General features: G+C 72.5%; 49 protein-coding genes, 1 tRNA gene and 1 other RNA gene (2 of these 51 running past the window's edge). 16 read left to right on the forward strand and 35 right to left on the reverse strand.

Translation table 11 applies throughout. The features are described 5' to 3' along the window. The 4 genes in view from M1D56_RS11865 to M1D56_RS11880 are tightly spaced (at most 15 nt apart) and all read right to left on the reverse strand, a layout consistent with a single transcriptional unit that may run on beyond the window. On the reverse strand, positions 1–5 hold the beginning of the coding sequence (locus M1D56_RS11865) for a bifunctional allantoicase/(S)-ureidoglycine aminohydrolase (RefSeq protein ID WP_271173937.1). 823 nt of this gene lie to the left of the window's left edge; the window shows 5 of its 828 coding nt (coding positions 1–5); its start codon is at positions 3–5; its stop codon lies off the left edge, out of view. 9 nt (positions 6–14) lie between these two features. Beyond that, on the reverse strand, positions 15–1,292 hold the full coding sequence (locus tag M1D56_RS11870; protein ID WP_456283672.1) for a DUF6986 family protein: 1,278 nt from the start codon (positions 1,290–1,292) through the stop codon (positions 15–17). Further along, positions 1,289–2,890: a malate synthase A gene (gene aceB, locus M1D56_RS11875; RefSeq protein ID WP_456283673.1), complete on the reverse strand. Its 1,602-nt coding sequence runs from the start codon at positions 2,888–2,890 to the stop codon at positions 1,289–1,291. Before aceB ends, M1D56_RS11870 begins: the two co-directional genes overlap by 4 nt. A gap of 15 nt (positions 2,891–2,905) precedes the next feature. After that, the gene (locus tag M1D56_RS11880) at positions 2,906–4,330 is read right to left on the reverse strand and encodes a malic enzyme-like NAD(P)-binding protein (RefSeq protein ID WP_456283674.1); all 1,425 of its coding nucleotides are present in this window, start codon (positions 4,328–4,330) and stop codon (positions 2,906–2,908) included. Positions 4,331–4,476: 146 nt separating this feature from the next. Between M1D56_RS11880 and M1D56_RS11885 the strand changes: the two genes are divergently transcribed. Next, positions 4,477–5,235: an IclR family transcriptional regulator gene (locus M1D56_RS11885; RefSeq protein ID WP_324014201.1), complete on the forward strand. Its 759-nt coding sequence runs from the start codon at positions 4,477–4,479 to the stop codon at positions 5,233–5,235. Positions 5,236–5,300: 65 nt separating this feature from the next. Here M1D56_RS11885 and aceE read toward each other — a convergent pair whose 3' ends face one another. From aceE to uraD, 5 genes are all read right to left on the reverse strand, one after another. Beyond that, positions 5,301–8,024, reverse strand: coding sequence for a pyruvate dehydrogenase (acetyl-transferring), homodimeric type (gene aceE, locus M1D56_RS11890; RefSeq protein WP_456283675.1), 2,724 nt, complete (start codon positions 8,022–8,024; stop codon positions 5,301–5,303). Then, positions 8,021–9,613, reverse strand: coding sequence for a nucleobase:cation symporter-2 family protein (locus tag M1D56_RS11895; RefSeq protein WP_421076311.1), 1,593 nt, complete (start codon positions 9,611–9,613; stop codon positions 8,021–8,023). Before M1D56_RS11895 ends, aceE begins: the two co-directional genes overlap by 4 nt. A gap of 167 nt (positions 9,614–9,780) precedes the next feature. Next, positions 9,781–10,716: a factor-independent urate hydroxylase gene (gene pucL / locus M1D56_RS11900; protein WP_282979723.1), complete on the reverse strand. Its 936-nt coding sequence runs from the start codon at positions 10,714–10,716 to the stop codon at positions 9,781–9,783. Between the two features lie 2 nt (positions 10,717–10,718). Further along, the gene (gene uraH, locus M1D56_RS11905) at positions 10,719–11,045 is read right to left on the reverse strand and encodes a hydroxyisourate hydrolase (protein WP_282979724.1); all 327 of its coding nucleotides are present in this window, start codon (positions 11,043–11,045) and stop codon (positions 10,719–10,721) included. Continuing rightward, on the reverse strand, positions 11,042–11,539 hold the full coding sequence (gene uraD, locus M1D56_RS11910) for a 2-oxo-4-hydroxy-4-carboxy-5-ureidoimidazoline decarboxylase (protein ID WP_324014199.1): 498 nt from the start codon (positions 11,537–11,539) through the stop codon (positions 11,042–11,044). Before uraD ends, uraH begins: the two co-directional genes overlap by 4 nt. A 138-nt stretch (positions 11,540–11,677) precedes the next feature. Here uraD and M1D56_RS11915 point away from each other — a divergent pair, with 138 nt between their 5' ends. Both M1D56_RS11915 and bcp read left to right on the forward strand, forming a co-directional pair. Continuing rightward, on the forward strand, positions 11,678–12,454 hold the full coding sequence (locus M1D56_RS11915; RefSeq protein WP_456283676.1) for an SDR family oxidoreductase: 777 nt from the start codon (positions 11,678–11,680) through the stop codon (positions 12,452–12,454). Positions 12,455–12,543: 89 nt separating this feature from the next. Then, positions 12,544–13,023, forward strand: coding sequence for a thioredoxin-dependent thiol peroxidase (gene bcp, locus M1D56_RS11920; protein WP_271173948.1), 480 nt, complete (start codon positions 12,544–12,546; stop codon positions 13,021–13,023). Between the two features lie 13 nt (positions 13,024–13,036). On the opposite strand, the gene mqo is transcribed toward bcp, so the two are convergent. Further along, a complete protein-coding gene (mqo, locus tag M1D56_RS11925; protein WP_456285239.1) occupies positions 13,037–14,461 on the reverse strand; it encodes a malate dehydrogenase (quinone) in 1,425 nt (474 codons plus the stop codon). A 204-nt stretch (positions 14,462–14,665) separates the two neighbouring features. Next, positions 14,666–15,742 (reverse strand): aspartate-semialdehyde dehydrogenase, encoded by a 1,077-nt coding sequence (locus tag M1D56_RS11930; RefSeq protein WP_421076307.1) that lies wholly within the window; start codon positions 15,740–15,742, stop codon positions 14,666–14,668. 477 nt (positions 15,743–16,219) lie between these two features. Here M1D56_RS11930 and M1D56_RS11935 point away from each other — a divergent pair, with 477 nt between their 5' ends. Continuing rightward, on the forward strand, positions 16,220–16,549 hold the full coding sequence (locus tag M1D56_RS11935) for a helix-turn-helix domain-containing protein (protein ID WP_456283677.1): 330 nt from the start codon (positions 16,220–16,222) through the stop codon (positions 16,547–16,549). After that, positions 16,546–17,394, forward strand: a complete 849-nt coding sequence (locus M1D56_RS11940) for an IS3 family transposase (protein ID WP_456283678.1) — start codon at positions 16,546–16,548, stop codon at positions 17,392–17,394. Before M1D56_RS11935 ends, M1D56_RS11940 begins: the two co-directional genes overlap by 4 nt. A gap of 77 nt (positions 17,395–17,471) precedes the next feature. On the opposite strand, the gene M1D56_RS11945 is transcribed toward M1D56_RS11940, so the two are convergent. The 5 genes from M1D56_RS11945 to M1D56_RS11965 all read right to left on the reverse strand — a co-directional run bounded on the left by M1D56_RS11945 (position 17,472) and on the right by M1D56_RS11965 (position 25,172). Continuing rightward, entirely contained in the window at positions 17,472–18,779 is a 1,308-nt protein-coding gene (locus tag M1D56_RS11945) for an aspartate kinase (protein ID WP_271173951.1), read from the reverse strand. 450 nt (positions 18,780–19,229) lie between these two features. After that, on the reverse strand, positions 19,230–19,823 hold the full coding sequence (gene recR, locus M1D56_RS11950; RefSeq protein ID WP_456283679.1) for a recombination mediator RecR: 594 nt from the start codon (positions 19,821–19,823) through the stop codon (positions 19,230–19,232). Positions 19,824–19,852: 29 nt separating this feature from the next. Then, entirely contained in the window at positions 19,853–22,585 is a 2,733-nt protein-coding gene (locus tag M1D56_RS11955) for a DNA polymerase III subunit gamma and tau (protein WP_456283680.1), read from the reverse strand. A 53-nt stretch (positions 22,586–22,638) separates the two neighbouring features. After that, entirely contained in the window at positions 22,639–23,613 is a 975-nt protein-coding gene (locus M1D56_RS11960) for an asparaginase domain-containing protein (RefSeq protein ID WP_456283681.1), read from the reverse strand. Next, positions 23,610–25,172 carry an amino acid permease gene (locus M1D56_RS11965; protein ID WP_456283682.1) on the reverse strand — a complete coding sequence of 521 codons (1,563 nt, stop codon included), beginning with the start codon at positions 25,170–25,172 and terminating at the stop codon, positions 23,610–23,612. The genes M1D56_RS11960 and M1D56_RS11965 overlap by 4 nt, the downstream gene beginning before the upstream one ends. A gap of 93 nt (positions 25,173–25,265) precedes the next feature. Here M1D56_RS11965 and M1D56_RS11970 point away from each other — a divergent pair, with 93 nt between their 5' ends. Continuing rightward, entirely contained in the window at positions 25,266–26,663 is a 1,398-nt protein-coding gene (locus M1D56_RS11970; RefSeq protein WP_271174487.1) for an aspartate ammonia-lyase, read from the forward strand. On the opposite strand, the gene M1D56_RS11975 is transcribed toward M1D56_RS11970, so the two are convergent. The 6 genes from M1D56_RS11975 to ffs all read right to left on the reverse strand — a co-directional run bounded on the left by M1D56_RS11975 (position 26,629) and on the right by ffs (position 34,269). After that, a complete protein-coding gene (locus M1D56_RS11975; protein ID WP_456283683.1) occupies positions 26,629–27,333 on the reverse strand; it encodes a FadR/GntR family transcriptional regulator in 705 nt (234 codons plus the stop codon). The genes M1D56_RS11970 and M1D56_RS11975 overlap by 35 nt on opposite strands. A gap of 64 nt (positions 27,334–27,397) precedes the next feature. Next, a complete protein-coding gene (locus M1D56_RS11980; protein WP_456283684.1) occupies positions 27,398–29,917 on the reverse strand; it encodes a glycoside hydrolase family 65 protein in 2,520 nt (839 codons plus the stop codon). Positions 29,918–29,963: 46 nt separating this feature from the next. Further along, the gene (locus M1D56_RS11985) at positions 29,964–30,707 is read right to left on the reverse strand and encodes an HAD family hydrolase (RefSeq protein ID WP_271174543.1); all 744 of its coding nucleotides are present in this window, start codon (positions 30,705–30,707) and stop codon (positions 29,964–29,966) included. Between the two features lie 57 nt (positions 30,708–30,764). Then, a complete protein-coding gene (locus M1D56_RS11990; protein WP_456283685.1) occupies positions 30,765–32,000 on the reverse strand; it encodes an acetate kinase in 1,236 nt (411 codons plus the stop codon). Then, positions 31,997–34,108, reverse strand: a complete 2,112-nt coding sequence (pta, locus tag M1D56_RS11995) for a phosphate acetyltransferase (protein WP_421076130.1) — start codon at positions 34,106–34,108, stop codon at positions 31,997–31,999. The genes M1D56_RS11990 and pta overlap by 4 nt, the downstream gene beginning before the upstream one ends. Positions 34,109–34,172: 64 nt before the next feature. Further along, positions 34,173–34,269: signal recognition particle sRNA small type (gene ffs, locus M1D56_RS12000), an RNA gene on the reverse strand. A 42-nt stretch (positions 34,270–34,311) separates the two neighbouring features. Here ffs and M1D56_RS12005 point away from each other — a divergent pair. From M1D56_RS12005 to M1D56_RS12015, 3 genes are read left to right on the forward strand one after another with little or no spacing between them, the layout of a single operon-like run. After that, positions 34,312–35,274, forward strand: coding sequence for an AAA family ATPase (locus M1D56_RS12005; RefSeq protein WP_271174492.1), 963 nt, complete (start codon positions 34,312–34,314; stop codon positions 35,272–35,274). Between the two features lie 5 nt (positions 35,275–35,279). Then, the gene (locus M1D56_RS12010; protein WP_456283686.1) at positions 35,280–36,518 is read left to right on the forward strand and encodes a DUF58 domain-containing protein; all 1,239 of its coding nucleotides are present in this window, start codon (positions 35,280–35,282) and stop codon (positions 36,516–36,518) included. Next, positions 36,505–38,727, forward strand: coding sequence for a transglutaminase TgpA family protein (locus M1D56_RS12015; RefSeq protein WP_456283687.1), 2,223 nt, complete (start codon positions 36,505–36,507; stop codon positions 38,725–38,727). The genes M1D56_RS12010 and M1D56_RS12015 overlap by 14 nt, the downstream gene beginning before the upstream one ends. A 12-nt stretch (positions 38,728–38,739) precedes the next feature. On the opposite strand, the gene glgC is transcribed toward M1D56_RS12015, so the two are convergent. Further along, positions 38,740–39,978 (reverse strand): glucose-1-phosphate adenylyltransferase, encoded by a 1,239-nt coding sequence (glgC, locus tag M1D56_RS12020; RefSeq protein ID WP_282980264.1) that lies wholly within the window; start codon positions 39,976–39,978, stop codon positions 38,740–38,742. 111 nt (positions 39,979–40,089) lie between these two features. Here glgC and glgA point away from each other — a divergent pair, with 111 nt between their 5' ends. Continuing rightward, complete coding sequence (glgA, locus tag M1D56_RS12025; protein WP_421076127.1) at positions 40,090–41,277, forward strand: glycogen synthase; 1,188 nt, start codon at positions 40,090–40,092, stop codon at positions 41,275–41,277. 54 nt (positions 41,278–41,331) lie between these two features. On the opposite strand, the gene M1D56_RS12030 is transcribed toward glgA, so the two are convergent. Next, positions 41,332–41,420, reverse strand: a tRNA-Ser gene (locus M1D56_RS12030). A 182-nt stretch (positions 41,421–41,602) separates the two neighbouring features. Between M1D56_RS12030 and M1D56_RS12035 the strand changes: the two genes are divergently transcribed. Then, positions 41,603–42,328: an AAA family ATPase gene (locus M1D56_RS12035; RefSeq protein ID WP_456283688.1), complete on the forward strand. Its 726-nt coding sequence runs from the start codon at positions 41,603–41,605 to the stop codon at positions 42,326–42,328. 45 nt (positions 42,329–42,373) lie between these two features. Here the strand turns inward: M1D56_RS12035 and M1D56_RS12040 are convergent, their stop codons facing one another. From M1D56_RS12040 to M1D56_RS12065, 6 genes are all read right to left on the reverse strand, one after another. Next, on the reverse strand, positions 42,374–43,147 hold the full coding sequence (locus M1D56_RS12040) for an alpha/beta fold hydrolase (protein ID WP_421076125.1): 774 nt from the start codon (positions 43,145–43,147) through the stop codon (positions 42,374–42,376). A gap of 99 nt (positions 43,148–43,246) precedes the next feature. Further along, positions 43,247–43,726: a hypothetical protein gene (locus tag M1D56_RS12045; RefSeq protein WP_324014183.1), complete on the reverse strand. Its 480-nt coding sequence runs from the start codon at positions 43,724–43,726 to the stop codon at positions 43,247–43,249. 67 nt (positions 43,727–43,793) lie between these two features. After that, a complete protein-coding gene (locus M1D56_RS12050) occupies positions 43,794–44,765 on the reverse strand; it encodes a phosphodiesterase (protein ID WP_456283689.1) in 972 nt (323 codons plus the stop codon). 156 nt (positions 44,766–44,921) lie between these two features. Continuing rightward, positions 44,922–45,443, reverse strand: coding sequence for an O-acetyl-ADP-ribose deacetylase (locus M1D56_RS12055; protein ID WP_456283690.1), 522 nt, complete (start codon positions 45,441–45,443; stop codon positions 44,922–44,924). Next, entirely contained in the window at positions 45,440–45,787 is a 348-nt protein-coding gene (locus M1D56_RS12060) for a hypothetical protein (protein WP_456283691.1), read from the reverse strand. Before M1D56_RS12060 ends, M1D56_RS12055 begins: the two co-directional genes overlap by 4 nt. Positions 45,788–45,876: 89 nt before the next feature. Beyond that, entirely contained in the window at positions 45,877–47,559 is a 1,683-nt protein-coding gene (locus M1D56_RS12065) for a Na+/H+ antiporter (RefSeq protein WP_456283692.1), read from the reverse strand. A 253-nt stretch (positions 47,560–47,812) separates the two neighbouring features. Here M1D56_RS12065 and M1D56_RS12070 point away from each other — a divergent pair, with 253 nt between their 5' ends. Further along, positions 47,813–48,901 carry a fatty acid desaturase family protein gene (locus M1D56_RS12070; protein ID WP_324014180.1) on the forward strand — a complete coding sequence of 363 codons (1,089 nt, stop codon included), beginning with the start codon at positions 47,813–47,815 and terminating at the stop codon, positions 48,899–48,901. Positions 48,902–48,966: 65 nt separating this feature from the next. On the opposite strand, the gene M1D56_RS12075 is transcribed toward M1D56_RS12070, so the two are convergent. Further along, entirely contained in the window at positions 48,967–50,445 is a 1,479-nt protein-coding gene (locus tag M1D56_RS12075) for an SPFH domain-containing protein (protein ID WP_456283693.1), read from the reverse strand. Positions 50,446–50,517: 72 nt separating this feature from the next. Continuing rightward, positions 50,518–52,032, reverse strand: coding sequence for an FAD-dependent oxidoreductase (locus M1D56_RS12080; RefSeq protein ID WP_456283694.1), 1,515 nt, complete (start codon positions 52,030–52,032; stop codon positions 50,518–50,520). 167 nt (positions 52,033–52,199) lie between these two features. Here M1D56_RS12080 and M1D56_RS12085 point away from each other — a divergent pair, with 167 nt between their 5' ends. From M1D56_RS12085 to M1D56_RS12100, 4 genes are read left to right on the forward strand one after another with little or no spacing between them, the layout of a single operon-like run. Next, a complete protein-coding gene (locus M1D56_RS12085; RefSeq protein ID WP_271174506.1) occupies positions 52,200–52,463 on the forward strand; it encodes a hypothetical protein in 264 nt (87 codons plus the stop codon). Further along, on the forward strand, positions 52,460–52,891 hold the full coding sequence (locus M1D56_RS12090) for a hypothetical protein (RefSeq protein ID WP_456283695.1): 432 nt from the start codon (positions 52,460–52,462) through the stop codon (positions 52,889–52,891). Before M1D56_RS12085 ends, M1D56_RS12090 begins: the two co-directional genes overlap by 4 nt. Positions 52,892–52,926: 35 nt before the next feature. Then, positions 52,927–53,298 carry a YrdB family protein gene (locus M1D56_RS12095; protein ID WP_271174508.1) on the forward strand — a complete coding sequence of 124 codons (372 nt, stop codon included), beginning with the start codon at positions 52,927–52,929 and terminating at the stop codon, positions 53,296–53,298. After that, on the forward strand, positions 53,298–54,659 hold the full coding sequence (locus M1D56_RS12100) for an FAD-binding oxidoreductase (RefSeq protein WP_456283696.1): 1,362 nt from the start codon (positions 53,298–53,300) through the stop codon (positions 54,657–54,659). Before M1D56_RS12095 ends, M1D56_RS12100 begins: the two co-directional genes overlap by 1 nt. Before the next feature lie 14 nt (positions 54,660–54,673). Here M1D56_RS12100 and M1D56_RS12105 read toward each other — a convergent pair whose 3' ends face one another. The 3 genes in view from M1D56_RS12105 to M1D56_RS12115 are tightly spaced (at most 14 nt apart) and all read right to left on the reverse strand, a layout consistent with a single transcriptional unit that may run on beyond the window. After that, on the reverse strand, positions 54,674–55,411 hold the full coding sequence (locus tag M1D56_RS12105; RefSeq protein ID WP_456283697.1) for a copper homeostasis protein CutC: 738 nt from the start codon (positions 55,409–55,411) through the stop codon (positions 54,674–54,676). Beyond that, a complete protein-coding gene (locus M1D56_RS12110; RefSeq protein ID WP_456283698.1) occupies positions 55,396–56,175 on the reverse strand; it encodes a glucosamine-6-phosphate deaminase in 780 nt (259 codons plus the stop codon). The genes M1D56_RS12105 and M1D56_RS12110 overlap by 16 nt, the downstream gene beginning before the upstream one ends. Positions 56,176–56,189: 14 nt before the next feature. After that, positions 56,190–57,041, reverse strand: the 3' portion of a protein-coding gene (locus tag M1D56_RS12115) for an ROK family protein (RefSeq protein ID WP_456283699.1). The gene runs 51 nt beyond the window's last position; the window shows 852 of its 903 coding nt (coding positions 52–903); its start codon lies off the right edge, out of view; it ends in the stop codon at positions 56,190–56,192.

Consider the following 57,041-nt stretch of genomic DNA (forward strand, 5'->3'; position numbering starts at 1 on the left):
GGCATGGGGTCCTCTCAGGCGCGGCGGGGGTGGGCCAGGGCGACGAGCGCCTGCTCGTCGATGCCCACGCGCTCGCGCAGCTCTTCGGAAGTGACGGCTCCGGACTGGACGCCGCGGACGAGGAACCCGGCGAGCGCTCGCGCGGTCGCGGGCTCGTCGAGGAAGCCGCCCGAGTTCTGCTCGACGTAGTCGCGCAGGCGCGTGGCGACGCCGCCCAGGCCGTCGCGGAAGAACGCGTAGCTGGCGATGAAGCGGCTCGGCAGGTGCGCAGGGTGCAGATCCCACCCCTGGTAGTACGCGCGCTCGAGCGAGCGGCGGACGAGCCGCGCGTGCAGGCGCCACGCGTCGCGCACGCGCTCGGGGTCGCCCGTCGGCACGACGTTCGTCGAGCCGTCGCTGAGGCGGACGCCCGTGCCGGCCACCGCGACCTGCATCACGGCCTTCGCGTGATCCGCCGCCGGGTGCTCCATCGACTGGTACGCCGCGGAGACCCCGAGCGATGCGGAGTAGTCGTACGTGCCGTAGTGGAGGCCGGTGATCCTCCCCTTGCCGGCGTGGATCAGCGTCGCGACGGGTGCGGTGCCGTCAGCGGCGAGGATGAGCTGCGGTGTCTCCACCTGCACCTCGAACCCGAGGCGGCCGGGGACGAGCCCCAGGCGCTCCTCGATCCGCTCGAGGAGCGAGACCATCGTGCGCACCTGGTCGACCGTCGTCACCTTGGGCAGCGTGAGGACGAGCCCCTCGGGGAGCTCCCCGCGCGCCGCGAGGGTCGTCAGGAACAGGTCGAGCGTGCGGATGCCGCGGCGCCGCGTCGGGGCTTCGAAGCACTTGAAGCGGATGCCCGCGAACGGCGGCGCGGTGCCGGCAGCGACGTCATCGGCGAGCGCCTCCGCCGCGGCGACCACGGCGGCGTCCTCCTGCTCGTCGCCACGGTCGCCGAAGCCGTCCTCGAAGTCGATCCGGAGATCCTCGATCGGCTCGGTGCGCAGCTTCGCCGAGACGCGCTCGACGATGACGTCTGCCTCCGCGTCTCCGACGAGGTCGGACACGAGAGCGCGGAGCCCGCCCGATGCCTCGACGGCCTCGAGCGCCGCGGCGCCCCACTCCCCCGCGAGTCCGGGCCGGTAGAGGTGGCCGGGGACGTAGACGGTGTGGATCGGCTGGCGCGCACCCGTGTCGCCGGGATAGCTCTCGACGAGCAGCCGGTCGGTCGCGGCGAGCGCGGCGTCGGCCTCGGCGTAGTCCGACTCGCCGAGCGATCCGGCCACCTCGACCGCGCGAGCGGCCGTCATCGTGCCACGACCTCGTCGTAGGCGCCGTTGGTCAGGAAGTCGGCGTACTCCTCGGAGAGCACGATGTCGCGCACGAGCCGCGAGGCCGGCACGTAGAGCCGCTCGAAGTCGTCGCCGGGCACCTCGCCGCGCAGGCGCTCGACCTCCTCGTCCAGGATGCGCTCGACGAGATCGCGCGTGACGGTCTCGCCCGAGTCGAGCGTGACGCCGTTGCGGATCTGCTGCCACACCTGCGAGCGGGAGATCTCGGCGGTCGCCGCGTCCTCCATGAGGTTGTGGATCGCGACCGCGCCATTGCCCCCGAGCCAGGCCGCCGTGTACGCGACGGCGACGTAGAGGTTCAGACGGAGGCCGTCGAGCGTCGCCGTGCCGCCCGCCGAGCGGACGTCGAGGAGCTCGGGGCCCTCGATGCGCACGTCGGGGCGCTGGCGGTCGATCTGGTTCGGCCGCTCGCCGAGCACCTCGTCGAACACCTCGCGGCACACGGGCACGAGGTCGGGGTGCGCGACCCACGAGCCGTCGAAGCCGTCGTTCGCCTCGCGCAGCTTGTCGGCGCGGACCTTCGCGATGGCCTGCTCGGTCACCTCGGGCTCGCGGCGGTTCGGGATGAAGGCGGCCATGCCGCCCATCGCGAACGCGCCGCGCTTGTGGCACGTCTGCACGAGCAGCTCGGTGTACGCGCGCATGAAGGGCGCGGTCATCTGCACCTGCGCACGGTCGGGCAGGGTGAACGCCTCCCCCGCGTCGCGGAAGTTCTTGATGATGCTGAACAGGTAGTCCCAGCGCCCGGCGTTGAGACCCGACGCGTGCGGTCGCAGCTCGTAGAGGATCTCGTCCATCTCGAACGCGGCCGTGATCGTCTCGATGAGCACCGTGGCGCGGATGGTGCCGGGCTCGATCCCGAGGGCGTCCTCGGCGTACGTGAAGACGTCGTTCCACAGGCGCGCCTCGAGGTGGCTCTCCATCTTCGGGAGGTAGTAGAACGGCCCCTGCCCCGCGTCGGCGAGGATGCGGGCGTTGTGGAAGAAGTGGAGTCCGAAGTCGACGAGCGCGCCGACCGCGCTCTCGCCGTCCCAGCGCACGTTGTGCTCCGGCAGGTGCCACCCGCGGGGGCGGACCACGACGACCGCGAGCGGCGCGTCCGTCCGCAGCGCGTACGCACGGCCGTCGGGAGCGGTGTAGGAGAGCGAGCCGCGGGCGGCGTCCTTCAGGTTGACCTGCGCGTCGACGACGTTGTGCCACGTCGGCGCCGACGCGTCCTCGAGGTCGGCGAGCCACACCTTGGCCCCCGAGTTGAGGGCGTTGATCGCCATCTTCGCGGGGCTCGCGGGGCCCGTGATCTCGACACGACGGTCGCGGATGGCGGCGGGCGGCTCGGGCACGCGCCAGTCGCCGGCGCGCACGTCGGCCGTCTCCGGCAGGAAGCCGAGGGTGTGCGTGCGGGCGATCTCGTCGCGTCGCTCGCGGCGGCGGTCGAGCAGCTGCGGCACACGCGCGGCGAAGCGCTCGTGGAGCGCGTCGACGAAGGCGAGCGCCTCGGGGGTGAGGATCTCCTCGGCGCGCGCGACCGGCGCCGGATCGGTGATCTGGATCGACATGATGGTGCTCCTCTCCTAGTGCGCCGCGGCGGCGACGGGCTCGTGTGCGCGCTCGCGGTCGCGCTCGGCGACGGCGACGATGGCGTCGGCCACATCGCGCGCGACGTCGCGGTCGAACACGCTGGGGATGATGTAGCTCTCGTTGAGCTCCTCGTCGGAGACGTTGCGGCTGATGGCCTCCGCCGCCGCGACGAGCATCTCGGTCGTCACGTCGTTGACGCCCGCGTCGAGCAGCCCGCGGAACACGCCGGGGAACGCGAGCACGTTGTTGATCTGGTTCGGGTAGTCGCTGCGGCCCGTGGCGACCACGGCCGCGTGCCGTCCGGCGATGACCGGATCGATCTCCGGGTCGGGGTTGGCGAGGGCGAAGACGATCGAGCGCGGTGCCATCGTCGCGACGGCCTCCTCGGTGAGCACGTCCGGCGCGCTGACGCCGATGAAGACGTCGGCGCCGGCGACCGCCTCGGTGAGCGAGCCGGTGAGACCCTGCTGGTTCGTGTTCTCGGCGATCCACCGGCGGTGCTCGTCGGCGTACTCCTCGCCGCGAGAGATGACGCCCGAGCGGCCGGCCGCCACGATGCGGCGCACGCCGGCGGCGAGGAGGAGCTGGATGATCGCGTGGCCGGCGGCGCCGACGCCCGAGACGACGACCTCGATGTCCTCGATGCGCTTGTCGACGACGCGGAGCGCGTTGTTGAGCGCGGCGAGCACGACGATCGCCGTGCCGTGCTGGTCGTCGTGGAAGACCGGGATGTCGAGCTCCTCGCGCAGACGGGCCTCGATCTCGAAGCACCGGGGAGCGGCGATGTCCTCGAGGTTCACGCCGCCGTAGACGGGGGCGATCGCCTTGACGATCTTGACGATCTCGTCGGTGTCCTGCGTGTCGATGCACACGGGCCAGGCGTCGACGTCGGCGAACTGCTTGAACAGGGCCGCCTTGCCCTCCATGACCGGCAGCGCGGCCGAGGGTCCGATGTTGCCCAGGCCGAGCACCGCCGATCCGTCCGTGACGACCGCGATCGTGTTGCGCTTGACCGTGAGGTTGCGGGCGAGCTTCTCGTCATCGGCGATGGCGAGGCAGACGCGCGCGACACCCGGCGTGTAGGCGCGGGACAGGTCGTCGCGGTTGCGCAGCTCGACCTTGGGCACGACCTCGAGCTTGCCGCCCAGGTGGATGAGGAACGTGCGGTCGCTCACGTGCTCGACCGCGACGCCCTCGATCGCGCGGATCGCGTCGGCGACCTGGTCGGCGTGATCGGGCGACGAGGTGTTGGCGGTCACGTCGACGACCATGCGGTCGGCGTGCGACTCGACGACATCGAGCGCGGTCACCTGAGCTCCCGCGGCGCCGACCGCGGCGGCGAGCTCGCTCGTGACCTGGTAGCTCGAGGGCGCCTGGACGCGGACGGTGATCGAATACCCGGGGCTCGGGTTGGCCATAGGATCCTCCTTGATCGGCGGGGCCCGCACGTCGATTGTGCGGACTCGGAGACGAGAGCCGTTTTTCCACGAAGTGGAGTTTTGCTTCTGCGTTGTGGAATGATTGTAGAACGAAGTGCGGACCGGCCGCAACTGGAGGAGATCCCATGACCGAACGCACCACAGGCGGCGTGCAGTCCGTCGAGCGCGCCTTCGAGCTGCTCGACCTCATGGCGGACGCGGGCGGCACGCAGACGCTGTCGGAGCTCGCGAACCGCACGGAGCTGCCGCCGCCGACCATCCACCGCCTCCTGCGCACGCTCGTGGGGCGCGGGTACGTCCGCCAGCTGCCCAACCGCCGCTACGCGCTCGGGCCCCGCCTCATCCGCCTCGGCGACGGTGCCAACCGCCAGCTCGGGCAGATCGCGGAGCCGTACCTCGCCGACCTCGTCGGCCGGCTGCAGGAGACCGCCAACCTCGCGGTGCTCGACGGAGACATGGTCCTGTACGTCGCGCAGGTGCCGTCGCCGCACTCGGTGCGGATGTTCACCGAGATCGGGCGACGCGCACACACGCACGACACGGGCGTGGGCAAGGCGATCCTGTCGCAGCTCGACGAGCCGACCGTGCGGTCGATCGTGTCGCGGGTCGGGATGCCCCGCGCGACCGAGCACAGCATCGGCGACCCCGAGGAGCTCGTCTCGCACCTGTCGCTCATCCGCGAGCGCGGCTACTCGATCGATGACAACGAGCAGGAGATCGGCGTGCGCTGCTACGCCGTGCCGATCCCGAACGCCCCCACGCCGACGGCCGTCTCGGTCTCCGGCCCGCAGACCCGGGTCGACGAGGCGTTCGGCGAGCGCGCCGTGCCGCTCCTCCTCGAGGCCGCCGAGGCCATCAGCCGGGAGATGAACCGCACGGTCTGACGCCGCGCACACGGAAGCGGGGTCGGGCGTCCTGGACGCCCGACCCCGCTTCCGTGTGCCGACGACTACGCGTCGCCGCCGGCCGTTCCGGTGTGGCCGGCGCGCACGTCCTGCAGACGGTAGCGCTCGGCGGCCTGACGCGCAGCCGCGGGGTCGACCGCGCCGTCGAGTGCGAGCGCCTCGAGCGTGCGGACGACGATCGACTCGACGTCGACCCGGAAGAACCGCCGCGCCGCGGCCCGGGTGTCGGAGAACCCGAAGCCGTCGGTCCCGAGCGAGAGCCAGCGGCCGGGCACGTACGGCGCGATCTGGTCCTGCACCTGCCGCATGTAGTCGCTGACGGCGACGACCGGACCGCCGGACCCCTCGCGGAGGCGCCGGGTCACGTAGGGCTCGCGCGGCTCGCCCGCGTGCAGGATGGCGCTGTCGGCGTCGATCGCGTCGCGGCGCAGCTCGTTCCAGCTCGTGACCGACCACACGTCGGCCGCGACGCCCCACTCCTCCGCGAGCACCCGCTGGGCCTCGATCGCCCACGGCACCGCGACGCCCGACGCGAGGATCTGCGCGGAGACGCCCTCGCCATCCGCCTGCGACACGCGGTGCATGCCGCGGAGGATGCCGTCGACGTCCACGCCCTCCGGCTCGGCCGGCTGCGAGATCGGCTCGTTGTAGACCGTGAGGTAGTACATGACGTTCGGGTCGGGATGTGCCCCTCCGTACATGCGCTCGAACCCCGCGCGCACGATGTGCGCGAGCTCGTACCCGTAGGCCGGGTCGTACGAGACGACTGCCGGGTTCGTCGATGCCAGGAGCGGCGAGTGGCCGTCGCCGTGCTGCAGCCCCTCGCCCGTGAGGGTCGTGCGCCCCGCGGTCGCGCCGATCACGAAGCCGCGCGCCATCTGGTCGGCCGCGGCCCAGAACGAGTCGCCCGTGCGCTGGAACCCGAACATCGAGTAGAAGACGTAGACGGGGATGAGCGGCTCGCCGTGCGTCGCGTACGACGTGCCCGCCGCCGTGAAGGCCGCGACGGCACCGGCCTCGTTGATGCCGACGTGGAGGATCTGACCGGCCTCGGACTCCTTGTAGGCGAGGAGCAGCTCGCGGTCGACCGACATGTAGTTCTGCCCGCGCGGGTTGTAGATCTTCGAGGTCGGGAAGTACGCGTCCATGCCGAACGTGCGCGCCTCATCCGGGATGATCGGCACGATCCGGTGCCCGACCTTCTTGTCGCGCAGGATGTCGCGGAGGATGCGCGCGAACGCCATCGTCGTCGCCGCCTGCTGGGCTCCCGAGCCCTTCTTCGCCGAGGCGTACACCCCATCGGCCGGGAGCTCGATCGCGGTGTGCGTCGCACGGCGCTCGGGCACCGGGCCGCCCAGCGCGCGACGGCGCTCGAGCATGTACTCGAGCTCGGGCGCGCCCGGCTCAGGGCGGAAGTACGGCGGCCGGTACGGGTCCTCCTCGAGCTGCGCGTCGGGGATCGGGATCCGGAGCAGGTCGCGGAAGTCCTTGAGATCCTGGAGGGCGAGCTTCTTCATCTGGTGCGAGGCCATCCGGCCCTCGAAGCTCGGACCGAGCGTGTACCCCTTGACCGTCTTCACGAGCACGACCGTGGGCTGACCGCGGTGCTCCATCGCCGCCTTGTAGGCCGAGTGCACCTTGACGTAGTCGTGCCCGCCGCGCCGGAGGTTCCAGATGTCCTCGTCGGAGTAGTCCGACACGAGCGCGAGCGTGCGCGGGTCGCGCCCGAAGAAGTGCTCGCGGACGAACGCACCCGACTCGGCCTTGAAGGTCTGGAAGTCGCCGTCCGGTGTGCGGTTCATGAGGTCGACGAGCGCGCCGTCGACGTCGCGCTCGAACAGCGCATCCCACTCGCGGCCCCAGACGACCTTGATGACGTTCCACCCGGCACCGCGGAAGAACGCCTCGAGCTCCTGCATGACCTTCGTGTTGCCGCGGACGGGCCCGTCCAGACGCTGCAGGTTGCAGTTGATCACGAACGTGAGGTTGTCGAGCCCGTCGTTCGCCGCGAGCTGCAGCAGCCCGCGCGACTCGGGCTCATCCATCTCGCCGTCGCCGAGGAACGCCCACACGTGCTGATCGGACGTGTCCTTGATGCCGCGCGCGTGCAGGTACCGGTTCGCCTGCGCCTGGTAGATGGCGTTCATCGGCCCGATGCCCATCGAGACCGTCGGGAACTCCCAGTAGGCCGGCTTGAGCCGCGGGTGCGGGTACGACGGCAGACCGTGCCCCTCGCGCGAGCGCTCCTGGCGGAAGCCGTCGAGGTCGGCCTCGTCGAGGCGCCCCTCCACGAACGACCGCGCGTACATGCCGGGAGACGCGTGCCCCTGGAAGTACACCTGGTCGCCGCCGCCCGGATGGTCCTTGCCGCGGAAGAAGTGGTTGAAGCCGACCTCGTAGAGCGTGGCGGCGCCCGCGTAGGTCGCGATGTGGCCGCCCACGCCCCCGGTCGACGGGTGCTGCGCACGATGCACCATGACCGCCGCGTTCCAGCGGATCCATGCCCGGTAGCGGCGCTCGGCCTGCTCGTCGCCGGGGTACGGCGCATCCTGCGAGGCCGGGATCGTGTTGACGTAGTCGGTCGTCAGCTCGGCCCGCGCGCGGTCCGCGCCGACGCGGGCGGCGAGCGCCTCGATCATGCGGTGCGCGCGCTCGCGGCCGCCCGCGGCCACGAGGCCGTCGATCGATTCGAGCCACTCCGCGGTCTCGGCGGGATCGACGTCATCGACCCTCCGGTCGAGGAGCGCGGGTTCGAAGGGTGCTGTCATCGGCGGAAGCCCTTCCGGATGGTGCGCGAGCCCTGAGCGGGGGTGTCGGGCGCGACGCGGTCGACGGAGCTGATGTGGATGGAGGTGGTCTGGTTGCCGGCCGCGTTCACGCGGACGATCGGGACCTCGTTGCCGTCCGCGGCGATGAGCTTGCCGCCGACGAACGTGTCGCCGTCCTCGAGGGCCTCGAGTTCGTCCTCGCGGACCATGCGCGGGGGCGACGCGACGAAGACCGAGGCGTTCTTGCGCACGTTGCCGAGGGTGAGCTCGTTGAAGATGAGGTTGAGCAGGACGGCCATGATCGCGGCGGACGAGATGCCCGAGTGGAAGATGACCTCGAACCAGTCGGGGAACAGGTGGTAGATGTCGGTCTTGACGACCGGCAGCATGCCGAACGCGAGCGACGCCGCGACGATGATGAGGTTCATGTTGTTGCGGTAGTCGACCTTCGACAGCGTGCGGATGCCCGAGGCCGCGACCGTGCCGAACAGGACGATGCCCGCGCCGCCGAGGACCGGCATCGGGATGGCCGCGGCGACGCGCCCGAGGATGGGCAGGACGCCGAGGATGACGAGGATGACGCCGCCCGCGGTGACGACGAAGCGGCTCTTCACGCCCGTGATGGCGACGAGGCCCACGTTCTGCGCGAACGCGCTCTGCGTGAACGAGTTGAGCAGCGGCGACACCGCGCTGGCCGCCATGTCGGCGCGCAGGCCGTTGGCGATGCGGCGGGAGTCGACGCGCGCCCCCGTGATCTCGCCGACCGCGAGGATGTCGGCGGTCGTCTCGGTGAGGATCACGAGCACGACGACGAGCATCGACACGATCGCTGCCGGGTCGAAGACCGGCGCGCCGAAGGCGAGCGGGGTGGGGATGGCGAAGACCGGGCCGTCGAGGACCGACGAGAAGTCGGCCATCCCGAGCGGGATCGCGATGACGGTGCCGATGATGAGCGCGAGCAGGATCGACAGGCGCGAGATCGTGGCGCTGCCGAGCTTGGAGAGCACGACGATGATGAGGAGCGTGAGCCCGGCGAGCCCGACGTTGGCCATCGAGCCGTAGTCGTCGGCGGCCGCGTTGCCGCCCATGATCCAGTTGCCGGCGACCGGGATCAGCGAGAGGCCGATCGCGGTGATGACGACGCCCGTGACGACGGGCGGGAAGAAGCGGAGGATCATCGCGAAGAACGGCGTGATGACGAAGCCGATCAGCGACGCGGCGAGCACGGCGCCGAAGACCGCGGGCAGCCCTCCTCCCCCGTTCACGATCGCGAGCATCGTCGCGACGGCCGCGAACGACGTGCCCTGCACGAGCGGGAGCTTCGATCCGAAGAACGGGATCCCCACGCTCTGCAGGATGGTCGCGAGGCCTCCGATGAAGAGGCACGACGCGATGAGGAGGCCCTTCTCCGCGTCGGTGACGCCGGCGGCGCCGCCGAGGATGATCGGCGGGGCGATGATCCCGCCGTACATCGTCAGGACGTGCTGCAGTCCGTACATGAACGACCTGCCGACGGGCAGGCGCTCGTCCTCGGGCGATCCGGCGACATCCAGTGATCCGGGCAGCGCCCGGCGGTTCTTCTTGCTCATTGCTGACCTCCTTGTCGGCACGGCGGCGCTCGGCGCCGCCCAGGTTCGCGCGTGATCGCGCAGCGCCCGCGCGAGCGTGCGCGGGCACGCCCGTCCGCGGTCGGGTCGTCGAGAGCGATGACCCGACCGCGACGGGCTGTCGAGACGGCGCAGGGGCCGTCACGGCATCAGACGTAGGCGGGGATGCCCTGCCAGATGGCCGCGGTGTCGCCGAGGCCCTCGCGCCGCAGCGTGCCCTCGATGAGGCCGTACGGGCTGTGGGCGGCGTAGAACACCTCGTTGGGGTTGTCCTGGCCGAAGGGCTCGAGGTCCACGACGAAGTGGTGGAGGTTCGGCATGGAGAACTTGATCTCGTCGATCTCGGGGTGCGCCTCGAGCACGGCGCGGCCCATGATGTACTGCGTCTCCTGGAGCGCGCGCGAGTAGTGGTTCGTGAACGCCTCGAGCATGATCGTCCGGACCGACGCGAAGACCTCGTTGAAGTCGATGTCGGTGCGGTTGTACAGCCAGCGCGCCGTGACGTTCGTCGCGAGGATGCGGTCGGTCGTCTCGGGGAGCGTCGTGTAGCGGTCGACCGGGTAGCCGACGAATCCCGACTGCGTCGTCTTGAGGACGGCGAGGTCCTCGAGACCCGCGACCACGTGCGTCTGGTCGCCGACGATCTTCACGACCGCGGTGCGGGTCTCGGCTCCCGTGCCGCCGCGGAAGAACGAGTGGTCGTGGCCCTCGCCCGCGACCGGGATGCGCGACCACGTCGCCTGACGCGCGCCCCAGCGGCCGCCCGTGACCCACTCGAACTCGCTCGTGAAGTGGCGGCCGAGGCGGATGAGGAAGTCCTCGGGCGACCCGATGCCCTCCCGGGCGAAGCCGAACACCGTGTTCTTCTGTGTGTCCGTCGGCACGACGTGCGAGTTGTCGCCCTCGTAGTAGCACGAGTCGAAGTCGCCGTGGAGCTGCGAGACGACCGTGAGGTCCTCGATCTCGTGGCGGTCGGTGTCGCGCGTGACGCGGACGACGTGGACCTCTGCCTTGCCGTACTGGCTGTCGCCCAGCACGACCTTGGTCTGGGACGAGGTCTCGACGGTGGTGTCAGCGATGGTCATGATCAGCTACCCCTGTAGGTTGAATATGCGAACGGGCTGATGAGTAGCGGTACGTGATAGTGCTGCTCGGCGTCGCCGACCGTGAAGTCGATCGTGACGACGGGGTAGAAGGAATCCGTGCCGGTGCGCGCGAAGTACGCGGCGACCTCGAAGCGGAGCCGGTAGTGCCCCGGCTCGAGCGCCTCGGGACCGAGGTCCTTCACACGGCCGTCCGCGTCGGTGCGGGCGGATGCGACGACCGCGCCGTCCGCGTCCTCCAGTGCCACCGCGACGTCGGCGGCCGGACGGCCGATCGACGCGTCGAGGATGTGCGTGGTGACGTGGCTCATGCGCGGAGGATCCCTTCCAGTCGGAGGAGTGCGATCTCGCGAAGCTGTTCGGCGACTTCGCGGATCTCGTCCTCGTCGGTGTTGTCGAGACGGCGGTTCAGCTCGTCGAGGATCTCTCGACCGCTGCGCCCCGCCGCCCGGATGAGGAAGACTCGCCCGAATCGCTCCTCATAGGCGCGGTTGCCCGCGTGGAGCTCTGCGGCCAGTGCCGCATCGCCCGCATCGACGCCGGCCTGCTCTCCGCGCGACATGCCGGCTTCCGTCGAGCTGCCGCTCGGACGGTCCCCGATGCGCGGGTGATGCGCCAGCGCCGCGTCGATGTCCTCGTCCGTCCAGTCGAGCGCCCGCTCGCGGGCGGCCGACAGCACCTCCTCCACGTTGGAGTACGGACGAGCGGACACGACGGCCTCCACCCAGCGGTCGATGTCGGCGGCGGGCCGGATGAGCGCATCCGCCTCCGTCGGCGTCAGCTGGTTGAACGCTGCAAGCGTCATTGCTTACCTTCCTTCATTCCACATTCCGGAACTGTTCTTCCGTTGTGTGTAATTAGTGAAGCACCCCGTTTCGGGAGAGTCAAGCCGACCTCCGTGAGAAGCTACCGTGCGCACCGTCGTGCAGAAGAAGGAGACACCATGTCGACGCAGACCCGCGCCATCCGCAGCGCGCTCATCACCGGCGCCGGGACGGGCATCGGGAGGGCGACCGCCCTCGAGCTCGCGCGTCGCGGCTGGTCGCTCACCCTCATCGGGCGCACGCGCGAGACGCTCCAGCGGACGGCCGCCGAGATCGCGGAGGCGGGCGGGCCGGCCGCCGCGTCCATCCCCGCCGACGTGACGCGACCGGATGACGTCGTCCGCGCGTTCGATGCCGCCCAGGAGCATGCGGGGCGCGTCGACCTGCTCTTCAACAACGCGGGCGCATTCGGACCCCAGGCGCGGATCGACGAGCTCTCGGACGACGACTGGCGACAGGTGCTCGACGTCAACGTCACGGGCGCGGTGCTCTGCGCGCGCGAGGCCTTCCGCCGCATGCGCGCGCAGACTCCGCAGGGCGGCCGCATCATCAACAACGGCTCGGTGTCGGCGCACCGTCCGCGCCCGCGATCGGCCGCCTACACGATCACGAAGCACGCGATGACCGGGCTCACGCGCTCGGTCGCGCTCGACGGGCGCTCCTTCGGCATCACCGCGACCCAGATCGACATCGGCAACGCCGCCACCGAGCTCCTGCACGGCATCGACGCGGGCGATGGCGCACTGCAGCCCGATGGCACGCGCCGCGTCGAGCCGACATTCGACGTCGCGCACGCCGCACGCCTGATCGCAGACGTCGCCGACCTGCCGCACGAGGTCGCGGTCCACGAGATCGTGGTGACCGCGACCGGCATGCCCTTCGACGGGCGCGGCTGATCGGCCATTGCGCCGCCCCGCCGGGCTGGACTATAATGAATTCCGAGCTACAGAAGCTTTATTCCATATCGTGAAACTACGGAGGCATCGTGGCCGAAGAGACCGTCGCACAGCTCGCTCCCGGCGCCGACGCGCCCGACTTCGCCCTGAGCGACGCGAAGGGCGAGACGGTGCGCCTGTCCGACTTCGCGGGCGGACGCACCATCCTCTACTTCTACCCCGCGGCCTTCACTCCCGGCTGCACGACCGAGGCGTGCGACTTCCGCGACAACCTCGCGTCGCTGAGCGGCGCCGGCTACCAGGTCGTCGGCATCTCGAAGGACGACGTCGAGACGCTCGCCCGCTTCGCCGAGGAGGACCGCCTGGACTTCCCGCTCCTCTCCGACCCGGATCACGCCGTCGCGAAGAGCTACGGCGCGTGGGGTGAGAAGCAGATCGACGGCCGCACCCTCACGGGCGTGCTGCGCTCGACGTTCGTGCTCGATGAGGAGAACCGCATCGAGATCGCCGAGTACCGCGTCGACCCGGATGGGCACGTCGCGGCCCTGCGCGAGAAGCTTGGGGTCTGAGAAGGAGCGCGCGTCACGCGTCGACGCGCTGCTCCTCCGCGATGTGAAGCGCCTCCGCGGTGCGTCGCATCTCGGCGCGCGCCTTCGCGGCGTCCCCGTTCAGCGTCTCTCCGTAGGTGGGGATGAGCTCGCGCAGCGCGGGCTTCCATCCCTCGATCCGGTCAGGGAAGCACGACGACAGCACGTCGAGCATGATCGTCGCGCCCGTCGACGCGCCCGGGGATGCTCCGAGCAGACCCGCGATCGAGCCATCCGCCGCCGAGACCACCTCGGTGCCGAACTGCAGCTTGCCGCCCTTCATGACCTGGGCGCGCTGACCCGCCTGGATGAGCTCCCAGTCCGCGCCGTCGGCCGTGGGCACGAAGACGCGCAGGGCCTCGATCTTCTTGGCACGGCTCTTGAGGAGCTCGGTCACGAGGTACTTCACGAGGTCGAGGTTCGTGGCTCCGACCTTGAGCATCGAGCCGATGTTGTGCAGGCGCACCTGCGAGACGATGTCGAGCCACGACCCCTTCTTGAGGAACTTCGGGCTGAACGTCGCGAACGGACCGAACATGAGCGACCCCTCGCCGTCGACGCGGCGGGCGTCGAGGTGCGGGACCGACATGGGCGGGGCGCCCACGGCCGCCTGCGAGTACACCTTCGCGCCGTGCTTCGCGACGAGCTTCGGATCGGTCGTCTTGAGGAACTGGCCGCCGATCGGGAAGACGCCGTAGCCCTTGATCTCGGGGATGCGCGCCTTCTGCAGGAGCTTGATGGCCCATCCGCCCGCGCCGACGAAGACGAAGCGCGCCCGGATCTGGCCGGGCGTCTTGCCGACCCGGTTGCGGTAGCTGACGAGCCAGGTGCCGTCCTTCTGCTTCTTGAGGCCGTTGACCTCGTGGTTCAGCAGCACCTCGGCGTCGTTCGCGCGGAGGTGGTCGAAGAGCTGGCGGGTGAGCGCGCCGAAGTCGACGTCGGTGCCGGCCGGCACGCGCGTCGCGGCGAAGGGCTCGTCGGTCTTGCGGCGCTTCTCCATGAGCAGCGGCGCCCAGGAGTGGATGACGCGCGAGTCCTCGGAGTACTCGATGCCCTCGAAGAGCGGCTGGTCCTTGAGCGTCTCGTAGCGCGCGCGGAGGTAGGAGACGTCCTTCTCCCCCGTGACGAACGTCATGTGCGGCGTCGTGCTGATGAACGTCGACGGCGCGTCGAGGATGCCCTTCGCGACGAGGGATGCCCACAGCTCGCGGCTCTGCTGGAACTGCTCGTTGATGCCGATCGCCTTCGCCGGGTTCGACGGGTCGGGCATGTAGTTGAGCTCGCACAGGGCGGAGTGCCCGGTTCCCGCGTTGTTCCACGCGTTCGAGCTCTCCTGCGCGACCTCCCCGTCGCGCTCGAAGGCGACGATCTTCCAGTCGGGCTGCAGTTCCTTGAGGAGCGTGCCGAGTGTGGCGGACATGATCCCGCCGCCGATCAGCACGACATCGACGGTTTCACTCACGCGTCAATCCTATTCCCGGCTTTTCGGCGAACCTGACCATCCGCCGTCGAAAGAACACCGGAACTTGCGTTTTCGGCGCCCCGAAGACGGTGGCGTTCTTTCGATCGGGCCGGGACGCAGAACGGGCCGGCCCCGAGGGGCCGGCCCGTTCTGCGGGATGGATCAGCGCGCGACGGCCGAACCGAGCTTGGCGGCGACGAGCTCCGCGATCTGCACGGCGTTGAGCGCGGCGCCCTTGCGGAGGTTGTCGTTCGAGATGAACAGCACGAGACCGCGCCCTTCGGGAGCCGACTGGTCGGCGCGGATCCGCCCGACGTAGCTGGGGTCGCTTCCCGCCGCCTGCAGCGGAGTCGGGACCTCCTCGAGAGCCACGCCCGGGGCATCCGCCAGGAGCTCGCGCGCGCGCTCGGGCGTGATCTCGCGCGCGAACTCGGCGTGGATGCTCAGCGAGTGGCCTGTGAACACCGGAACGCGCACGCACGTGCCGGCCACGCGCAGGTCGGGGAGCTCGAGGATCTTGCGGCTCTCGTTGCGGAGCTTCTTCTCCTCGTCGGTCTCGTTCAGCCCGTCGTCGACGAGGTTGCCCGCGAGCGGCACGACGTCGAACGCGATGGGCGCGACGTACTTCTCGGGCTCCGGGAAGTCGACCGCCGAGCCGTCGTGCACGAGGCGGAGGGTGTCGCCCTGTGCGAGGACACCCTCGACCTGGCCGAGGAGCTCCTGCGCGCCGGCGAGGCCCGAGCCCGAGACGGCCTGGTAGGTCGAGACGATGAGGCGCTCGAGGCCGGCCTCGGCGGCGAGCGGCTTGAGGACGGGCATGGCCGCCATGGTCGTGCAGTTCGGGTTCGCGATGATGCCCTTGACGGCCTGGTCGATCGCGTGGGGGTTGACCTCGCTCACGACGAGCGGGACCTCGGGGTCCATGCGCCAGGCGCTCGAGTTGTCGATGACGACAGCGCCGGCCGCGGCGAAGCGCGGGGCGTGTTCCTTCGAGGCGGAGCCGCCGGCGGAGAAGAGCGCGATGTCGATGCCCGACAGGTCGTCGGTCGCGATGTCCTCGACGACGACCTCGGTGCCGCCGAAGTCGATCGTTCGGCCGGCCGAGCGCGCCGACGCGAAGAGCCGCAGCTCGCGGATCGGGAAGTCGCGCTCCTGGAGGATCTCGCGCATCACGGTGCCGACCTGGCCGGTGGCGCCGACGACGGCGACGGAGAGTCCTGATTCAGAGATGCGGGTCATGGTGTTCCTCGGGGATGCGAGCGGGGTTGCTCGATTCTACCGGCGCCGCGGAGTGCCCCGTCCCGCCCGGGCATGTCTCACTTGGTGCGGGTCGGCGACCGGGCATGTCTCGCTTGTCGCGGGTCAGCGCCCGTGCATGTCTCACTTGTCGCCGGTCAGCGACCGGGCATGTCTCACGTGGTGCGGGTATAGCGCCTCGATACCGGCGCCGAGTGAGACATGCGTGATGGGAGTGGACGACGAAGGCCTCCGACCGTGAACTGACACCCGGGAGTTGGACTGAGAAATCAGTCTCGACTCCTGGGGGTCAGTTCATTGCATCCGAGAAGTTCTCTCACTGAGGCGCAGCGGTTGGCGGCGGTAGCGTCGTTCGAGGAGGGTCTCGCTGATCGGGCGGTGTCGACCTTGCTGGGCGCGCCACGCGACCCGGTCAGGCACCTCTATCAACGTTGGCGGATCCGTGGCAGAGGAGCACTGGTGGTCAAACGAGACAATCCGTCGTACTCGTTCGAGTTCAAGCTCGCCCTGGTGGAACGGTTCCTTGCCGGGGAGTCGGCGGCGGAGCTGGCGGAAGAGGCGGAGTTGTCCTCGCCGGTTCTGCTGAAGACGTGGGCGAGGAAGTATCGCAACGAGGGCGAGGACGCGTTACGGCCGAAGCGGAGAGGCCGCCCGCCCGGGGCGAACTCGCCGCAGGCAGAGGAGTCGGAGCTGGAGCGGTTGCGGCGTGAGAACGAGTATCTGCGGGCGCAGAACGCGTACTTGGGAAAATTGCGGGCCTTGATGGACCAGAAACGACGGACAAGGTGAACGCCGTCGTCGCCCTCAAGGCCGAGCACTCTCTCACCACGCTGCTGGAGGTCGCCGGGCTGCCTCGGTCGACGTTCTTTTACCACCAGGCCCGGCTGGACCGCCCTGACGAGCATGCGGACCTGAAAGGCGAGATCCGGCGGATCTTCGACGGGTTCGCGGGTCGTTACGGGCACCGCCGCATCCGTGACAAGTTGCGCGAGGGCGGCTGGGAGGTGTCGAAGAAGACCGTGCTGAAGCTGATGAACGAGCTCGGGTTGCGCTGCCAGATCCGTCGCCGCAAGCGTTACAACTCGTTCAAGGGGCAGGTCGGCAAGACCGCCCCGAACCTCTTGCGACGCGACTTCACCGTCACGGGTCCGAACCAGAAGTGGGTCACCGACGTGACCGAGTTCCGAGTCGGTGACCGGCGCGTCTACCTCTCCACGGTGATGGACCTGTTCGGGCGGGAGATCATCTGCCATACCCTCGGGATCTCACCCAACCTCGAACTCACCAACAGCTCCCTCCGGCAGGCGCTGACCCGGTTGCGGTCGGGAGATGCGCCGATCGTGCACTCGGACCAGGGCTTCCAGTACCAGCACGATTCCTGGCAACGACTGCTGGCCGGAGCGGGCGCGAAGCAGTCGATGTCGCGCAAGGGCAACTGCCTCGACAACGCCGTGATGGAGAGCTTCTTCGGGCACATGAAGGACGAGCTCTACTGCACCACCACGTTCCTCACCGTCGACGCACTCACCAGCGCGATCGACGCCTACATCCACTGGTTCAACACCGAACGAGCCCACTCAACGCTCAAGGGCCTGAGCCCGGTGCAATACCGGACCCGGGCCCTTGCCGCCTAGCCCCTAAGCTCTCAATTGGCCAGTCCAACTCCCGGGGACCAGTTCACCGCGGGGTCGGAGGCCTTCGGAGAGGGATGTCAGCGGCCGGTTCCGGCGTAGACGGTCGCCTCGACCTCGCCGTCGAGCCCGTACGCCGAGTGGACGACGCGGGCGGCCTCGTCGAGCTCGGTGTCGCGGAGGATGACCGAGATGCGGATCTCGCTCGTCGAGATCATCTCGATGTTGATGCCGGCGGAGCTCAGCGCCTCGAAGAGCGTCAGCGAGACGCCCGAGTGCGTGCGCATGCCCGCGCCGACGACCGAGAGCTTGCCGACCTGGTCGTCGTAGACGAGGTTCTCGTACCCGATGTCGTCCTGCGCTGCCGTGAGCGCCTTCGCGACCTCGGCGGCCGACTGCTTCGGCAGCGTGAACGAGATGTCGGTGCGACCAGCCTTCGCCGACTGCACGTTCTGCACGATCATGTCGATGTTGGCGCCCGTCTTCGCGACGAGCGTGAAGATCGCGGCTGCCGAGCCCGGCACGTCCGGCACGCCGAGGACCGTGATCTTGGCCTGGCTGCGGTCGATGGCGACTCCGGCGACGACCGGCTCTTCCATTCCGATGGCGTCGTCCGACATGATCTCTCCCTTGGCATTGCGGGGGGCCTTCATCCCCTCGCCCAGAACGTACGTGCCCTCGTTCGACGTGAACGTCGAGCGGGCGTGGATGAGCACGCCGTGGCGACGGGCGTACTCGACGGCGCGGATGTAGAGCACCTTGGCACCGTTGGCGGCGAGCTCGAGCATCTCCTCGGCCGTGATGTGGCCGAGCTTGCGGGCGAGGGGCACGACCCGCGGGTCGGCCGTGAAGATGCCGTCGACGTCGCTGTAGATCTCGCACACGTCGGCGTCGAGCGCAGCGGCGAGCGCGACGGCGGTCGTGTCGGATCCGCCTCGGCCGAGCGTCGTGATGTCCTTCGTGTCGCGGTTGAAGCCCTGGAAGCCCGCGACGATGACGACGGCCCCGTCATCGAGAGCCGCACGCAGGCGCACGGGGGTGACGTCGACGATGCGCGCGGCGCCGTGGTCGGCCGTCGTGATCATGCCCGCCTGGCTGCCCGTGAACGAGCGCGCCTCGTATCCCATCGAGTGGATGGCCATGGCCAGGAGCGCCATCGAGATGCGCTCTCCGCTGGAGAGGAGCATGTCGAGCTCCCGCGGCGCCGGGACCGGCGCGACCTGCGACGCGAGGTCGAGCAGCTCGTCGGTGGTGTCTCCCATCGCGCTGACGGCGACGACGACGTCGTGCCCCGCCCGGCGGGTGTCGACGATGCGCTTCGCGACGCGCTTGATGCTCTCGGCGTCGGCGACGGACGAGCCGCCGAACTTCTGGACGATCAACGCCAAGTGAGGCTCCTCACGGTGCGGGCGGGTGAGGGACGCAGGGCGCGCCCAGTCGACAAGTCTAGAGGCTCCGCACCCGCCGCCCCGCGCCCGCCCGCGCCGCCCGGAGGGCCATCCCCCGCCGACCGTGCACGCGGGCGCCGAGAGGGCCATCCCCCGCCGGCCGTGCACGCGGGCGCCGAGAAGGCCATCCCCCGCCGGCCGTGCATACGGGCGCCGAGAGGGCGGCCGGCGGCACGCCTCTCGGCGGCAACGCGCTGTCTCGGCGGCGAGGTGCGATCTCGGCCCCGCGCTCAGGGGCGGCAACGCGCTGTCTCGGCGGCAACGCGCTGTCTCGGCCGCGAGGTGCAGTCTCGCCCGCGCGCTCAGGGGCGGCAACGCGCTGTCTCGGCGGCAACGCGCTGTCTCGGCGGCGAGGTGCTGTCTCGCCCGCGCGCTCAGAGGCGGCGGCCCTCAGAGGCGGCGGCGGCCCTCGAACGCGCGGCCGAGGGTGACCTCGTCGGCGTACTCGAGGTCTCCGCCGACCGGGAGGCCCGACGCGAGACGCGAGACCGCGATGTCGAGGGTCGTGAGAAGGCGGCTCAGATAGGCCGCGGTCGCCTCGCCCTCGAGGTTCGGGTTCGTCGCGAGGATGACCTCCTGGACGGTGCCGTCGGCGAGGCGCGTCATGAGCTGCTGGATGCGCAGGTCGTCGGGCCCGACGCCGGCGATCGGGCTGATCGCCCCGCCGAGCACGTGATAGCGGCCGCGGAACTCGCGCGTGCGCTCGATCGCGGCGACGTCCTTCGCGTCCTCGACGACGCAGATGAGCGCCGGGTTGCGACGGGGGTCGCGGCAGATGGCGCACGTGTCGCTCTCGGAGACGTTGCCGCAGATCTCGCAGAACCTCACCCGCTCACGCACTTCGCGCAGGAGCTCGGAGAGTCGCGAGACGTCGAAGGACGGGGTCTGCAGGATGTGAAACGCGATGCGCTGGGCCGACTTGGGGCCGATGCCGGGAAGCCGGCCGAGCTCGTCGATCAGCTCCTGGACGATGCCGTCGTACATGGAGGGATGGTGTCCTTACGCAGGGGAGGTCACTGGAAGCGGGTCGCGGGCTCGTACGGCTCCTCGTGGAGGAACGTCGCGCCGAGCACCTGGCGGACCACCGCCTCGCCGTAGCGCTGGATGCCCTCGGGCCCGACGTGGCGCGCCTGCACCGTCGGCACGGGCGCCGGGTTCGGCGCGATCGCCTCCGCCGGCTCGGGCGGGATGTCGCCCGGGTCGGTGTCGTCGTCCTCGTCGAGGGCGGGAGCGGCCGGCGCCGGCGGGGCGATCTCGCCATCCGCGACGGGCGGTGCGATGCGGGCCGCGGGCGGGATCTCCGCCTCCTCCGGATCCTCGTCGACCGCGAGGGTGCCGACGGCACCACCCGGGATCGGTGCGACGGCCCACTCCGTGACGGTGCGGGACGACAGGGCGACCGCTCCTGCATCGGCCGAGGGCGCCGACGCGCGCTGCGGCGCCGACCGCCCCGGTGCGCGTGCGACGCCGCCCGGGCCGGCGGGAGGCGTCTGACCGCCGCCCGGTCCGCTCGATCCGGGCCCCGCGCCGCCTGGTCCGCTCGATCCAGGCCCGCCGGGGCCCGGCTCGTGACGGGCGAGGTACTTCACGCGGATGCCGAGGACCTCGAGGATGACCCCGCGCAGGTCCTCGCTCACTCCCCCGCCCTGAGGCGTGCGCTGCTTGAAGGTCGCGAGGTCGCGCTGGTTCGTGAACGCCAGCGTGAGCACGTCGCCCTCCGCGGCCACCGGCCGCGCGCTCTGGAGCACGAGCCACGACGCGCGACTCGCGTGCTCCAGTCGGGCGAGGATCCCCGACCACACGGCCTGCACTCCGGCGAGGGTCAGCGGCGCGCCGGCAGGAGCAGGCTCAGGCGCGGGCTCCGGTCGACGCGGCTGCTCGCTGCGAGCGGGCTCGTCGTATGGGTCGTAGGGCGGCTCGTCCTCGGGCGCGGGCAGCGGCCCGTCGTCGGCCGGCGGACGCTCGGCAGACGTCGGCTGTGCGGGAGCCACGGGCCCGTCCGCACCGGGCGGGATGGTCGCCCAGCCGGCGGCGGGGATGGTTCCGTCATCGCGGACGGCCGTCGCGGGCCGTACGGGCGTCTCGGGCCCATCGGGCCTCACCGCGCTGGAGCCCGCGGCAACAGGCGCCGCAGCCGCGGGCGCTCCGGGCGGTGCCGGAGACGTGGGAGGTGCCGCCGTGGGCCCTGCGGTCGGTGCCGCCGCAGGAGGTGCCGTGGGTGCTGCCGCAGCCGGAGCGGCCGCCGCAGGAGCGTCCGAGGGAGCTGCGGGCGCAGCCGTCGGTGCGGCTGCGGGAGGTGCCACCGGCGCAGCGACGAAAGGCGCAGCCGCAGGAGGCGCAGCCGCAGGAGGCGCGGCCGCAGGAGCAGGCGCAGCCGCCGGCGCAACCGCCGGTGCCGCAGCCGCCGGCGCAACCGCCGGTGCCGCAGCCGCAGGCGCAGCCGCCGGTGCCGCCGCAGGTGCCGCCGGTGCCGCCGCAGGTGCCGCCGGTGCCGCCGCCGCAGCCGCCGCAGGTGCCGCGGCCGCCGCCGCAGGTGCCCCCACCTCAGCAGGCGTCCCCGCCGCGCCCGCCACCCCAGCCGCAGGCCCCGCGGCCGGACCGCGCGAGGAACCGGCCGCGGTCGCGCCCCCGGCCGGAGCCGCGGTCGCTCCGTGTGTGAGGACGCGCGCGATCATGAGCTCGAGCTGGAGGCGAGGCGACGTCGCGCCGGTCATGCCGTCGAGGGCGGCGCTGACGATGTCGGCGGTGCGCGAGAGGCGCTCCGCGCCGAAGCGCTCGGCCTGCTGCCCCATGCGCTCGAGCTCATCGGACGGGATGCCGCGCAGCACGGCGGACGCGCCGGCGCCCGTGGCCGCGATCACGATGAGGTCGCGAAGCCGCTCGAGCAGGTCGTCCACGAAGCGGCGGGGGTCCTGCCCCGTCTGCACGACGCGGTCGACCGCGCCGAACGCGGAGCCCGCGTCGGCCAGCGCGAACGCGTCGACGACCTCGTCGAGGAGCTCGGCATGCGTGTAGCCCAGCAGCGCGACCGCGCGCTCGTAGGTCACGCTGTCGTTCTCGGACCCCGCGATCAGCTGATCGAGGATCGACAGCGTGTCACGGGGAGAGCCTCCGCCCGCGCGCACGACGAGGGGCAGCACCCCCTGCGCCACGGCCACGCCCTCCTCGGCGCACAGCTTCTCGACGTACGCGAGCATCGCGGCCGGCGGCACCAGCCGGAAGGGGTAGTGATGCGTGCGCGAGCGGATGGTGCCGATCACCTTGTCGGGCTCGGTGGTCGCGAAGATGAACTTCACGTGCGCGGGCGGCTCCTCGACGAGCTTGAGCAGCGCGTTGAAGCCCTGCGGCGTGACCATGTGGGCCTCGTCGAGGATGAAGATCTTGAACCGGTCGCGTGCGGGGGCGAAGATCGCTCGCTCGCGGAGGTCGCGCGCGTCGTCGACGCCGTTGTGGCTCGCGGCGTCGATCTCGACGACGTCGAGCGAGCCGCCGCCCGTCCGCGAGAGCTCGACGCAGCTGTCGCAGCGGCCGCACGGCGTGTCGGTCGGACCCTCTGCGCAGTTGAGGCAGCGCGCGAGGATGCGCGCCGAGGTCGTCTTGCCGCAGCCGCGGGGCCCCGAGAAGAGGTACGCGTGCCCGATGCGATCGCCGCGCAGCGCGGTCATGAGCGGATCCGTGACCTGGGCCTGGCCGATCATCTCCCCGAAGGTCTCCGGCCGGTAGCGGCGATACAAGGCGGTGGTCACGGATCCAGCCTACGGCTCCCCGCCGACATCGCGCTGAGACCCTCGATCGGCGCTCACGCCGCGAGGGCGGCCGCGATCGCGTCGTCGGCCATGCCCCGCGCGAGCAGCTCGGCGAGGAGGATGCGCGCCTGGCCCGCACGGAGCGTGCGCGCCATCGCGGCGCCCGCGACGACGAGGTCGTGACCGCCGCCTCCCCCGCCGTAGGTCGCGGCGAGCGCCCCCTCCGGCACACGGCTCGTGACCGCGACGCGCACGCCCTGATCGACGCAGCGGCGCACGCCCTCGACGATGGCCGGCGACGCGTTCCCCGAGCCGAGCGCCTCGAGCACCACGGCCCGTGCGCCGGCCGCCGCGCTCGCGCGCAGGTGCACGTCGTCTCCGCCGGGGACGACCGCGACGACGTCGACGCGGACACGCGCGACGCCGTCGTGCGCGCGTCGCGCCGTCGCGAGAGCGGACGCCGCGAGAGCGGGCGCCGCGAGAGCGTCGCCGCTTCGTCGGAAGGCGTCGGCGTCGTCGGTGCGCGCCTTGAACGCGCCCCACGCGGGGAGGACGCGCCCGCCGAACACGATGACGGCGCCGCCCGTCGCAGGGTGGCGCGGCGCGGCCGCCTCGCCCGACGCGATCGCGAGGGCCGCCGCGACGTTCGCGGGGCCATCCGACCGCGGATCGTCGGGCAGGAACTGCGCGCCGGTCAGCACGATCGGGCGCGGGTCGGCTCCGCACTGCAGGCCGACGAGAAGCGCGGTCTCCTCGAGCGAGTCGGTGCCGTGGAGCACGACCACACCCGTCGTGTGCGGGTCGGCGAGCGCGTCGGCCACGGCGTCGGCGATCTCCTGCATGCGCGCGAGGTCGAGCGCGGCCGAGTCCTCCGCCATCAGATCGACCACGCGGACGGGCGCGGACGCCCCAGCCGACGCCGTGATGGCGTCGCCGCCGAGCGCGGGCGCCGTGCCACCCTCGGCTGACGGGCGGCTCGCGATGGTGCCGCCCGTCGCGACGACGACGACGGCCGGGGCGGGCGTCACTCGGCCCGTCCCGAGCGGGTCGCGGCCGCGCGGTGCGCGAGCGCGGCGAGCGTGCCCGTCCGCTCGGCCGTGAGCGCGCGGATGCGGTCGCGCGAGAGGAACCAGCCCGCGATGAGCGCCGGCACGATGAGGACGAGCGACGCGACCGTGGCGCTGCCGATCGGGTAGTCGAGCGCCATGAGCACGACGACGGCGCCGAGGAAGACGAGCGTCGCGTAGCCCGTGTAGGGCGCGCCGGGCATCCGGAACGCGGGGCGCTCGAGCGCGCCGCGCTCGGCGAGGCTGCGCAGCTTCAGCTGGCAGAGGACGATGACCGCCCACGCGCTGATGATGCCGAGCGCCGAGACGTTGAGCGCGATCTCGAACGCCTGCTCGGGCACGACCGCGTTGAGCGCCACCCCGATCGCGGTGACGACGGCCGTGACGGCGATCCCCATGTAGGGCACGCCCGCGCGGTTCATGCGGGCGAGCGCGGCGGGAGCGGAGCCCGAGACCGCCATCGAGTGGAGGATGCGCCCGGTCGAGTAGAGACCGGCGTTGAGCGACGAGAGCACCGCCGTGAGCACGACGAGGTTCATGATGATGTCCGCGCCCTCGACGCCGATCGCGCCGAAGAACGTCACGAACGGGCTCTCGCCCGCGGCGTACGACGTGGTCGGCATGAGCAGCGTGAACAGGAGCACCGAGCCCACGTAGAAGACGACGAGGCGGAACACGACCGTGCGGATGGCCTTCGGCATGACGGTGCGGGCATCCTGGGTCTCCCCCGCGGCGGTGCCGACGAGCTCGATCGAGGCGTACGCGAAGACGACGCCCTGGATGACGATGAAGGCGGCGAGCACGCCGTTCGGGAAGACGCCGCCGTTGTCGGCGATGAGGTGGAAGCCCGGCGCGACGCCGTCGACCGGCGTGCCGGTCGCGACGAAGAAGACGCCGACGACGAGGAACGCGACGAGCGCGAGCACCTTCACGAGCGCGAACCAGAACTCGAGCTCGCCGAACACCTTCACAGAGAGCAGGTTCATGCCGAGCACGAGCACAAGCGCCACCAGCGCGAACACCCACTGGTCGATCGCCGCGAGCCACGCGACGTACTGCTTGAAGAAGTTCATGTAGAGGGCGACGGCCGTGACGTCGGCGACGGAGGTCATCGCCCAGTTCAGCCAGTACATCCAGCCGGCGAAGAACGCCATCTTCTCGCCGTAGAACTCGCGCGCGTACGACACGAAGGAGCCGCTCGACGGACGGTGCACGATGAGCTCGCCGAGGGCGCGCAGCACGAGGAACGCGAAGAACGCGCAGACGGCGTACACGACGACGAGGGCCGGACCGGCGCTCTCGAGCCGGCCGCCGGCTCCCATGAACAGTCCGGTGCCGATCGCGCCGCCGATGGCGATCATCTGGATCTGGCGGGGACGGAGCGCCTTGCGGAATCCGGACTGCTCGTCGGGGAGCGACGAGGGGGCGGAATCGGGGGTCTGGGTCGACACGGTGTCTGCCTTCGGTCGGGCGGCGACGTTGCCGCGGAATCTGGCTAGCTGCCAAACAGCTTGCGACATCCGACCACGTAAGCCGCGAGATGTCAAGTCGGATGTCCGGAAATCTGTCTGGTAGCTTTACAGGCACGTTCCGCCTCAAGGAAGAGAGCAGTGATGACGAAGACGCGCAGCGAGCACGACCTCCTCGGCGACCTCGAGGTCCCGGCAGACGCCTACTGGGGCGTCCACACGGCCCGGGCGGTCGCCAACTTCCCCGTCACGGGCACGCCGATCGGACGATTCCCGTTCCTCGTGCGCGGGCTCGCGGCCGTCAAGCAGGCCGCGGCGCTCGCCAACCGCGATCTCGGCCTGCTCGACGCCGCCCGGTGCGACGCGATCACGGCCGCGTGCGCGGAGATCCGCGCGGGCGCTCTCCACGACCAGTTCGTCGTCGACCTCATCCAGGGCGGCGCCGGCACGTCGACGAACATGAATGCGAACGAGGTCATCGCCAACCGCGCGCTCGAGCTGCTCGGGCACGAGAAGGGCGACTACGCGCGCCTGCACCCGAACGACCACGTCAACATGAGCCAGTCGACCAACGACGTCTACCCCACCGCGATCAACGCGGCGCTCACGGAGGCGGTCGACGAGCTCGAGGCGGCGATGGCGCACCTCGAGGCGGCGTTCGCGCGGAAGGCCGCGCAGTTCGCCGCGCATCTCAAGGTCGGCCGCACGCAGCTGCAGGACGCGGTGCCGATGACCCTCGGGCAGGAGTTCGGGGCTTTCGCCGTCATGCTCGGCGAGGACAGGGCGCGGCTGCGGGAGTCGGCCGCGCTCCTGCTCGAGGTGAACCTGGGCGCCACCGCGATCGGCACGGGCCTCAACGCCCCCGCAGGCTATGCCGCCCGCGCCTGCGCGCACCTCGCCGAGCTCACGGGGCGCCCGTTCGTCACCGCCGCCGACCTCGTCGAGGCCACGCAGGATCCCGGCGCGTTCGTGCACGTCTCCGGGGTGCTCAAGCGCATCGCGATCAAGCTCTCCAAGACGTGCAACGACCTGCGCCTGCTGTCGTCCGGTCCGCGCGCGGGGCTCGGCGAGATCTCGCTGCCCGCCGTGCAGGCCGGCTCGAGCATCATGCCCGGCAAGGTGAATCCGGTCATCCCCGAGATGGTCACGCAGGTGGCGTACACCGTGATCGCCGACGACCTCGCCGTGACGCTCGCGGCGGAGGCGGGCCAGCTGCAGCTCAACGCCTTCGAGCCGGTGATCGCGCGCGCCCTCTCGCAGAGCTTCGCGCATCTCACGGCGGCGTGCCGGCTCCTGGCCGACCGCTGCGTCGACGGCATCGAGGCGCACCCCGAGATCATGGCGGAGCGCGTCGCGTCGTCGATCGGCCTCGCGACCGCGCTCAACCCGCTGCTCGGCTACCGGATGGCCACGGAGATCGCGCAGGAGGCGCTGCGGACGGGCCGATCGGTTCCGGATGTCGCGCTCGAGCGCGGGCTGCTCACGCCCGACGAGGTGCGCGCCGCGCTCAGCCCCGAGCGGCTGGTCGTGTCAGGGGGATGACGACGCGCTCGACCTCGCCGAGGTGCGCGCGCATGGCCTCGCGGGCCTCGATCGGCGAGCCGACCGCGATCGCCTCGGCGATCCGCCGGTGCTCGCGACCGGATGGCTCCTGGCGCGACGCGACGAGGTTCACGACCTGCGACTGACGCGAGAGGGCATCGCGGATGTCGGAGACGGCCTTCGCGAAGACCGCGTTCCCCGACGCCTGAGCGACGAGGGAGTGGAAGCGGGTGTCCAGCGCGACCCATTCCTGGGGGTCGTCGCACGCGTCCATCGCGTCGCACAGGGCGGTGAGCTCGTCGCGCTGCTCGTCCGTCCGGCGCTCGGCGGCGAGCCCCGCCGCGGGGACCTCGATGTGCGGGCGCGCCTCCATGAGGTCGCGCGCGGAGAACTTGCCGTACACGGTGGCCGGATCGATCCGGTCCGCCGTCACGTACGTGCCGCTGCCGGTGCGCGTCTGGGTGAGCCCGAGGGTCTGCAGCGAGCGCAGCGCCTCGCGGATGACCGGCCGGCTCACGGCGTACCGCTCCGCGAGAAGCGCCTCCGACGGCAGTCGCGTGCCGACCGCGAGCGCCCCCGAGGTGATCGCGCCGCGCAGGTCCTCGATCACGGACTCCGCGACGCTGCGGCGCACGACGGGCGCGGGGCGCGAGGTCCATTCGTCGGGCATGCCCTCCACTGTCTGCGCCCGGCCGCGCAAAGTCAAACCGTGCGCGGCCGGGCGCGGACGACGCTCAATCGAGCGTGCGCGGGTCGGTCGAGCGCTCCACGAGGTCGTCGGCCACGATCGGGATGGCCGTGGTGACCGGCGGCAGGGTCGGCTCGAGCTGCGAGCCGTCCTCGCGGTGCATCGACGAGTACTTGCGCATGGTCGGGCGCCCGGGGCGCACGGGCCCCTGATCGGCGAGCGGCACGATGGCCGGCGCGGACGGGCTCGCGGTGTGGGACACGCCGCGCACCGTGAACGTGACGGGGTCGCCCGAGCGGACCGACACCCGCATCTCGTCGCGCCGGATCGACACGTCCAGCTGCGAGCCCTGCCACGCGAGGGCGTACTGCAGCTCGGGCCAGTCGCGCGGGAGGCGCGGGTCGAAGCTGAGCTCGCCGTCGTGGTCGCGCATGCCGCCGAAGCCCGCCACGAGCGCCGTCCACACGCCGCCCGCCGACGCCACGTGCACGCCGTCGGACGTGTTGCCGTGCATGTTCGCGAGGTCGACGAACAGCGCGTGCTCGAAGTACTCGAGCGCGAGGTCCTGGTACCCGACCTCGGCCGCGAGGATCGACTGCACGACGGCCGACAGCGTCGAGTCGCCCGTCGTGAGCGGGTCGTAGTACTCGAAGTCGGCGAGCTTCTCCTCGTCGGTGAAGTGGTTGCCCTGCAGGTAGAGGGCGAGCACGACGTCCGCCTGCTTGAGCACCTGGAACCGGTAGATGACGAGCGGATGGAAGTGCAGCAGCAGCGGGCGCTGCTCGCGCGGGGTGTGCTCGAGGTCCCACACCTCGCGCTCGAGGAACAGGGAGTCCTGCGGGTTGATGCCGAGCTTCTCGTTGTACGGGATGTACATCGCGTCGGCCGCGCGCTCCCAGGCCTCCGGCTCGCCCGGATCGAGCTGCACGCGGTCGACGAGGTCGCGGTACGCGCGCCCGGACTTCTCGGCCATCGTGCGGACGACCCGCGCCGCGGCACGGAGGTTGAAGCGGGCCATCACGTTCGTGAAGAGGTTGTCGTTGACGACGGTCGTGTACTCGTCGGGCCCCGTCACGCCGTGGATGTGGAAGCTCTCCTCGCCCTCGTTCTGCCGCCAGAACCCGAGCGTCGTCCACATCCGCGCGGTCTCGACGAGGACATCCGCGCCCTCGCGCGCCATGAAGTCGACGTCGCCCGTCGCGCGGACGTAGCGCACGAGCGCGAAGGCGATGTCGGCGTTGATGTGGTACTGCGCGGTGCCGGCCGCGTAGTAGGCCGACGCCTCCTCGCCGTTGATCGTGCGCCACGGGTAGAGGGCGCCCGCCTCGCTCATCTTCGCGGCGCGTCGACGCGCCGCGGGGAGCATCTTCGTGCGCATGCGCATGGCGTTGCGCGCCCAGAGCGGCGTCGTGTACGCGAGGAACGGGAGGATGTAGATCTCCGTGTCCCAGAAGTAGTGGCCGCTGTAGCCCGAGCCGGTGACGCCCTTGGCCGGCACGCCCCATCCGTCCGCGCGCGCCGCCGCCATGGCGAGCTGGATGAGGCACCAGCGCGTCGCCTGCTGCAGGTCGTCGTGGCCGACGATGCGGACATCCGACCGGTCCCAGAACCCCGTCATCCAGCGACGCTGCGCCTCGAAGACCGAGGCCGCGCCCGCCGCGAGCACGCGGTCGAGCGTGCGCCGGCAGCGGTCGATGAGCTCGCCCGTCGGCACGCTGCGCGACGTGTGGTAGCTGATCGTCTTGGTGACGGTCACGGGCACGCCGGCCTTCGCCTCGACGCGGAAGACGTTCTTCGCGATGTCGGGCTCGATGAGCGCGCGGTGCACGTGCGGGTTCTCGGTCTCGATGACGTGGTCGGCGACGACCGCGAGCGACATGCCGGAAGACGCCGTGCGATACGACAGCGCGGTGCGCGTGCCGTCCTGCCAGTGCTCCTGCGGCATGAGCACGCGCTCCGCTTCGATGCGCTCGGCGCGGCGCGGGTCGACGGTCGCGCCCGGCGCGTGCGGGTGGCCCCCGTACACGTCCTGCCCGTCCTGCCGGTTGATGAGCTGGCAGTTGATGACGACCGGGGCGTCCGCGTTGCGGACCGTGACGGTCATCCGCTCGATCGCGAGGTGCCGGTCCTCGAACGGCACGAGGCGCTCCGACTCGAGGAGCACCTCCTTGCCCGACGGCGTGACCCACAGCAGACGGCGCCGCAGGACCCCGTCGCGGAAGTCGAGCGAGCGCTCGTACTCGCGCACGTCAGCGAGGTCGAGCGAGAGGGGCTCGTCGTCGACGTAGACGCGCATGACCTTCGGGTCGGGCACGTTGACGATCGTCTGCCCGACCTCGGCGAAGCCGTAGGCGCTCTCGGCGTGACGGATCGGCCACGTCTCGTGGAAGCCGTTGATGAACGTGCCGTGCTCGTGCGCGTGGCGGCCCTCGGGGTAGTTCCCGCGCAGTCCGAGGAAGCCGTTCCCGACGGCGAACAGGGTCTCGGTGACACCCGCGTCCTCCTCGGCGTAGCGGGTCTCGACGAGGCGCCAGGGGTCGACGGGAAAGCGGTCGCGATCGATCATGCGTGTGCTCCGGATGGTCGGGTGCCGGATGGACGGAGGGCGGAGGTCAGCGGGTGGCCGGGCCGACGAGCTCGGCGAGGTCGGACACGACGACGTGCGCGCCCGCGGCCGAGAGCGTGGCCGCCCCGGCGCCGCGGTCGACGCCGACGATGAGGGCGAACCCGCCGGCGGCCGCCGATGCGACTCCGCTGAGGGCGTCCTCGACGGCCGCGCAGCGGGCGGGGGCGGCGCCGAGCTGGCGGGCGCCCGCGAGGAACATGTCGGGCGCGGGCTTCGACGGCAGTCCGTCGCGCTCGGCCACCGCGCCGTCGACGATCACGGGGAACCGGTCGAGGATGCCGGCGGCGGTCAGCACGTCCTTCGCGTTCTTCGAGCTCGAGACCACGCCCACGCGCGCTCCCACCGCCGCGAGCGCGTCGAGGAGGGCCAGCGAGCCCGGGTACGGCGCGATCCCCTCGTCCGCGAGCACGCGCGAGAACACGGCGTTCTTGCGGTTGCCGATGCCGCACACGGTGTCGAGCGAGGGATCGTCGGACGGGTCGCCCCACGGGATCTCGACGTCGCGGCTGCGCAGCAGGGCGGCGACGCCGTCGTAGCGCTTCTTGCCGTCGAGGTGCGCGAAGTAGTCGTCGTCGGTGTAGGCGGGCTCGATGCCCCACTGGGCGAAGAGCTCCTCGAACATCGCCCGCCACGCGTGCATGTGCACCTCGGCCGTCGGCGTGAGCACGCCGTCGAGGTCGAACAGCACGGCGTCGTAGCGTCTCAGGTCGGGAAGGGGCGAGTCGGGCAGAGAGGTCACAGATCCTCCGTCGCGCGGGATGGCCGGTTCACCCCAGCGTAGTGGCGGTCAGCTCGCCGCGGCGAGGGACTGGCGGGCGATCTCGAGCTCCTCGTCGGTCGGCACGACGAGCACGGTGACGCGCGACGCGTCGGTCGAGATGACCGCGATCTCGCCGCGCGGAGCCGCGGCGTTCCGCGCCGCGTCGATCTCCACCCCCGCGAACCCGAGCGTGGCGAGCGCCGCAGCGCGGACATCCGGGGAGTTCTCCCCCACTCCGGCCGTGAACGAGATGACGTCGACCCCGCCGAGCTGCGCGAGATACGCGCCCGCGTACGCGCGGAGCCGGTGGACGTACACGTCGAACGCGAGCTGGGCTGCCTCGTCTCCCGCCGCCCTGCGCTCCTGCACGTCGCGCATGTCCGAGACCCCGGCGAGGCCCTTGAGACCGCTTCGCGTGTTGAGGAGCCGGTCGAGGTCGGCGATCGTCAGGTCGGCCCTGCGCGCGAGCTGGAAGAGCACCGCCGGGTCGATGTCGCCCGACCGGGTGCCCATCACGAGGCCCTCGAGCGGCGTCATGCCCATCGAGGTCTCGACCGACCGGCCGCCGTCGACGGCGGTGACGGACGCGCCGTTGCCGAGGTGGAACACGATCTGGCGCAGCTCCCCGAGCGGTCGTCCGACATGGCGCGCCGCCGCCTCCGAGACGTACTTGTGGCTCGTGCCGTGGAACCCGTAGCGGCGGACGCGATGCGCCTGCGCGATCTCGCGGTCGATCGCGTAGGTGTACGCGGCGGGCGGAAGGGTCTGGTGGAACGCCGTGTCGAACACCGCGACGTGCGGCACGTGCGGGAACGCCGCGCGCGCGGCGCGGATGCCCTGCAGTGCGCCGGGGTTGTGCAGCGGGGCGAGCACCGAGAGCTCGTCGATGTTGATCTCGACGAGGTCGTTCACGACGGTCGGCTCGAAGAACCGCGCGCCGCCGTGCACGACGCGGTGCCCGACGGCGGCGAGCGCGTCGGCGTCGAGCGCGGGGCCGTGCGCGGCGAACGCGTCGAGCATCACGCGGAACCCGGCGGTGTGGTCGGGGATCTCCGTCTCGCGGCGGTGCGTCTCGTCGGCGATCGCCGGCGCGGGCTCTCCGGGGCCGGCCGCGAAGCGGACCGTGTGGGCTGCCGCGCCCTGCGGCTGCCCGATCCGCTCGACGAGCCCCGAGGCGAGCACCCGCTCGGCGGCCATGTCGATGAGCTGGTACTTGAACGACGACGACCCGCTGTTGACGACGAGGACGCTCCGCGCGGTCATCGCTGCTCCCCCTGCGCCTGGATGGCCGTGATCGCGACGGTGTTGACGATGTCCTCGACGAGCGCGCCGCGCGACAGGTCGTTGATCGGCTTGTTCAGGCCCTGCAGGACCGGCCCGATCGCGACGGCGCCCGCCGACCGCTGCACGGCCTTGTAGGTGTTGTTGCCCGTGTTGAGGTCGGGGAAGACGAAGACCGTCGCGCGCCCGGCGACCTCCGAGCCCGGGAGCTTCGCCTTCGCGACCGCGGCGTCGGCCGCCGCGTCGTACTGGATCGGGCCCTCGATCGGCAGCTCGGGCGCGCGCTCGCGCGCGAGCCGCGTCGCCTCGCGCACCTTGTCGACATCCGCGCCCGTGCCCGACTCCCCCGTCGAGTACGACAGCATCGCGACGCGCGGCTCGACGCCGAACTGGCGCGCGGTCTGCGCCGAGGTGATCGCGATGTCGGCGAGCTGCTCGCTCGTCGGATCGGGGATCACCGCGCAGTCGCCGTAGACGAGCACCCGGTCGGCGAGCGCCATGAGGAAGACGCTGGAGACCACCGAGACGCCCGGCTCGGTCTTGATGACCTCGAATGCCGGGCGGATGGTGTGGGCCGTCGTGTGCGCGGCGCCCGAGACCATGCCGTCGGCGAGCCCCATGTGCACCATCATCGTGCCGAAGTAGCTGACGTCGGTGACGGTGTCGGCCGCGCGCTCGTAGGTCACGCCCTTGTGCGCCCGCAGCCGCGCGTACTCGGTCGCGAACTTGTGCACGTGCACGGGATCGAACGGGCTCAGGACGTGCGCCTCGCGGATGTCCACGCCGAGCTCGATCGCGCGGGCGCGGACCTCGAACGGCTCGCCGAGGATCGTGAGCTCGGCCACGCCGCGCTGGAGCAGGATGCCCGCCGCGCGCAGCACGCGGTCGTCGTCGCCCTCGGGCAGGACGATGTGGCGGCGGTCGGCGCGGGCCCGCTCGAGCAGGGTGTACTCGAACATGAGCGGCGTGACGACGGTCGCCCGCGCGACCCCGAGCACGCGGGTGAGCTCCTCGACGTCGACGCTGCTCTCGAACAGCGACAGCGCGAGGTTGTAGCGCTGGGGCGAGCCTGCGGCGAGGCGCCCGCGGGCGCTCATGACCCGCACGGCGGTGGTGTAGGTGTCGCCGTCCGCGCGGATGACGGGAAGGCGCGAGCCGAGGCCCTCGAGCAGGCGCGACACGGCCTCCGGCACCTCGAAGGGCCCGTTGAGGATGATCCCCGCGATCGACGGGAACGTGCCCGAGGCGTTCGCGAGGAGCGCCGCGAGGAGGACTTCGCTCCGGTCGCCGGGCACGATGAGGCAGGCGCCCTCGGTGAGCCGCGGGAGCACGTTCTCCATCGACATCGCCGCGATGACCACGCCGAGCGCCTCGCGCGTGAGCAGCGCCTCGTCTCCGTTCACGAGCCGGCCGTCGACCGCGCGCAGCACATCGCCCATCGACGGGGCCACGAGCATCCGGTCCTCGGGGATCGCCCAGACCGGAGCCGACGGGGTGACCGCGCCGACCGCTGCGAGGATCTCGTCCCGGCGGGCGCCGTCGGCCCTGTTCACGATCGTCGCGAGCAGCTCGGCGCGCTCGCGCACGAGCTCCGACACCGCGAGCGCGGCGATCTGCGCGACCTCCTCTGGCGTGCGCGGCGACGTCGTGCCGAGCTGCTCGGTGTGGCCCTGCTGCGCGCGTCCGCCGAGGACGAGCAGAACGGGCGTGCCGAGGTTCACCGCGACGCGCGCGTTGTAGGCGAGCTCCGCGGGGCTGCCGACGTCGGTGTAGTCGCTCCCGAGGACGACGACCGCGTCGCACTTCGCCTCGACGGCCTTGAAGCGCTCGACGATCCGCGCGAGCGCGGCGTCGGGGTCGGCGCGGACGTCGTCGTAGGTGACCGCGACGCACTCCTCGTACGCGAGGTCGACGCCGTCGTGGTCGAGCAGCATCTCGAGGACGTAGTCGCGCTCGGCGGATGACCGGGCGATCGGACGGAAGACCCCCACGCGCGGGGTCGCCCTGCTCAGCGCATCCAGGACGCCGAGCGCCACCGTGGACTTGCCGGAATGCCCCTCGGCCGACGTGATGTAGATGCTTCTCGCCACGTCATCCACCCTAGGTCGAACACCTTCGACGCGGCAGGACGACGGGCGGATTCCCGCCTGGGCATGAAAAGGCTCTCCGCGCACCCGACAGAGCCCGGTTACCCTTGCTACGTTTCCGTCCTGGGGGAGTTGGCCTGGATGCCGCCACGCGGAGAGCTGCAGATAGTCTAACCCCGAATGCGAGGTGGCCTGTGCCAGAGACCATGACGGCCGAGAGATTCCTCGAGGCGGCGAACGGGATCGCGCGCGCGATCTCGAGCGTGATCGACGGCAAGCCCGAGGCCGTGGACAGCGCCCTCATCTCGCTCCTGGCCGAGGGTCACCTGCTCATCGAGGACGTGCCGGGCGTCGGCAAGACGCAGCTCGCGCGCGCCCTCGCCGCCTCGATCGCGGCGAGCGTGCGACGGATCCAGTTCACGCCGGATCTCCTGCCCAGCGACGTCACGGGCGTGTCGGTCTTCGACCCGGTCAGCCGCGAGTTCGAGTTCAAATCGGGCGCCGTGTTCGCCAACGTCGTCATCGCCGACGAGATCAACCGCTCCTCCCCCAAGACGCAGTCGGCCCTGCTCGAGGCGATGGAGGAGGCGCAGGTCACGGTCGATGGGCGGACCCACCGGCTGCCCCGCCCGTTCCTCGTCGTCGCGACCCAGAACCCGCTCGAGATGGAGGGCACGTACGCGCTCCCCGAGGCCCAGCGCGACCGCTTCATGATGCGCATCTCGATGGGCTACCCGGACGCCGAGGCCGAGGCGCTCATGCTGCGCCAGCGCGACACCGCGAATCCGCTCGACGCGCTCACGGCGGTCGTCGACGTCGAGACGGTCGCGGCGCTCATCGCGTGGGCGCGCGCCGTGCACGTCGCGCCTGTCGTCGAGCAGTACGCGGTCGCGCTCGCGCAGGCCACGCGCCGCCATCCCGACCTCCGTCTGGGCGCGAGCCCGCGGGCGACCATCCAGCTGGTCCGCGCGGCCAAGGTGCGCGCCGCGCTCGACGGGCGCGACTACGTCATCCCGGACGACCTCATGGCCCTGCTCACGCCCGTGTTCGCGCACCGTCTCATCCCGACGCGCGCGGCCGCCGCGCACCGCGGCGAGGCGGACGCGATCCCCGCGATCCTCGAGCGCATCGTGCACGCCGTCCGGGTCCCGCTCGCGACGGCGCGCTGAGCGCGATGCGCCGCCACCCGCTCACCGTGCGCGGCGCCGGGGCGCTCGCTCTCGGCGCCGCGCTCTTCGTCGCGGCGCACGCGGTGGGCTCGACAGAGGCTCTCGCGTACGCGATGCTCCTCTTCGCGCTCGTGGCGGCGTGCGCGCTCTCGCTGTACCTGCGCCGGAGCCCCGAGCGCGTGATCCGCACGCTCCGCCCCGAGACCGTCGCGGTCGGCGAGGAGAGCACGGTCGCGCTGCGGATCTCGGGGCGCTCTCCGCTGCCCACGCCGGGCGGCACGTGGGCCGACGAGCTGCCGGGCGGCTTCGCGGGCGATGCGACCGGCGCGCTGCCCGCGTCGCTCCTGCCGAGCCGCGGCGCGTCCGGAGCGCTCGAGCTGACGTACGCGGTCACGGGAGTCCGCCGGGGCGCGTGGACCCTCGGGCCGCTCACGGTCGTCGAGCACGACCCGTTCGGCATCGCGCGCCGCACGCGACGTCTGGGCGGGATGACGCCCGTCACCGTGACGCCGCGCATCGTCCCGCTCTCGCCCCTGCCCCGCCTCGCGGGCGACTCGGGCGTCGCGCTCGCGAGCGCCGAGCGGCGCGGCCAGGGCAGCGACAACCTCATCCCCCGCCCGTACGCGCCAGGGGACTCGATGCGCCGCATCCACTGGCGCGCCTCCGCGCGCCTCGGGGAGTTCATGGTGCGGGAGGAGGAGCAGGAGGCGTCGCCGCAGGCAGTCGTCGTGCTCGACCGGGGCACGTCGCGCTGGTCGCCCTCCGCCGCGTCGCCCGGCGGCGACAGCGCGTTCGAGGCCGCGGTCTCGCTGTGCGTGTCGGTCGCGTGGCGCCTCGCGGCCGACGGCTACATCGTCCGGGTCATCGACGGCGACGGCGCGCCGCTCGCGTCGCTCGGCCAGCGCGGCGCGGCCCAGGGCGACGAGCGCGCCGAGCTCCTGCGCGCCTTCACGACGGTCGGGACGCGCTCCGCCGACACCCTGCCGCGCCTCGACGAGGTGCTCGCGGGCGTGACCACGGGGCCGCTCGTGCTCATCGCGGGGCGCCTCGAGCCATCCGACGCCGCGGTGCTCGCCCGCACGGCGCATCGCGGCGCGCTCCCCCTCCTGTTCGCATCCGCCCCGCAGCGCGACGCGCTCGACGAGGCCCGTCGCGCCGGATGGCGCTCTGTCGCGCTCGAGGCGGACGTCGAGGACGCATGGCTGCGCGCCGTGAACCCGGGGGCGCGATATGGACGCCGCTGAGCTGCGGGCGCGCGGGGCCGAGCGCCGCCGTCGTCCCGCCGACCCCGTGCTCGCCCTGTGGACGGCGATCGCCGTCCTCGCATCCGCCCTCCCGCTGACGCGGGTCGTCGTCCCGATCTGGCTCCCCCAGACGGTGTTCACGGTCGCGGTCGTGTGCGCCGCCGGCTACGCGGTCCGCCGCACGCGGCACCGCGCCTGGGCGTTCCTCGCCGAGGCGGCCGTGTGGATCGCGTGCGCGATGATCCTCCTGCCCGCCTCGGTGCCGCGGTACCTCGTCGTCCCCTCCCCGCAGACGCCGCGCGCGGTCGAGGCGCTCCTCGGCGCCGTGTGGGATGAGGTGCTCCACGGCGTCGCGCCGCTGCGGCCGTCGAGCGGACTCGCGTGGGTGATCACGGTCGCGGTCGGCCTCCTCGCGATCGCCATGTCGCACGTCGCCCTCACCGCACGGCTTCCCCTCCTCGCGGCGGTGGGGTTCATCACGGTGTCGCTCATCCCGTCGCTCGTCGTGCCGCAGCGCGTGGAGGCGGTCTTCTTCGTTCCGCTCGCGGTGTCGATCCTCCTCATGCTGCGCGCCGACACCCGCGCGCGCGATCCGCGGACGGGCGTCGGGCACACGGCATCCGCGTCCGTCGTCGCCGCGATCGTCGGCACTGTCGCGGTCGTCGCCGCCATGGCCATCCCGCCCCTGCTCCCGCAGCCCGTCGCGCGCCCCGGATCCGGCTTCGGCCCCACGACGACGATCGACGCCGACCTCGATCTCGGCGCCAGCCTGCGCCAGCCCGCCCAGACCGAGGTGCTGCAGGTCAGGACGGCGGCCGGCGCGGCTCCGTACCTGCGCGTCGCGACCCTGTCGTCCTTCGACGGGGAGGTGTGGACGCCCGACACCGGCGCGCTCACCGCCGTCGGGGGCGGGCTGCCGCCGGTCGAGGAGATCGCGGTCGAGCGCGAGCGCGGCACGGCGTCGGTCGACATCACGCGGCTCACCGGCGGCTACCTGCCGGTGCCGTACGCGGCCGTCGAGCTCGAGGGCGTCGACGACGCGTGGTCGATGCTCACCGCGAACCGCACGCTCGTGACGAACTCGGCGTCCTCCCTCGGCGCCGAGTACACAGTGACGTGGGAGCGGCCCGACCCGACGCGGGAGCAGGCGCAGGCCGCGGCGATCGGCGAGGCGCCGGAGCAGGCGCTCGCACTGCCCGAGCTGCCGGCCGTGATCGGCGAGCTCGCTGCCGAGGTGACGGCCGACGCGCAGACCCCCTACGACGCCCTGCGCGCCCTGCAGGGCTGGTTCCGCGGCGGCGCGTTCCGGTACTCGCTCGAGGCGCCCGTCGCGGAGGGCTTCGACGGCTCGGGGGTCGACGCGATCGCCGACTTCCTCGAGGTGCGCGCGGGCTACTGCGTGCACTTCGCGTCGTCGTTCGCCGTCATGGCGCGCACCCTCGGGATCCCCACGCGCGTCGTGGTCGGCTACCTGCCGGGAACGGCGACGGGCCCGCCGGCGGACGACGGGTCGGTGACGTACTCGGTCACGAGCGCGCAGCTCCACGCGTGGCCCGAGGCGCATCTCGAGGGCATCGGCTGGGTGCCGTTCGAGCCCACGGCCTCCCTGGGCGTGCCCACGAACTTCCTTCCGCAGACGAGCGACGGCGGCCAGGCCCCGGTCGAGGAGGACGAGCGCCCGAGCGACGCGCCCACGCCGACCGCGAGCGCGCGCCCCTCGGCGGATCCGGGTGCGGGCGGCGCGGACGGCGCCGACGTCGCCGCGTGGGATCCGCGCGGCGCCCTCGGCGCGATCGGCATCGTCATCCTCGCTCTGCTCGTCGTCGCGCTCCCCTTCGTCGTGCGGAGCGCGCGGCGGTCGCGGCGACTGAACGCCTCGGGAGCGGCCCGGTCGCGCGCCGTGTGGCTCGAGCTCGTCGACACCGCGATCGACGCGGGCGTCGACGTGCGCGCGAGCGAGTCGCCCCGGGCGCTCGGCCGGCGCCTCGTGACGCAGTGCGGAGCTCCCGAGGCGGATGTCGCGCTGCTCGTGGGCGCGGTCGAGCGCGCGTCGTACGCGCGGGCATCCGACGAGCTCCCGGTCGAGACCGCCGCGGGCGCGCTGCGCCGCATCCGGCGCGCGCTCCTGCCGGGCGCGGCTGAGCGGGCGCGCGCGAGCGCGCTGCCGCGATCGCTCGTCGTGCGCCCTCGCGTGGACGACGCGCTCTGAGCGCTCGCGCCGTCAGGACGCGGTGACCGTCGCGCCCTTTCCGACGAGGGTGATGCCGCTCGGCGTGATCGCGAAGCCGCGCGCGGCATCCGCCTCGCGCGAGAGGCCGATCGACGCGCCCGCCTCGACGACGACGTTCTTGTCGAGGATCGCGCGGCGCACGGTCGCCCCCGGCTTGATCCGCGCGTTCTCGAACACGATCGAGTCGCTCACGTGCGCGCCCGACTCGACGATGCCGCCCGAGCCGAGCACGCTGCGCTCGATGTGCGCGCCCGAGATCACGGTGCCGCCCGCGACGATCGAGTCGATCACGGTGCTCAGCGTGCCCCGGGCGTCGCGCGTGAACTTCGCCGGCGGCAGGTTCACCTGCTGCGTGAAGATCGGCCACTCCTGGTTGTAGAGGTTGAACACGGGGAGCACCGAGATGAGGTCCTGGTGCGCCTCGAAGTACGAGTCGATCGTCCCCACGTCGCGCCAGTAGTAGCGATCGCGCGCCGAGGCGCCGGGCACGGTGTTCTGCTTCATGTCGTACACGCCGGCCGTGCCGCGCTCGACGAAGGCGGGGATGATGTCGCCGCCCATGTCGTGCTTCGAGTCGGCGCGCTCGCCGTCGCGCAGCACCTCCTCGATGAGCGCCTCGGCCGTGAAGACGTAGTTGCCCATCGAGGCGAGCACCTCGCGCGGCGAGTCGGGCAGGCCCTGCGGATTCGACGGCTTCTCGAGGAACTCGCGGATGCGGCTCGGGTTCTCGGGGTCGATGTCGATGACGCCGAACTGGTCGGCGAGCGAGATCGGCTGGCGGATGGCCGCGACGGTCGCCTCGGCGCCCGAGGCGATGTGCGCCTCGATCATCTGGTCGAAGTCCATCCGGTAGACGTGGTCGGCGCCGACCACGACGATGTAGTCCGGGCGCTCGTCGTACACGAGGTTGAGGCTCTGCAGGATCGCGTCGGCCGAGCCCTGGTACCAGCGCTTCCCGAGCCGCTGCTGCGCGGGCACGGACGCGATGTAGGAGCCGAGCAGGCCGTTCATGCGCCACAGCTGCGAGATGTGGCGGTCGAGGCTGTGCGACTTGTACTGCGTGAGCACGACGATCTGCCGCAGCCCCGAGTTGATCAGGTTCGACAGCGCGAAGTCGATGAGGCGGTACTGTCCGCCGAAGGGCACCGCCGGTTTCGCCCGGTCCTCCGTGAGCGGCATCAGCCGCTTGCCTTCTCCGCCTGCGAGCACGATGCCGAAGTACTTGGACATGGCCTCACCCTAGTGAGAACCGGAGGAGAAAGGCAGGCTCGAATCGCGGGGAGAAATGTGCAATTCTCGACCTGTTCCCCGCGCGGCCTCCAGCGGCGCTAGGTTGACTGCATGCGAGTCGATCTCCTCTCCCGCGAGTACCCGCCCGAGGTGTACGGCGGTGCCGGCGTGCACGTCGCCGAGCTCGTCAGAGCGCTCCGCCGAGATCTCGACGTCGTCGTGCGCGCGTTCGGCGCTCCGCGCGACGAGGAGGGCGTCTTCTCGTACGGGACGCCCGCCGAGCTCTCGGGCGCGAACGGCGCCCTGCAGACCATGGGCACCGACCTCCTCATCGCCCGCGATGTCGAGGGCGCCGACCTCGTCCACTCGCATACCTGGTACGCGAACTTCGCCGGCCACGTCGCGAAGATGCTCCACGGCATCCCGCACGTGGCCACCGCCCACAGCCTCGAGCCGCTGCGCCCGTGGAAGGCCGAGCAGCTCGGCGGCGGCTATCGCCTGTCGAGCTGGATCGAGCGCGAGGCCCTCACGTCGGCCGACGCCGTCGTCGCGGTCAGCGAGGGCATGCGCCGCGACCTGCTGCGGGTGTACCCCGAGCTCGAGCCCGAGCGCGTGAAGGTCGTCTACAACGGCATCGACCTCGATGGCTGGCAGCGCGTCGACGACCCGGACACCGTGCGCGCCCTGGGCGTCGACCCCGACCGCCCCTCGATCGTGTTCGTCGGCCGCATCACGCGGCAGAAGGGGCTGCCGTACCTGCTTCGCGCAGCGCGCGCCCTGCCGCCCGAGGTGCAGCTCGTGCTGTGCGCGGGCGCTCCCGACACGGCCGAGATCATGGCCGAGGTCGAGGGCCTCGTCGCCGAGCTGCGCGCCGAGCGCGACGGTGTCGTCTGGATCGACCGCCACCTGCCCCGCCCCGAGCTGTGCGCCCTGCTGAGCGCGGCCACGACGTTCGTCTGCCCCTCGGTGTACGAGCCGCTCGGCATCGTGAATCTCGAGGCCATGGCCTGCGGCGCGCCGGTCGTCGGCACGGGCACCGGCGGCATCCCCGAGGTCGTCGCGGACGGCGTGACGGGAGCGATCGTCCCGATCGAGCAGGTGGACGACGGAACGGGCACCCCGATCGACCCCGAGCGCTTCGTCGGCGACCTCGCGGCGGCGCTCACCGAGATGGTGTCCGACCCCGATCGCGCGCGTGCGCTGGGGGCCGCAGGGCGCGAGCGCGCCGAGCGCGAGTTCTCGTGGACCGCGATCGCCGACCGCACCCGCGCGCTGTACGCCGACGTCCGCGGCGTGTAGCTCCCGCAGGGATGTCAGAGGCCCCGTCCGGCGAACCGGACGGGGCCTCTTCTGCGGAAGCGACAGGATTTGAACCTGCGATGCGAGTTACCCCGCATACTTGGATTCCAGCCAAGCTCCTTAGGCCTCTCGGACACGCTTCCAGAGGAAGACCTTATCACGCGAACCCGCGCCTCTCCTGCCGAGCCCCCCTCGGGAGGCCGCTCCCTGGCATGTCTCAAATTTGCAGGCAATCGCGGCCCGTAAGGCTGCACAAGTGAGACATGCCGCGTGTCCGGAGCGCAGTGCGCGGAGCGCGGGGCGCGGCGCAGGCTAGGGTCGCCGTGTGGATGCGCACCCTCTCTCCCGCCGGGCCCTCCCCGTGCGCAGAATCGAGGCGCACCCGCTCGCGCCCGCCGAACTGCGGCGCTGGCCCGCCACGCTCGCGCCCGCCCGGCAGGTGCTCGAGGAGGGACTGGACCTCGGCGCCGTGACGGTGCTCACGGGCGAGAACGGCGTCGGCAAGTCGACCCTGGTCGAGGCTCTCGCCACGGCATACGGCCTCAACGCAGAGGGAGGCTCGAGCGGCGCCCAGCACGCCACGCGTGCGTCGGAGTCCGACCTCGGCGACCACCTGCAGCTCGTGCGCGGGGCCGGTGCGCCGAGGAAGGGCTTCTTCCTGCGGGCGGAGACCATGCACGGGTTCTACACGTACCTCGAGGACATCGGGATCGGCGCCCCGCTTCACGAGCGCAGCCACGGCGAGTCGTTCCTCGACCTGGTCTCCGAGCGCCTGCGCATCCGCGGGCTGTGGGTGCTCGACGAGCCGGAATCCGCTCTCTCCGTCTCCGGCTGCCTCGCGCTTCTCGGGCTGCTGCGCGAACTCGTCGCGGACGGCTCGCAGATCGTCCTCTCGACGCACTCCCCGGTGCTCGCCGCATTCCCCGGAGCCGACCTGCTCGAGCTCGGCTCGTGGGGCATCCGTCGATGCGCGTACGACGACCTCGACCTCGTGCGGACGTGGCGATCGTTCCTCGACTCCCCCGGCCGTTTCCTGCGTCACCTGGAGTGAACGCGTCGAACCGTCGCGGGCGGCTGAGCCGGGAGCGGTGGGCGGTCAGCCCATCCGCTCGGCGACGATGCGCGCGGTCGCCGCGGGATCGGGGCGGTGCATGACGGACTCCGGCACCACGACGAGCTCGGCGTCGGGGCGCGCGGCCGCGAGGCGGTCGGCCGCCTCGACGAGCACGGGGAACGTCTGCTCCCCGCGCAGGATCACGATCGGCTGCCCGACCTCGAGCATCGCGGCGGTCGGCCCTCCCGCATCCCGGACGAGCCGCGCGTCGTAGACGGTCGACTGCGCGAGGGGCGCGAGGAGCGTGAGCGCGCCCCGCGCCCGCATCCCCTCGACCATCTCGCGCGGAAGCCCGACGCCCTCGACCTGGAATGTCGCGACCGCGTCCTCGAGGGCGCCGTCGTCGACGAGCGCCTGGAGACGATCGGGGAGGTCGTGCGGCGCCGGCTCTCCTGCGTGGAGCGGGGGCTCCGAGAGGAACAGCCGGCGGATGGGCACCCCCAGCGACGCCGCGAACAGCGCGAGCACGGCCCCCGACGAGTGCCCGAGCACCGCGGCGTCGCCGCCCGCGGCCTCGATCACGGCCGCGAGGTCCTCGCTCTCGCGCTCGGGGGCGGAGTCGCGTGCGTCGCCGCTGTCACCGCGCGCGCGTCGGTCCCAGGTGACGGCCCGCAGGCCGGAGGCCGCGAGCGCCTCGGCGAGGCCCGAGGCGTCCGCCGCGGTCGAGAGCGCGCCGTTGACGATGACGACCGTGGGCCCGTCGCCGAGGGTGCGGAACGCGATGGGGGTGCCGTCTGCCGAGGTGACCGTGTCCATGACCCCAGCGAACCATGCACCGCCGACATCCGGAACCGGTGGTCGCGAACGGCCGCCATCCGCCGCCGTCAAGCGGCCGGAAGCGGCAAGTGATCCGCCTCAGCCGCAGTTCGGGCAGACGCCCGTGAGCGGCATCTCCATGAAGCAGGTCGGGCAGACGTCGGCCGCGCGCTCGGGCACGACGGGCTTGCGGACCGTCTCGCGGCGCGGCGCGCTCGAGCGCGCCGGCGCGACGCGCACGGCGTGCGTCACGGGGTGCGTGACACCCCACGAGCCGTGGAAGCGGCGGCTCGGCCAGCGCTCGAGGTCGCCCGCGAGGCGGGCGGCGTCGGACTCCGACCGGAAGCCGTTCGTGTAGCCCGCGTGCACCTCGAGTGCGGCGCTGCCGCGGCGCTCGATCTTGAAGTACGTGCGGTACCCGACGAAGCCCGTGACGTCGGAGCCGTCCACGATGCGGCGGATGACCGCCTGGTTCTCGGGCGGCGTCCCGTGCTTCTGGAAGGCCTCGTCGAGCGTCGCGTACCGCTTCGCGCGCCCCTCCCGGCCCTGGTCCACGCTGGTCTCCGGCGATTGGCTCACGATGCGCTCCTTCTCCCCACCCTTCGACGGTACCCGCGCCGGGCGCTCGACAGGAACGCGTGTCGCGTCACCGGGCCACGGGCAGCGGGAGCGCTGCCGCGGGCTCGCTCCCGACCGGCGACGGGATGGCGCGCCGCGCCCACTCGGGCGCGTCCGGGTTCGCGGACGGCGGGATCACCACGCCCTCCTCCTCGAGGCGGCGCGCGGTCGCCGCCTCGTCGACGAAGCGCCCCACCGTCGCCGAGCCGGCGGCCGGCACCACCGTGTGCATCACCGTGCGCTCGTAGACGTGGACGAAGTTGACGCTCTGTGCTGCATCTCTTCCGCGCGTCCCGCGGCCGGGCGTGAAGAGGTCCTGCGTGTAGCAGGTCGACGAGGCGACCGACACGGGGATGCCCTCGAACCCCGCGGTCGTGCTGTAGTGCAGGTGCCCCGCGAGGATGGCCCGCACATCCGTGCCGCGCAGGACGTCGGCGAGGGCCGCCTGGTCGCGCAGCTCGACCGTGACGGCGAGGTCCTGCAGGCACGGGACGGGCGGGTGGTGCATCGCGAGGATCGTCCCCTCGGGCGCGGGCGTCGCGAGCACGTCGGCGAGCCAGGCGAGCTGTCCCGGCTCGAGCTCGCCGTGCGCGTGCCCCGGCACGGTCGAGTCCAGGACGACGAGCCGCAGCCCGCCGAGCCACTCGACGCGGTCCAGCGGCTCGGTCGTCGGCGCGGCGTCGAGGAGCGTGCGCCGCAGCGTCGCGCGGTCGTCGTGATTGCCCATGACCCACACGATCCGCGCGTCCATCTCCGCGCGCTCCACGATGTCGCGCAGCTCGACGTACGCCTCGGGCTCGCCCCGGTCGGCCAGATCGCCCGTGAACACGAGCGCCTCGGGGCGGATGCCCGTCCCGGCCAGCGAGCCGAGCAGCTCGCGCAGGCGCTCGCTCGCCTCGGCGACGCCGCACAGGCGCTCCCCCGGCATGACGAGATGCGTGTCCGAGATGTGGACGAGGAAGTGATCGGGCAGCGGATGCTCGGACTGGCGGATGGGCACGCGGTTCCCTCTCGTCGGCGGCGGGCGCCGGCAGGGCTCTCGGGGCCGGCTCCGCCTCGCCCGCAGGGTGCCTCCTCGGGATGTCGCCCGGCTGGCGCGGCGGCGACGCGCCGGTGAACGGGGCGTCGCCGCCCGGCGAACGGCCGCGCCGCGCGCTCAGCCGCGCGGAGGCCGGCCGAGCGTCTCGATCGCCGCGGCGACCCGCGCGTGCGTCTCCGCATCGCGCGCGACGATGCGCACCTCCTCCGCCCGCGTGCGCGACGCCGCGATCGTCTCCACGGCAGCCGCGATCGCATCGTCCCGAGGCCATCCGTAGATGCCCGCGCTGATGAGCGGGAAGGCGACGCTGCGCGCACCGAGCTCGTCCGCGACCGCGAGCGCTCGCCGATAGCAGGACTCCAGGAGCGTGCGGTCGCGCTCGCCCGCCGCGTGGTTCGGGCCGACGGTGTGCACGACCCACCGCGCAGGCAGGCGACCGGCGGTCGTCCACCCCGCGTCGCCCGTCGCGAGCCCGTGCGGGAACCGCGCGATGCATGCGCGCAGGATCTCGGGGCCGCCCGCGCGGTGGATGGCGCCATCGACGCCGCCGCCTCCGCGCATCGCCCTGCTCGCCGCGTTGACGACGACGTCCACCTCCTGCTCCGTGATGTCGCCCAGGACGGCGCTGATGGCCGTCATGCGGCGGCCCCGCGTCTCTCGGCGGCCTCGCGCAGGGCCTGCGACAGCTGCGGGCTCAGCCGCGGCACGTCCTCGATCGGCACCGCGAGCGCCTGGAGCGTGCGGCTGAAGAGGTTGCGCGCCCCTGCGGCGAGCGCGATGTCGACGATCTGCCGGTCGGAGAAGCCGACGGCCCGCAGCCGCGCCGAGTCGTCGTCCGTCATCGAGGACGCCGCGTGCGCCACGGGGTTCACGGCCATCGCGCGGGTATGGCTGAACACGAGGCCGTCCGCCACGAGGTCGTGCGCGTACATGGCCGCGACCTGCGGGTCGGGGTCGTCCTCATGGGGCGTCGAGATGATCATGCCCGCCTCCTGACTGCGTCGGATGCGACCAGGATGCTCCCGCATCGCCTCCGCGTCGAGGGGATCAGCTCTCGATGGCGCGACCGGGGTCAGGCGACGGGCTCGATGCCCGTGAGCCGCAGCTCCTCGAGGTCGAGCCGCGCCTGGATGCGGTTCACGACGCCGTCGTCGACCGAGCCGTCGGCCCGGAGACCGTAGAGCACCTCCCGCTTGCGCGCGAGCAGCGCGAGCCGGAGCCGCGTGTGCTCCTCGTGCCGCGTGATCGGCGACATCGTGAGCACCTCGATCGCCGCAGCCTCGGCGGCGCGCTCGGCGTCGTCGGACGGGCCGAGCATCCCCTCGAGCACGGCCACCTCGCGGTCGACGCGCTCCTGCTCGCGCGCCTGACGCTGCGCGTTCGCGAGCTCGAGCGCCTCCGAGACGTCGTCGCGAATGCGGTCGCGCACCTCGTCGCTCACCGCGTGCGCGGCCGCGAGCTCCTCGAGCGACGCGAGCGCCGCACCCGTGATGGCCCGCTGCGCGAGCTCGTACTCCTCGTCGCTCGCCCGGTCCTCCGGAAGGCGCGCCCAGCGCACGACGACAGGGAGGAGCGGCCCCTGCACGAGCAGGGTGAGCACGATGACGCCCGCCGTGACGAACACGATGTCCTCGCGCCCCGCGAGCGCGGAGCCGTTCGCGGTCGCGAGCGGAACGGACAGCGCGATCGCGAGCGAGACGGCGCCCCGGAAGCCCGCCACCGTGCTGACCACCCGCGCGCGATGGCTCATCCGCCGCTCGCGCTGCGACGGACGGCGATCGAGCAGGCGGATCATCGTGACCGTGGTCATCTGGAACGCGAACCGGACGACGAGCGTCACGAGCCAGACGACGACCGTGACGCCCAGGAGCCGGCCGACCTCGCGCGCGTCGATCGTGTGCGCGACATGCTGCACCTCGAGCCCGATGAGCACGAACAGCGCGCCGTTGAGGAGGAACGTCCCGAGCGGCCACGCGGCCTCGGTCTGGCGCCGTGAGGCGGCTGTCGTCGTGCGCGGCGCGACCCAGGCCGCGATCAGCCCCGCCACGACGACCGCGAGCACACCCGACGCGTGGACGAGCTCGGCGACGAGGAACGCCGCGAACGGCGTGAGAAGGAGCGCGATGTTGATCGTCAGCGCGTCGCGCAGGCGGCGCATGAGCAGATAGGCGACGCCCGCGACCGCGAGGCCGGCCACGACCCCGCCCGCGTACGACATCACGACGAGGCCCGTGATGGTCCACGGCGTGTACTGGCCTCCGACCGCGACGCCGACGGCGACCGACGAGATGACGAGGGCGGTGCCGTCGTTCGTGAGGCTCTCGGCCTTCAGCACCATGAAGTTCCGGTGCGGCAGGGTGCGCCCGAGCGCGGCGACCGCCGTCGCGTCGGGAGGGGCGACCGCGGCGCCGAGGATGAGGGCGATCTCCCACGGCAGGCCCATCAGGTGCGCGGCGCCCGCGACCGCGAACGCGGTCGCGACGACGAGGAGCGTGCTCATCAGCACGATGCCGCGGAGGTCGCGCCGGATGGCCCGGAGCGAGGTCGTGAGGCTCTCCCAGAAGAGCATGACCGGCAGGAAGAGCAGGAGCACCGTCTCGGGCGGCAGCTGCACCTCGCGCAGCTCGGGCACGAACCCCAGCACGAGTCCGAACGCGAGCAGCAGCAGGGGAACCGCGACGCGCAGCCGCGGAGCGACGAGCGCTCCGACGAGCACGGCGGCGCCCAGGAGCACGGTGATCTCGAGTCCGTCCATCGGTGTCCTCTCTCCCTGGCGCGGCCCACGCCGAGGGGATGACGTGCGCAACGACGCGCGGCGCCCGCGCATTCCGGCGGACCGCCCCCTGGGCGTCTCCGGCGCATCCCCTGGCACCTCCCTCCGTATGCGCGACGCCGCATACGGCGAGAGCTAGCCTGAGACCAGCGATCGGCATCCGCCCTTGGCTCCAGGAGCCGAACGGCTGCCGACACGACAGGAGAAGTCCATCTCCCTCACCCAGACCGCACCCGTGGCCTCCCGTCTCGGCGCTGTGCGCCAGACCTACTCCGGAACAGAGACGTTCCCTCCGATGGCCAAGGCGTACACGAAGGTGTCGCAGGTCGTGCGCGAGACGGGGCTGCTGCGCCGCGCCCGCGTCTTCTACGCCCTCGTCGGCGCCGGGATCCTCGTCGCCCTCGGCGGCGCGATCGCCGGTTTCCTGCTTCTCGGCGACAGCTGGTTCCAGCTGCTCATCGCGGGCGCGCTCGGCGTCATCTTCACGCAGGTCGCGTTCCTCGCGCACGAGGCCGCACACCGCCAGATCCTCGCGAGCGGCCCCGCGAACGACCGCCTCGCGCGCATCCTCGCCGGCAGCATCGGCATGAGCTACGCCTGGTGGGACGCCAAGCACAGCCGTCACCACGCGAACCCGAACCGCGTCGGCAAGGACCCCGACATCGAGATCGACACGATCTCGTTCGTCGAGGAGGACGCCGCCGGGGCGAGGGGGCTGCGCCGCCTCATCACGCAGCGGCAGGGCTGGCTGTTCTTCCCGCTCCTCACGCTCGAGGGCGTCAATCTGCACTACCTGAGCCTGAAGCACCTGCTGTCTCGCGGCCCGGTCAAGGGACGCTGGACCGAGCTCGGCATCATCGCGCTGCGCTTCGCGCTCCTCCTGACGCCGCTCTTCCTCCTGCTCCCGGTGGGCATGGCCTTCGCCTTCCTCGGCGTGCAGCTCGCGGTCTTCGGCGTGTACATGGGCGCGTCCTTCGCGCCGAACCACAAGGGCATGCCCGTCATCGCGCCCGATGCGAAGCTCGACTTCTTCTCGAAGCAGGTCCGCACCTCGCGCAACATCGCGGGCGGATGGTGGGCCACCTGGCTCATGGGCGGGCTCAACTACCAGGTCGAGCACCACCTCTTCCCGAGCATGCCGCGCCCCCACCTCGCCAAGGCGCGCGAGATCGTCCGCGACTTCTGCGCGACGAACGACGTGCCGTACACCGAGACGAGCCTGCTGCGCTCGTACGGCATCGTCATCGCCTACCTCAACCGCGTGGGCCTGGCCGCGCGCGACCCCTTCGACTGCCCCATGGCGTCGCAGTACCGGCGCGCCTGAGCCGTCTGGACAGCAGAGGGGCCCGTCACCGCGGTGACGGGCCCCTCTGCTGTCCGATGCGCAGGTCAGGCGGGAGCGTCGGATGGCGCGGGGGCGCCTCCCGCCTCCGGCGACGTCGCCGACGCGGCCGTGTGCTCCGCCGCGGGCGCTGCCGGAGCGGGCTCAGCCGACGCGGCGTCGTCGGCGCGCTGGCCCGCGGCCATCCCGCGTCCGACCGCGTGTCCCTGGATGACGGCCGACAGGTCGACGCCGGTCGCCGCGCGGACGCTGTCGAACATCGACCGCATCCCGGCCGCGGTCTCCCCCGCGAGGTGCGCGCTCGCGCCATCCGCACCACCGCCCGAGAGCACCGTGACGGAGCCGACGTTCGCGTAGCCCTTCGCGAACTCCGTCATCATCGGCACGAGCGCGTCGAGCGCGCGCTGGGCGAGGAACGCGTCCTGGTTCTTCGCGAGCGCCGCCGCCTCGGCCTCGATGGCCGCCGCCCGCGCGTCGCCCTCGAGGCGGACGGCCTCAGCGTCGGCCTCGGCCTTGATCCGGATGGCCCGCGCCTCCTGCTCGGCGATGAGAGCCTCGGCCTCGGCCTCCTTGACCCGCGCGTATGCGTCGGCGTCGGCCCGCTTCTGCCGCTCGTAGAGCGCCGCGTCGGCGACGCGCTTGACGTCGGCGTCGAGCTCGGCCTGCTTGTTCTCGGCCTCCTGCATGAGGACGCCCTGCTGCGCCTTCGCCCGCGCGAGGGCCTCCGCCTGCTCGGCCTCGGCGCGCGCCTGGCCGACCTCCGCCGCGGCCGACGCGGTGTTGCGGTCGAACGCGGTCTGCTCGATGAGCGTCTCCTCGCTCGTCGCGATCTCGCGCGCCTTGATCTCGCGCTCGGCGTTGATCCGGGCGATCTCGGCCTGGCGCTTGACCTTGGAGACCTCCTCGGCGCCCAGGGCGTCGATGTAGCCGTTCTGGTCGGTGATGCCCTGGATCTGGAAGCTGTCGAGCACGAGGCCCTGGTCCTCCAGGTCGCTCTTGATGAGCGTCGCGATCTGGTCGGACAGCTCCTGGCGGTCGCGCATGAGCTGCTCGACCGTGAGCGTCGCGACGACGCCGCGCAGAGCGCCCTCGAGCTGCTCGGTGGTGAAGACCTCGATCGCGTCGTCCTGCGAGACGAAGCGCTCGGCGGCGCTCGCGATCGCCTCGGGCGTGGAGCCGATCTTCACGAGCGCGACCCCCGTGACGTCGACCGTCACGCCCTGGATCGACTGCGCGGTCGGCTTGACCATGATCTGCCGCGCCCGCAGCGAGAGCGTCTCCGCACGCTGCGTGATCGGGTTGACGATCGCGCCGCCGCCGCGGATCACCGCGACGTTCGACGAGGTGCCGTCCTTCGCCCTCTGCTTCTTGCCGACGATGATGAGCGCCTCGTCGGCGCGCGCGACCTTGTACCACGCGCGCAGCACGAGCGTTCCGATGAGCGCCGCCACCGCGAGGACGACGACCACGATCACGACGGCGACGACGATGCCGATGCTCCCGGCCGTGTCGACGATTCCGTCCATGCACTACCCCCTTCGGCCGACCGCGGCGCGCCGGGTGCGGGCGCGTCGGACGCGGACGGTCTCGGGGCCACCCTATCGAGCCGGCGCGTCGTCCATCCGGGCGAGGTCCTGCGTCGCGGGGCCCTCGAGCACGCGGCCCTCGGGATCGAAGCGCGATGCGTGCAGCGGGCAGTCCCACGAGCGCTCGGCCGGGTTCCACTGCAGGATGCCGCCGAGGTGGGTGCAGACGCCGGAGACCGCGCACAGTCGCCCGTCCACGCGCGAGACCGCGACCGGATGCGCGCCCCGGGTCTCCACGCGCCCCTCGCCCTCCGCGGGCGGCTCGGCATCGCGGCTCACGAGCGCCTTCGTCCATCCGCTCGCCATCTCCTTCGCCACGCGCGCGTTCGCGCCGACCGCGGTCGCGGCGTCCCGCACGCCCACCTGCGGCGAGCGCAGCCCGTCGACCCAGCTCGGGCGCTCGCCGAGGATCTCGCCCGCCATCGCGAGCGCGGCCGCCGCCCCGTTCGCCATGCCCCACTTGTCGTATCCGGTCGCCGTGAGGACCCGCCCGTCGGTTCCGGGCTCGGCGCCCGCGAAGGGCAGCCGGGTGATCGTGCGGTAGTCCTGCGCCGCCCACCACGTGACGCGGCGGGCCCCGGGGAAGGCCTCGGCGGTCCACGCGTCGATGTCGGCGAGCATGGCGCCCGCGTCGCCGCGGCCGGTGCGGAACCCGCCCCCGCCGACGAGCAGGAGGCGCCCGCCCGCGCCGTCGTCGGCGGTGCGCAGCGATCGGGCCTGCGGGTCGACCGAGAGGTGCATGCCCTCCGGCAGCGCGCCGTCCACGGCATAGGCGCCGACGACCGAGCGCGACGGCTCGAGCCGCGCGAAGAACCCGGCGCGGTCGATCGCGGGCGACCCCGTCGCGACGACGAGGTGGGCCGCGGCGAGCACGCCGCGTGTCGTGGCGACGCCCACGCCGTCGGGAGCGTCCTCGAGGCCCGTGACGCGGCATCCCTCGACGATCGTGCCGCCGCGGCTGCGCAGCTCGGCCGCGAGCGCCGCGAGGACGCGGCGCGGGTGCAGGGCCGCCTGCCCCTCCATGCGCAGCGCGCGCGAGACGGCGAAGGGCAGGCCGGTCTGCTCGGTGGGCCCCCAGACCGCGTCGACGCCGGAGGCCTCGAGCGCCTCGGCCTCCCGCTCGAGCGCCGCATCGCCCTCGTCGGTGGTCGAGAAGGTGAACGCCGGCTCGTCGCGCAGGGCGCCGTCGACGGACTCCGCGATCGCACGCAGCCAGTCCGCTCCCGCGCGCTGAGCGGCGGCGTAGGCGCGCAGCGCCTCGACGCCGGCGTGCGCGCGGATCTCTCCGTACACCGAGCCCTGCAGGAGCGACAGCTTCGCGGTCGTGTTGCCCGTCGCGACGGCGCCGACCGTGCGCGCCTCGCACACCGCGACGCGCCGCCCGGCGCGCGCGAGCGCCACCGCGGTCGCGAGTCCGGTCAGCCCCGCACCTGCCACGACGGCGTCCGGGTGGAGCACGTGCTCGCGGTCGACGGGGATGGGCGGACCGGTGCGGATCCACAGCGGCTCGGGCGCGACGGGCGTCATCGGGTGTCCTCTCTCGATGGCCCCACCCTCCCCTGTGTGCGCGCGAGAGGGCCAGCGGGTTGACACCCTCCGGCACGCGCCCTATCGGCCAGGGCCGAGACGCTGTCAACCCCTGGCGGGCGGACGCGCCGCGCGGCACTCTGGAGACACCGAGCGAGGAGGACGACATGGCTCACGTCGAAGGAACCGACCCCGACATCCAGACCCGGCCCATCGAGCCGGCGCCCACGCGGCACGAGGTCCCGGCGGATGCGGACCTCGATGCGCTCGAGGACGACCGCGACCCGGCCGACCTCGCGGACGACCGAGGACCGCTGCCCGAGACCGCGGCCGATCATCCCGTGCTCCCGGACGACGAGCGCGAGGTCGACGACGGGTACCTGGGCGAAGAGGATGTCTTCATCGCGGACGACGAGGAGGGCATCCGATGACCTCCGAGCAGCACGACCGCGCGGCGCACGAGGTGCCGGCAGGGCGCGGCGGCGCCGACAGCGGGGCCGCCGACCTCGTCGACGTCGAGGGCACGGCGCCCGCGTCGCCCGAGGAGGGCGACCAGAACGACATCGCGGGTGTCGGGCCCGCGGGCCCCGAGGACGACAGGGGCCTGCAGACCGAGCCGCGCGAGGACACGCACGACACGACCTCCGACGAGCGCGTGCGCGGCATCCTCGTGCAGGTGCAGGGCGACCTCGCGACCGGCCGCGCGTCGGAGGAGGAACTGCGGCGGATGCTCCGCCGGCGCCTCGACGACGCGGGAATCGAGCTGCGGGACGAGCAGTTCGACGGTCTCATCCGCGAGGCCGTCTCCGGCGAGCCCGAGACGACGATCGAGGGCGCCGAGCCCGGCGCCGACGCCTGAGAGCCGCGGGCGCGGGCGGTTCTAGACTGGAGTCCATGCCCGACTCCGCTGCCCCCGCGACCCCCGGCGTCTCGCCGCGCCGCATCACGGTCCTCGACGCGCTCCGCTTCCTCTCGGAGCTGCTGGCGATCGCGGCTCTCGCGGTCTGGGGGTTCGTCGCGTGGGCGTTCCCATGGAGCATCGTGGTCGGCATCGCGGCTCCCGCGCTCGCGATCCTCGTCTGGGCCCTGTTCGTCTCGCCCAAGGCCGTGTTCGCGGTGCACCCCTTCGTGCGCGCGGTCGTCGAGCTCGCGGTCTTCCTCGCGGCGACCATCGCGCTGTGGGATCTCGGCCTCGCGTGGGGCGGCATCGCGTTCGGCGTGGCCGCGGTCGTGATCGGCCTCCTCCACAACCGCCGCGAGCTGTGATGGCCGACGCGCTCGCCCGGCTGCAGGACGCCCTCGGCGAGCGGGTCGACACGCACGCTGCGTCCCTCGAGGAGGCGCGCGCCGACCGCTCGGGCTTCCGCTCCGACGGCCCGCCGCTCGCGGTCGTGCACGCCGAGTCCGTCGCCGACGTGCAGACGGTGCTGCGCATCGCGCACGAGACCCGCACGCCCGTCGTCACGCGCGGCGCCGGCACCGGTCTCGCGGGTGCCGCGAACGCGGGGCCGGGCGAGATCGCCCTGTCCGTGCGGCGGATGACCCGGATCCTCGAGATCTCCCCCGACGATCTGCTCGCCGTGGTCGAGCCCGGCATCCTGAACGGCGATCTCGGCGCGGCGCTCGCCGCGCACGGGCTGTGGTGGGCGCCTGATCCGGCGAGCCGCGCGATCTCGACCGTCGGGGGCAACATCGCCACGGGTGCGGGCGGCCTGCTCTGCGCGAAGTACGGCGTCGTCCGGGACGCGGTCCTGGGCCTCGACGTCGTCCTCGCCGACGGGCGGCTCATCCGCACCGGGCACCGCAGCGTGAAGGGCGTGACGGGCTACGACCTCACATCGCTCCTCATCGGGTCGGAGGGCACGCTCGGCGTCGTGGTGGGGGCGACGCTCAAGCTGCGCCGCCTCGTGCCCGGCGACGTGTGCACGCTCTCGGCGTTCTTCCCGTCCGTGCGCGAAGCCGCGCGGGCGTCTGCCGCGGTCACCGCGGCCGGCGTGCAGCCGGCGATCATGGAGCTCCTCGACGCCGCCGCGGTCGCCGCGATCAGCGCGCTGCTGCGGGTCGCCGAGACGGCGCCGGGCTCGGCGCAGCTCACGATCCAGACGGATGGCCCGGGCGCCCGCGCGGAGGCCGAGGCGATCGCGCGCGTGCTGCGCGACGCGGGCGGCGAGGTCGCGATGACCGACGACGCCGACGAGGGCGAGCGCCTCCTCGCCTTCCGCCGTGCGATGCACCCCGCGATGGCGGCCCTCGGCACCTCGCTCATCGAGGACGTCTCGGTGCCGCGCAGCCGTCTGCCCGAGATGTTCGACGAGATCGCGCGCGTCGAGCGCGAACACGGCGTCGTGATCCCCACGGTGGCGCACGCGGGCGACGGGAACCTGCATCCGAACTTCGTCTTCGACGGCGACGAGGTCCCCGCGCACGTGTGGGCTGCCGCCGACGACCTCTTCCGATCGGCTCTGCGCCTCGGCGGCACGCTCACGGGCGAGCACGGCGTGGGTCTCCTCAAGCGCCGCTGGCTCGCCGATGAGCTCGGCGACGACCAGTGGCGCCTGCAGCGCGACATCGCCCGGGTGTTCGACCCGCGCGGGATCCTCAACCCCGGCAAGGTCTTCGCGCCATGATCCCCCTCGGCCGGTCAGACCCGGCCGAGGGCTGAGCGGATGGCCAGGGCCGCGCTCTCGTCGGCGGTCTCGTAGGCGACGGCGCCCGCGCCAGCGCCGGATCCCAGAGCGACCGGCACGGCGTCGACGACGGTGCGCTTGGCGGACGCGTGGACCGCGTCGACGCCCGTCGCGGCGACGTCCGCCGCGTTGCCGGCATCGACGCCGCCGCCCGCCATGATCTGGATGGCGCCGTCCGCGCGGCGCACGAGCGCGCGGAGCTCGTCGAGGGCGTCCGAGGCGCGCGACGCGCCTCCCGACGTGAGCACGCGGGTCACGCCGAGCTCGGCGAGCTCGTCCACGGCGCGCGCCCTGTCGCCGAGCGCGTCGAACGCGCGGTGGAACGTCACCTCCCTGCCCTCGGCCGCGTCGCGGACCGCCCGCACGAGGTCGGCGTCGACGCGGCCCTGGACGAGGCCCCCGACGACGACGCCCGCGGCGCCCGCTCGGATCGCCGCGCGCACGTCCGCCGTCATGAGGGCGCGGTCGTCGGCGTCGTAGGCGAAGCCGCCCGCGCGCGGACGCACGAGGACGTGCACGGGGATGCCCGACGCGACCGCGAGCTCGACGAGCCCGGCGGACGGCGTGAGCCCGCCCAGCGCGAGCGCGGTCGCGAGCTCGATGCGGTCGGCCCGCACGTGCGCCGCGACCGTCACGCCCGCGGCGTCCTGCACCGCGAGCTCGAACGCCGTCATCGTCAGATGCCCTGCCATTCGGGCTTGTTGTCCCACGCGTAGCGGTAGTAGTCGGCGTCGCGCAGCCGCGACGCCGCAGCCTCGTCGACGACGACCGTGACGTGCGGGTGGAGCTGGATCGCCGACCCCGGCAGCGACGCGCTGACGGGTCCCTCGACGGCGCCCGCGACCGCCTCCGCCTTGCCCGCGCCGAACGCGAGGAGCACGAGGTGGCGCGCCCGCAGGATCGTGCCGAGCCCCTGCGTGATGCAGTGCATGGGGACGTCGTCGATCGAGTCGAAGAACCGCGCGTTGTCCTCGCGCGTCTGCCGTGTGAGGGTCTTCACGCGCGTCCGCGATGCGAACGACGATCCCGGCTCGTTGAAGCCGATATGGCCGTCGGTGCCGATGCCGAGGATCTGCAGGTCGACGCCCCCGGCCTCCTCGATCGCCGCCTCGTACGCGTCGCCCGCGTGCTCGATGCCCTCGAGCGACCCGTCGGGTGTGCGGATCCGGGCGGGGTCGAACCCGAGCGGCTCGACGACCTCGCGCGAGATCACCGACCGGTACGACTCGGGGTGGGCCGGGTCGATGCCGACGTACTCGTCGAGCGCGAAGCCGCGCACCTGCGAGACGTCGACGCCCGACAGGCGCGTGCGGAGCGCCTCGTAGACGGGCAGCGGCGTCGATCCGGTCGCGAGACCGAGCACGGCGTCGGGCCGCCGGCGGATGAGTCGCGCGATCTCGTCGGCGACGATGGCGCCGCCCGCGGGGGCGTCGGGGACGATGATGACTTCGGCCATGCGGTGACCTTCTCTCAGACGGGGACGGGGGCGTCGATGAGCGAGGCGCCGAGCGCCGCGGCCGGCGACCCTGCCGGCAGCACCTCGATCCTCTCACCCAGGTGCAGGGAGCGGAGGAAGCCCGATGCGGCCGACGACCGCCGCAGCTCCTCCGACACGATGTCGGCCACCCGGTCGCCGAGCGCCGCGAGTCCGCCCGCGAGCACGATGCGGCGCGGGTCGACCGCGAGCGCGAGCAGGCGGATGGCCGCGGCGGCGCCGCGCACGAAGTCCGCCCGCAGACGCAGCGCGAGCGGATGGCCCTCGTCGGCGGCATCGAGCAGGTCGCGGACGGGGAACGCTCCGGGCCGCGCCCAGCGGGCGGCGAGCGCGCGGCCGCCCGCGAGCGCCTCGATGCAGCCGGTCTGCCCGCACGCGCACACGGGGCCGGCCGGATCGATCGGCACGTGGCCGATCTCGCCGGCCGCGCCGCCCGCGCCGCGCCAGAGGCGGCCGTCGACGACGACGCCCGCGGCGATGCCGGTGCCGAGGTTGAGCAGCGCGAGCGGGCCGGCGACGGGCGCCAGCGCATGCGCGCCGAGAGCGGCGGCCTTGACGTCGTTCTCGACCGCCACCGGAACCCCGCACCGTGCCTCCACCGCGTCGGCGAGGGGCAGCTCCCGGACGTCGAGGTTCACGGCGTGCCGCACGGTCCGCCCGTCGGTCTGACCGGGGATGCCGATCCCGATCGAGGTGATCGACAAGGACCCGGCCCGAGTCGACACGGCCTCCACGGCCGCGACGATCGAGTCGACCACGCCGACGTCGCCGCGCTCGGTCGCGCTGCGCCGGCGCGCGAGGATCGAGCCGTCCGCGGCGACCGCCAC

The sequence above is a fragment of the Microbacterium sp. JZ101 genome (genome assembly GCF_053903175.1).

Excerpts from the sequence above, each read along its gene's own strand:
- M1D56_RS11870 (WP_456283672.1), bottom strand. The coding sequence starts at position 1,292 with ATGACGGCCGCTCGCGCGGTCGAGGTGGCCGGATCGCTCGGCGAGTCG.
- aceB (WP_456283673.1), bottom strand. The coding sequence starts at position 2,890 with ATGTCGATCCAGATCACCGATCCGGCGCCGGTCGCGCGCGCCGAGGAG.
- M1D56_RS11880 (WP_456283674.1), bottom strand. The coding sequence starts at position 4,330 with ATGGCCAACCCGAGCCCCGGGTATTCGATCACCGTCCGCGTCCAGGCG.
- M1D56_RS11885 (WP_324014201.1), top strand. The coding sequence starts at position 4,477 with ATGACCGAACGCACCACAGGCGGCGTGCAGTCCGTCGAGCGCGCCTTC.
- aceE (WP_456283675.1), bottom strand. The coding sequence starts at position 8,024 with ATGACAGCACCCTTCGAACCCGCGCTCCTCGACCGGAGGGTCGATGAC.
- M1D56_RS11895 (WP_421076311.1), bottom strand. The coding sequence starts at position 9,613 with ATGAGCAAGAAGAACCGCCGGGCGCTGCCCGGATCACTGGATGTCGCC.
- pucL (WP_282979723.1), bottom strand. The coding sequence starts at position 10,716 with ATGACCATCGCTGACACCACCGTCGAGACCTCGTCCCAGACCAAGGTC.
- uraH (WP_282979724.1), bottom strand. The coding sequence starts at position 11,045 with ATGAGCCACGTCACCACGCACATCCTCGACGCGTCGATCGGCCGTCCG.
- uraD (WP_324014199.1), bottom strand. The coding sequence starts at position 11,539 with ATGACGCTTGCAGCGTTCAACCAGCTGACGCCGACGGAGGCGGATGCG.
- M1D56_RS11915 (WP_456283676.1), top strand. The coding sequence starts at position 11,678 with ATGTCGACGCAGACCCGCGCCATCCGCAGCGCGCTCATCACCGGCGCC.
- mqo (WP_456285239.1), bottom strand. The coding sequence starts at position 14,461 with ATGTCCGCCACACTCGGCACGCTCCTCAAGGAACTGCAGCCCGACTGG.
- M1D56_RS11930 (WP_421076307.1), bottom strand. The coding sequence starts at position 15,742 with ATGACCCGCATCTCTGAATCAGGACTCTCCGTCGCCGTCGTCGGCGCC.
- recR (WP_456283679.1), bottom strand. The coding sequence starts at position 19,823 with ATGTACGACGGCATCGTCCAGGAGCTGATCGACGAGCTCGGCCGGCTT.
- M1D56_RS11965 (WP_456283682.1), bottom strand. The coding sequence starts at position 25,172 with ATGTCGCAAGCTGTTTGGCAGCTAGCCAGATTCCGCGGCAACGTCGCC.
- M1D56_RS11970 (WP_271174487.1), top strand. The coding sequence starts at position 25,266 with ATGACGAAGACGCGCAGCGAGCACGACCTCCTCGGCGACCTCGAGGTC.
- M1D56_RS11975 (WP_456283683.1), bottom strand. The coding sequence starts at position 27,333 with ATGCCCGACGAATGGACCTCGCGCCCCGCGCCCGTCGTGCGCCGCAGC.
- M1D56_RS11980 (WP_456283684.1), bottom strand. The coding sequence starts at position 29,917 with ATGATCGATCGCGACCGCTTTCCCGTCGACCCCTGGCGCCTCGTCGAG.
- M1D56_RS11990 (WP_456283685.1), bottom strand. The coding sequence starts at position 32,000 with ATGACCGCGCGGAGCGTCCTCGTCGTCAACAGCGGGTCGTCGTCGTTC.
- M1D56_RS12005 (WP_271174492.1), top strand. The coding sequence starts at position 34,312 with ATGACGGCCGAGAGATTCCTCGAGGCGGCGAACGGGATCGCGCGCGCG.
- M1D56_RS12010 (WP_456283686.1), top strand. The coding sequence starts at position 35,280 with ATGCGCCGCCACCCGCTCACCGTGCGCGGCGCCGGGGCGCTCGCTCTC.
- M1D56_RS12015 (WP_456283687.1), top strand. The coding sequence starts at position 36,505 with ATGGACGCCGCTGAGCTGCGGGCGCGCGGGGCCGAGCGCCGCCGTCGT.
- glgC (WP_282980264.1), bottom strand. The coding sequence starts at position 39,978 with ATGTCCAAGTACTTCGGCATCGTGCTCGCAGGCGGAGAAGGCAAGCGG.
- glgA (WP_421076127.1), top strand. The coding sequence starts at position 40,090 with ATGCGAGTCGATCTCCTCTCCCGCGAGTACCCGCCCGAGGTGTACGGC.
- M1D56_RS12040 (WP_421076125.1), bottom strand. The coding sequence starts at position 43,147 with ATGGACACGGTCACCTCGGCAGACGGCACCCCCATCGCGTTCCGCACC.
- M1D56_RS12055 (WP_456283690.1), bottom strand. The coding sequence starts at position 45,443 with ATGACGGCCATCAGCGCCGTCCTGGGCGACATCACGGAGCAGGAGGTG.
- M1D56_RS12060 (WP_456283691.1), bottom strand. The coding sequence starts at position 45,787 with ATGATCATCTCGACGCCCCATGAGGACGACCCCGACCCGCAGGTCGCG.
- M1D56_RS12065 (WP_456283692.1), bottom strand. The coding sequence starts at position 47,559 with ATGGACGGACTCGAGATCACCGTGCTCCTGGGCGCCGCCGTGCTCGTC.
- M1D56_RS12075 (WP_456283693.1), bottom strand. The coding sequence starts at position 50,445 with ATGGACGGAATCGTCGACACGGCCGGGAGCATCGGCATCGTCGTCGCC.
- M1D56_RS12080 (WP_456283694.1), bottom strand. The coding sequence starts at position 52,032 with ATGACGCCCGTCGCGCCCGAGCCGCTGTGGATCCGCACCGGTCCGCCC.
- M1D56_RS12085 (WP_271174506.1), top strand. The coding sequence starts at position 52,200 with ATGGCTCACGTCGAAGGAACCGACCCCGACATCCAGACCCGGCCCATC.
- M1D56_RS12090 (WP_456283695.1), top strand. The coding sequence starts at position 52,460 with ATGACCTCCGAGCAGCACGACCGCGCGGCGCACGAGGTGCCGGCAGGG.
- M1D56_RS12095 (WP_271174508.1), top strand. The coding sequence starts at position 52,927 with ATGCCCGACTCCGCTGCCCCCGCGACCCCCGGCGTCTCGCCGCGCCGC.
- M1D56_RS12100 (WP_456283696.1), top strand. The coding sequence starts at position 53,298 with ATGGCCGACGCGCTCGCCCGGCTGCAGGACGCCCTCGGCGAGCGGGTC.
- M1D56_RS12105 (WP_456283697.1), bottom strand. The coding sequence starts at position 55,411 with ATGGCAGGGCATCTGACGATGACGGCGTTCGAGCTCGCGGTGCAGGAC.
- M1D56_RS12110 (WP_456283698.1), bottom strand. The coding sequence starts at position 56,175 with ATGGCCGAAGTCATCATCGTCCCCGACGCCCCCGCGGGCGGCGCCATC.